36 protein-coding genes and 1 riboswitch (2 of these 37 running past the window's edge) are annotated in these 57671 nt (G+C 72.3%); of the genes, 15 read left to right on the top strand and 21 right to left on the bottom strand.

Annotated elements, in window-relative coordinates:
• On the bottom strand, nucleotides 1-1977 hold the 5' portion of the coding sequence (locus tag FHX52_RS23645; protein WP_185747447.1) for a sensor histidine kinase. The gene continues 117 nt to the left of window position 1, outside the view; the window shows 1977 of its 2094 coding nt (coding positions 1-1977); its start codon is at nucleotides 1975-1977; the stop codon falls past the left edge of the window.
• Between the two features lie 182 nt (nucleotides 1978-2159).
• On the opposite strand from FHX52_RS23645, the gene FHX52_RS23640 reads away from it, so the two are divergent.
• From FHX52_RS23640 to FHX52_RS23625, 4 genes are read left to right on the top strand one after another with little or no spacing between them, the layout of a single operon-like run.
• A complete protein-coding gene (locus tag FHX52_RS23640) occupies nucleotides 2160-2486 on the top strand; it encodes a hypothetical protein (RefSeq protein ID WP_141824745.1) in 327 nt (108 codons plus the stop codon).
• 42 nt (nucleotides 2487-2528) lie between these two features.
• Entirely contained in the window at nucleotides 2529-2903 is a 375-nt protein-coding gene (locus FHX52_RS23635; RefSeq protein WP_141824744.1) for a hypothetical protein, read from the top strand.
• Nucleotides 2904-2962: 59 nt separating this feature from the next.
• Nucleotides 2963-4381: a WS/DGAT/MGAT family O-acyltransferase gene (locus tag FHX52_RS23630; protein WP_141824743.1), complete on the top strand. Its 1419-nt coding sequence runs from the start codon at nucleotides 2963-2965 to the stop codon at nucleotides 4379-4381.
• On the top strand, nucleotides 4365-6188 hold the full coding sequence (locus tag FHX52_RS23625) for an AMP-dependent synthetase/ligase (protein ID WP_141824742.1): 1824 nt from the start codon (nucleotides 4365-4367) through the stop codon (nucleotides 6186-6188). Before FHX52_RS23630 ends, FHX52_RS23625 begins: the two co-directional genes overlap by 17 nt.
• A 30-nt stretch (nucleotides 6189-6218) precedes the next feature.
• Here FHX52_RS23625 and FHX52_RS23620 read toward each other — a convergent pair whose 3' ends face one another.
• The 8 genes from FHX52_RS23620 to FHX52_RS23585 form a co-directional block, all read right to left on the bottom strand.
• Nucleotides 6219-7169, bottom strand: a complete 951-nt coding sequence (locus tag FHX52_RS23620; RefSeq protein ID WP_141824741.1) for an alpha/beta fold hydrolase — start codon at nucleotides 7167-7169, stop codon at nucleotides 6219-6221.
• A 96-nt stretch (nucleotides 7170-7265) separates the two neighbouring features.
• Complete coding sequence (locus FHX52_RS23615) at nucleotides 7266-9383, bottom strand: hypothetical protein (RefSeq protein WP_141824740.1); 2118 nt, start codon at nucleotides 9381-9383, stop codon at nucleotides 7266-7268.
• Entirely contained in the window at nucleotides 9380-11524 is a 2145-nt protein-coding gene (locus tag FHX52_RS23610) for a hypothetical protein (protein ID WP_141824739.1), read from the bottom strand. The genes FHX52_RS23615 and FHX52_RS23610 overlap by 4 nt, the downstream gene beginning before the upstream one ends.
• Nucleotides 11525-11534: 10 nt before the next feature.
• The gene (locus FHX52_RS23605) at nucleotides 11535-14177 is read right to left on the bottom strand and encodes a hypothetical protein (RefSeq protein ID WP_141824738.1); all 2643 of its coding nucleotides are present in this window, start codon (nucleotides 14175-14177) and stop codon (nucleotides 11535-11537) included.
• A complete protein-coding gene (locus tag FHX52_RS23600) occupies nucleotides 14174-15283 on the bottom strand; it encodes a hypothetical protein (protein ID WP_141824737.1) in 1110 nt (369 codons plus the stop codon). Before FHX52_RS23600 ends, FHX52_RS23605 begins: the two co-directional genes overlap by 4 nt.
• A 15-nt stretch (nucleotides 15284-15298) precedes the next feature.
• Nucleotides 15299-17704 carry a hypothetical protein gene (locus FHX52_RS23595; protein WP_141824736.1) on the bottom strand — a complete coding sequence of 802 codons (2406 nt, stop codon included), beginning with the start codon at nucleotides 17702-17704 and terminating at the stop codon, nucleotides 15299-15301.
• Nucleotides 17701-20937 carry a DUF6603 domain-containing protein gene (locus FHX52_RS23590; protein ID WP_141824735.1) on the bottom strand — a complete coding sequence of 1079 codons (3237 nt, stop codon included), beginning with the start codon at nucleotides 20935-20937 and terminating at the stop codon, nucleotides 17701-17703. Before FHX52_RS23590 ends, FHX52_RS23595 begins: the two co-directional genes overlap by 4 nt.
• A complete protein-coding gene (locus tag FHX52_RS23585) occupies nucleotides 20934-23117 on the bottom strand; it encodes a phospholipase D-like domain-containing protein (protein ID WP_141824734.1) in 2184 nt (727 codons plus the stop codon). The genes FHX52_RS23590 and FHX52_RS23585 overlap by 4 nt, the downstream gene beginning before the upstream one ends.
• A gap of 336 nt (nucleotides 23118-23453) precedes the next feature.
• Between FHX52_RS23585 and FHX52_RS23580 the strand changes: the two genes are divergently transcribed.
• Entirely contained in the window at nucleotides 23454-24710 is a 1257-nt protein-coding gene (locus FHX52_RS23580; protein ID WP_141824733.1) for a toll/interleukin-1 receptor domain-containing protein, read from the top strand.
• On the opposite strand, the gene FHX52_RS23575 is transcribed toward FHX52_RS23580, so the two are convergent.
• Both FHX52_RS23575 and FHX52_RS23570 read right to left on the bottom strand, forming a co-directional pair.
• A complete protein-coding gene (locus FHX52_RS23575; RefSeq protein ID WP_141824732.1) occupies nucleotides 24707-26089 on the bottom strand; it encodes a HEAT repeat domain-containing protein in 1383 nt (460 codons plus the stop codon). The genes FHX52_RS23580 and FHX52_RS23575 overlap by 4 nt on opposite strands.
• A gap of 67 nt (nucleotides 26090-26156) precedes the next feature.
• Nucleotides 26157-27140 (bottom strand): WD40 repeat domain-containing protein, encoded by a 984-nt coding sequence (locus tag FHX52_RS23570; protein ID WP_185747446.1) that lies wholly within the window; start codon nucleotides 27138-27140, stop codon nucleotides 26157-26159.
• A gap of 181 nt (nucleotides 27141-27321) precedes the next feature.
• Between FHX52_RS23570 and FHX52_RS23565 the strand changes: the two genes are divergently transcribed.
• Nucleotides 27322-30069, top strand: a complete 2748-nt coding sequence (locus FHX52_RS23565) for a RyR domain-containing protein (protein WP_141824730.1) — start codon at nucleotides 27322-27324, stop codon at nucleotides 30067-30069.
• A complete protein-coding gene (locus FHX52_RS23560; protein WP_141824729.1) occupies nucleotides 30066-30587 on the top strand; it encodes a hypothetical protein in 522 nt (173 codons plus the stop codon). The genes FHX52_RS23565 and FHX52_RS23560 overlap by 4 nt, the downstream gene beginning before the upstream one ends.
• 115 nt (nucleotides 30588-30702) lie before the next feature.
• On the opposite strand, the gene FHX52_RS23555 is transcribed toward FHX52_RS23560, so the two are convergent.
• Entirely contained in the window at nucleotides 30703-31056 is a 354-nt protein-coding gene (locus FHX52_RS23555; RefSeq protein ID WP_141824728.1) for a hypothetical protein, read from the bottom strand.
• On the bottom strand, nucleotides 31056-36518 hold the full coding sequence (locus FHX52_RS23550) for an NACHT domain-containing protein (RefSeq protein WP_141824727.1): 5463 nt from the start codon (nucleotides 36516-36518) through the stop codon (nucleotides 31056-31058). The genes FHX52_RS23555 and FHX52_RS23550 overlap by 1 nt, the downstream gene beginning before the upstream one ends.
• Nucleotides 36519-36831: 313 nt before the next feature.
• Between FHX52_RS23550 and FHX52_RS23545 the strand changes: the two genes are divergently transcribed.
• From FHX52_RS23545 to FHX52_RS23530, 4 genes are all read left to right on the top strand, one after another.
• A complete protein-coding gene (locus FHX52_RS23545; RefSeq protein WP_221630692.1) occupies nucleotides 36832-40080 on the top strand; it encodes an NHL repeat-containing protein in 3249 nt (1082 codons plus the stop codon).
• Complete coding sequence (locus FHX52_RS23540) at nucleotides 40077-42092, top strand: pentapeptide repeat-containing protein (protein ID WP_141824726.1); 2016 nt, start codon at nucleotides 40077-40079, stop codon at nucleotides 42090-42092. The genes FHX52_RS23545 and FHX52_RS23540 overlap by 4 nt, the downstream gene beginning before the upstream one ends.
• 451 nt (nucleotides 42093-42543) lie before the next feature.
• Nucleotides 42544-44724, top strand: coding sequence for an ATP-binding SpoIIE family protein phosphatase (locus FHX52_RS23535; RefSeq protein WP_141824725.1), 2181 nt, complete (start codon nucleotides 42544-42546; stop codon nucleotides 44722-44724).
• Nucleotides 44721-45083 (top strand): STAS domain-containing protein, encoded by a 363-nt coding sequence (locus FHX52_RS23530; protein ID WP_185747445.1) that lies wholly within the window; start codon nucleotides 44721-44723, stop codon nucleotides 45081-45083. The genes FHX52_RS23535 and FHX52_RS23530 overlap by 4 nt, the downstream gene beginning before the upstream one ends.
• Before the next feature lie 31 nt (nucleotides 45084-45114).
• Here the strand turns inward: FHX52_RS23530 and FHX52_RS23525 are convergent, their stop codons facing one another.
• Nucleotides 45115-47832 (bottom strand): phage holin family protein, encoded by a 2718-nt coding sequence (locus tag FHX52_RS23525; RefSeq protein WP_141824723.1) that lies wholly within the window; start codon nucleotides 47830-47832, stop codon nucleotides 45115-45117.
• Nucleotides 47833-48056: 224 nt separating this feature from the next.
• On the opposite strand from FHX52_RS23525, the gene FHX52_RS23520 reads away from it, so the two are divergent.
• On the top strand, nucleotides 48057-48749 hold the full coding sequence (locus tag FHX52_RS23520; protein ID WP_246070360.1) for a carboxymuconolactone decarboxylase family protein: 693 nt from the start codon (nucleotides 48057-48059) through the stop codon (nucleotides 48747-48749).
• A 51-nt stretch (nucleotides 48750-48800) separates the two neighbouring features.
• On the opposite strand, the gene FHX52_RS23515 is transcribed toward FHX52_RS23520, so the two are convergent.
• From FHX52_RS23515 to FHX52_RS23500, 4 genes are all read right to left on the bottom strand, one after another.
• Nucleotides 48801-49481: a DsbA family oxidoreductase gene (locus FHX52_RS23515; RefSeq protein ID WP_141824722.1), complete on the bottom strand. Its 681-nt coding sequence runs from the start codon at nucleotides 49479-49481 to the stop codon at nucleotides 48801-48803.
• Between the two features lie 220 nt (nucleotides 49482-49701).
• Nucleotides 49702-50514 carry a C40 family peptidase gene (locus FHX52_RS23510; protein WP_141824721.1) on the bottom strand — a complete coding sequence of 271 codons (813 nt, stop codon included), beginning with the start codon at nucleotides 50512-50514 and terminating at the stop codon, nucleotides 49702-49704.
• Between the two features lie 2 nt (nucleotides 50515-50516).
• A riboswitch (cyclic di-AMP (ydaO/yuaA leader) is annotated at nucleotides 50517-50689 on the bottom strand.
• Between the two features lie 168 nt (nucleotides 50690-50857).
• Nucleotides 50858-51553, bottom strand: coding sequence for an iron-dependent transcriptional repressor DtxR (locus FHX52_RS23505; RefSeq protein ID WP_141824720.1), 696 nt, complete (start codon nucleotides 51551-51553; stop codon nucleotides 50858-50860).
• A gap of 38 nt (nucleotides 51554-51591) precedes the next feature.
• On the bottom strand, nucleotides 51592-52809 hold the full coding sequence (locus FHX52_RS23500; RefSeq protein ID WP_141824719.1) for an MFS transporter: 1218 nt from the start codon (nucleotides 52807-52809) through the stop codon (nucleotides 51592-51594).
• Nucleotides 52810-52876: 67 nt separating this feature from the next.
• Here FHX52_RS23500 and FHX52_RS23495 point away from each other — a divergent pair, with 67 nt between their 5' ends.
• On the top strand, nucleotides 52877-54040 hold the full coding sequence (locus FHX52_RS23495) for a hypothetical protein (RefSeq protein WP_141824718.1): 1164 nt from the start codon (nucleotides 52877-52879) through the stop codon (nucleotides 54038-54040).
• A 153-nt stretch (nucleotides 54041-54193) separates the two neighbouring features.
• Here FHX52_RS23495 and pdxH read toward each other — a convergent pair whose 3' ends face one another.
• The gene (pdxH, locus tag FHX52_RS23490) at nucleotides 54194-54904 is read right to left on the bottom strand and encodes a pyridoxamine 5'-phosphate oxidase (protein ID WP_141824717.1); all 711 of its coding nucleotides are present in this window, start codon (nucleotides 54902-54904) and stop codon (nucleotides 54194-54196) included.
• A gap of 122 nt (nucleotides 54905-55026) precedes the next feature.
• On the opposite strand from pdxH, the gene FHX52_RS23485 reads away from it, so the two are divergent.
• Nucleotides 55027-55437 carry a hypothetical protein gene (locus FHX52_RS23485; protein ID WP_141824716.1) on the top strand — a complete coding sequence of 137 codons (411 nt, stop codon included), beginning with the start codon at nucleotides 55027-55029 and terminating at the stop codon, nucleotides 55435-55437.
• Between the two features lie 36 nt (nucleotides 55438-55473).
• Here FHX52_RS23485 and FHX52_RS23480 read toward each other — a convergent pair whose 3' ends face one another.
• A complete protein-coding gene (locus FHX52_RS23480; protein WP_246070359.1) occupies nucleotides 55474-56136 on the bottom strand; it encodes a pentapeptide repeat-containing protein in 663 nt (220 codons plus the stop codon).
• Nucleotides 56137-56404: 268 nt separating this feature from the next.
• Between FHX52_RS23480 and serC the strand changes: the two genes are divergently transcribed.
• Nucleotides 56405-57529 carry a phosphoserine transaminase gene (serC, locus tag FHX52_RS23475; protein WP_185747460.1) on the top strand — a complete coding sequence of 375 codons (1125 nt, stop codon included), beginning with the start codon at nucleotides 56405-56407 and terminating at the stop codon, nucleotides 57527-57529.
• Nucleotides 57530-57626: 97 nt separating this feature from the next.
• On the opposite strand, the gene FHX52_RS23470 is transcribed toward serC, so the two are convergent.
• Nucleotides 57627-57671 carry the 3' portion of a ferritin gene (locus FHX52_RS23470; protein ID WP_141824715.1) on the bottom strand. 480 nt of this gene lie beyond the right edge of the window, so only the last 45 of its 525 coding nucleotides appear in the window; its start codon lies beyond the right edge, outside the window; it ends in the stop codon at nucleotides 57627-57629.

Genomic DNA, 57671 nt, shown 5'->3' with positions numbered 1-57671 from the left:
TCTCAGGCCGACATGCTCGGTGTCGAAGCCTCGGCCGTCGTCACGGACCTCGATGCGCAGTGCCGCGTCGCTCTGACCGATGTCCACGACGGCACTCGAGGCGCCGGAGTGTTTGACGACGTTGGCCATGGCCTCGCTGATGGCGAAGTATGCGGCGTGCTCGATGTCGCGCGGCAGGCGTCCCTCTTCGTCGAGGCCGCTCCGGACATCCACGGGGATCGGCATCCGGGCGGCTCGCTCACGGACCGCCTCGACGAGCCCCCGATCGCTGAGGAGCGGCGGGTGCAGTCCCCGCGAGACCTCCTGGACCGCGAGAAGTGCTCGCTGCCCGTCGCGTGCAACTTCGAGGAGACTGTCCTCGGCCAGTGGGCTACCTCGGCGAATCTGGTTGCGCGCCAATCCAACTCGCGCAAGTAGGGCAACAAGGTCCTGCTGCACGCCATCATGGAGGTCACGTTCGAGCCGGCGACGCCCGGCTTCCTCGGCGGCGACGAGCCGTGCACGCGAGGCCGCGAGCTCGTCGACCCGAGCCTCGAGCTCGCTTGCCAGCCAGCCGTTGTGGATCGCCAGAGCCGCCTGCTGGCCGAGGGAGGTGAGCAGCTCGACGTCTCGCTTCGTGTAGCGGCCCTCCACCTTCGGGCCGCACTCGATGGCACCGATGGTGACCCCGCCGCGCACCAGCGGCACCCGCATCGCGGGCGATGCGGCGGCTGTGAGCGTTCCGGACGCACCCACGAGACGCGCACCCAGGTCCGAGCCCCGCTCCGACGCCACGTCCGCCCCTCCGTCTGCGGCACCCTCCGCGTCGACGACGACGCGCACCCACGAGGCCCCGACGCCCGCACGCACATCTGATGCGACTTCCGGTGCGACCTGGTCGGGGGTAGGCGTCGCCTCGAGGCGTGCTCCCAGACGGGTGATCAGCTCGTAGCCTGAGAGCCGCCGGCCGTGCACGACGCGGTCGGCGAGACGCTCGAGGCGTCCGCGCAGCGGCGCGAGCAGCAGCGTCGCGCCCACGGTCAACGCGATCGCTGCCGGGAGCGGCAGGGCCGCGCCGGCGAGCACGCCGAGAACCACCGCGGCGCCGATGCAGAGCGCACCCACGAGAACCCAGAGGACGGCATACGCCATCGACCTGCGGATGGCGACGTCGATGTCGAGCACGTTGTCGCGCACCATCCCGAGGCCGAGACACAGCGGCACGGCGAAGGCGGCCGGTGCGTAGAGCAGGTAGACGAGCGCCATCGGCAGGGACTGGACCCACCCACCGAGCGCACCGAGCGCCACCCCCGTCACGACCGTGACGAGCGCTCCCAGCACGAGCCAGCGGATCTGACGACGCTCGGCGGGCTCGGACCGCCGGAAGCGCAGGACGAGCACGACAAGGCCGGTCGCAAGACAGACGGGGAAGCTCGCTGCATAGGCGATCTCGGCAACCGGTCCCAGCCACGCAAGGCTCGGCTGCACCGAGGGGTTGGCGGCGCTCACCTGGTCACCCCAGATGAAGCTGCCGGGGTAGGTCGGCTGCGTCGCCCCGATGCGCATGACCATGACGACGGCAACGAACAGGACACCCATGACGCGCACGGCCGTCCGGTCCGCACCGGAGCGGTAGTGCCCGTCGGGGAAGACCGCCAGCAGCCCGAGCAGGGCCAGCGCCTGCCCCATCTCAAGTGCCTGGAGGGCGATGACCACCTGCCACGCGGGGGCGCCGCCCGCCACGAGGTGGGCCGAGCAGAGGGCGCCGACGATGTATCCGACGGCCATGACGAGGCCCACACCGAAGAGGCGGCGAGCGCCGCGGTGTCGCGGCTGCGACAGCAGGGCGAGCGCGCCTGCACCGAGAAAGGCCGCCGTCTGCGGCAGGGCGCGTGATGCTTCTGCGAGATGGCCCGCCCGCGCCCCGATGATCGGCGGGATCGCAACCAGCGCCACGCAGACGAGCGTCATCACGATGCTGCGCCCGCGGATCGTCATCTCGCCAGTGTCGCGCCGAAGTGCCCGTTCTGTCCCGGAGGTCGCCCACACGGGCCGGTGCGGTTTTCCGCACTGCATCCTCCGGTCGGATCTGCGGCCCGCACACTGACGCCGGCCGTGGCGCGCGGCCGAGTCTGGTGTGGCCGCCGGCCGACCGGTGCCGGCCTGACGAGGAGATCACGATGTCCAGTCGCTCGACCGCAGCAGCAACCACCACCACATCGACCACCACATCCGCGACGGAGACCCCGAGCGCCAACGACGTGGCTCGGGCGGACTCCTTCCGCCGCCGCGTCGCCGGGCTCTGCCTGGTCCTCGCGCCGATCGCCTTCAGCGCCGCCGAGATGTTGGCTCCCGAGGGCGGCAGCGACGCGCCGTCCGTGTATGCCGGATGGGCGGCCCACCGCACGGCGGGCCTGGTCGCCGCCTTCATCGGTCTGGCGGCCACGATCCTCTTCCTCCCCGGGTTCTTCGGGCTGCTCGCCCCGGTCGTGGGGCGAGGGCGCTGAGTCGGGCACATCTCGATCGGGGCGGTCCTCTACGGCCTCGTGATGGCGCACGCCGCGCTGACCGGGGTCAACCTCGCCTTCTACGGAGCAACCGGGCCGGGCGTCGACCGTGCCTCTGCCCTCAGTGTCATGGACTCACTGATGACCGACCCGGCCGTCGGTGCTCCACTCCTGCTCGGACACTACGTCTTCACGCTCGGCGTGCTCCTCGTCGCGGTCGCGGTGATCCGCTCTCGGCAGCTCGGCCGCTGGGCCGGATGGGCCGTCGTCGCAGCAGTCGTCAGCGACATCGTCCTCGGCTCGCTCCCCGTGCCCGGGCTCCTCGGCGACGTCGTCAGCGGCTCACTGCTCGTCGTGGGGTTCGCCGCCCTGGGCCTGCAGCTCATGCGTGACCCGCAGTCCCGACCGGCCGTGTGACGCAGTGCCGGGACCAATGGCCCCTCCCCCGCACCCGCTCTCCGACCACGCTGGGCCTCATGCAGCGGCTGAGTCCCCTGGACGTGTCATTCCTCCACCTCGAGCGCGACATCCAGCAGCTCAACGTCGGGTCCGCGCTCGTCTTCGAGGGCCCGCCCCCGACCTACGACGAGTTCTGTCGGGCCATCGAGGTCCTCCTGCCGGCGTTCCCCCGCTACCGCCAGCACGTGCGCCGTGTCCCACTCGACCTCGGACGCCCGCTCTGGGTCGACGACCCTCACTTCCGGCTGCGTGACCACGTCGGCCACCGCCGCCTGCGGGCGCCCGGGACGGACGACGCCCTGCGCACCCTGGCCGTCCGCCTCATCTCGCAGCCCCTCGACCTCGACCGGCCCCTCTGGCGCTCGTGGCTCGTGACCGGCCTGAGCGGCGGACGCTTCGCGCTCGTCAACACCAACCACCACGCGATGATCGACGGCATCTCCGGGGCCGACATCATCAGCGTGCTCCTGACGACGAGTCCCGAGACGCCAGCGCCCTCGACACCTCGCTCCCCCGACCGCTGGACGCCCGAGCCCGAGCCGACCGCCGCGCACCTCGTCACCGACGCCGTCGTCGAGCTCGGGTCGAGCCCGGTCCGGGCGGTGCAGGGTCTCGCCCACGCCCTCAGCCCGGCAGCGCTGACCGAGAGCCTCGCGGAGGTCGTGGGCATGGCGCGCTTCGGTGAGCAGCTGACGCACCTCGAGCTCGGGCTCAACGGCCCGATCGGCCCACGGCGCGACTGGCGCTGGGTGCGCGCCGACCTCGACGAGGTCAAGGCCGTGAAGAGGCACCATGGCGGCACCGTCAACGACGTCGTGCTCGCGGCCATCGCCGGCGGCTTCCGCGCCCTGCTGCTCTCCCGTGGCCAGCGGGTCGACGGACGCACCCTGCGCAGCATGGTCCCCGTCTCGACCCGCCACACCGACGAGCGCGGCACGCTCGGCAACCGGGTCTCGGCTGTCTTCGCGGATCTGCCTGTGGGAGAGGCAGATCCGCTGGCGCGCCTGCACGCGGTCTCAGCCCAGCTGCATACACTGAAGACCGGCGGCACCGCCCTCGGCGTGAACGCCCTCCTCAGCGCCGCCGACCTGCTTCCCGGAAGCCTCTACGCCCTGGGCGTCAAGGCCTGGGCCCACAGCCCGCAGCGGATCTTCAGCACGGTGACGACGAACGTGCCCGGCCCGCAGGTGCCGCTCTACCTCCTCGGGCGGCGGATGACCGACATGTATCCCTACATCCCCCTCGGCGCAGACCTGCGCATCACCATCGGCATCGCGTCGTATGCCGGTGGGCTGGCTTGGGGGGTCACCGGCGACCACGACTCCGTCCCCGACCTGAGGGTGCTCTCCGACGGCATCGACCACTCCGTCACCGAGCTCATCGCTCTCACCCCACCATCGACACGCTCCGAGGTGCGTCATGCAGGACATCGCTGAACCGGCCCGCTACACCCCCACTCCCGACGACCTCCTGACGGACGATCTGTTCGCCAACGCCCGCGCCCACGGGCCTGAGACCGGCTACTCGCGAAGGGTGGGCGACCGCTGGGTTCCCGTCACGCACACGCAGCTGGCCGACCGCGTGACCGACGTCGCGGCGGGCCTCATGGCGTGGGGCCTCGCCCCCGGCGACCGGGTCGCCATCATGGCGGGCACGAGCTTCGAGTGGATGGTCTGCGACTACGCGATCTGGACCGCGGGCGGCGTCACGGTGCCGATCTACGAGACGTCGTCCGCCGAGCAGGTCGCGTGGATCCTCGAGGACTCCGGCGCAGTGGGCGCCTTCGTCGGCAACGCCGACGCCGCGGCCACGATCGCCTCCGTGAGCACGGAATCGACTGCCCTGCGGGCCGTGTGGTCCTTCGACGGCACGGAGCTCGACGAGCTCGCGGCGTCGGGTCGCGACGTCGACCGGTCCGAGGTCGAGGCACGCCGCACGTCGCGGACGAGCGACGCGCTGGCGACGATCATCTACACCTCGGGCACGACGGGGCGCCCGAAGGGGTGCGCGATCACGCACGCCAACCTGCTGTGCCAGATCCACAACGTCGCCGCCGCGACGAACGTCACCGAGCTCGTCTTCAACGACCACAGCACGACGCTGCTCTTCATCCCCGTCGCGCACATCCTTGCGCGGTCGATCCAGCTGACCGCGGTGCACAGCAGGGTCCACCTCGCCCACGGCAGCGACGCCAAGAAGGCAGCAGCGCTCCTCGTCGACTTCAAGCCGTCGGTCATCCTCGCGGTGCCCTACATCTTCGAGAAGATCTACAACACGGCGAAGCACAAGGCCGCGGCCGAGAACAAGGGCTGGATCTTCGCGCAGGCCGACGCCACGGCCCGGGAGTACAGCGAGTCCATCGACCGCGGTGGCCCGAGCCTGCTGCTGCGGCTGCGGCACGAGCTCTTCGACCGCCTCGTCTACGGCAAGCTGCGGGCCGCGCTCGGAGGGCAGGTCGAGTACATCGTCAGCGGCGGAGCACCGTTGGGGGCCAGGCTCGGTCACTTCTTCCGCGGCATCGGGATCAACCCGCTCGAGGGCTACGGGTTGACCGAGACGTGCGCCGGCGTGACGCTCAACCTGCCCGGCCAGCAGCGCATCGGGACGGTCGGGCGGCCGCTCCCCGGCTGCTCGGTGCGCATCGCGGACGACGGCGAGGTGCTGCTCAAGGGCGCCGTCGTCTTCCAGGGCTACTGGCACAACGAGGAGGCCACCCGCGAGGCCTTCGACGAGGACGGCTGGTTCCGCACCGGCGACCTCGGCTCCCTCGACGCCGACGGCTACCTCACGGTGACCGGACGCAAGAAGGACATCATCGTGACCGCCGGTGGCAAGAACGTCGCGCCTGCGGTGCTCGAGGACCGGCTCCGGGCCCACTGGCTCGTCAGCCAGTGTCTCGTCGTCGGCGACCGCCGCCCCTATGTCGCGGCGATGCTCACCATCGATGCCGACGTGCTGCCGCAGTGGCTGGCCGAGCACGGCCACACCGAGGCGGCGCCGGTGGAGCGCATCCACGAGAGCCCGGAGCTGCTCGCCGAGCTCCAGACCGCCGTCGACGACGCCAACAAGGCCGTCTCCAACGCCGAGGCCATCAAGCGGTTCGCCGTGCTGCCAGCGGACTTCACCGTCGACGACGGCCTGCTCACCCCGACCCTCAAGGTCAAGCGCGCCGTGGTCACGCAGCGGTATGCCGCCGAGATCGACAGCCTCTACTCTCAGCCCCGCACGGAGAGCCCCGTGTAGCAACAGTGCTCAACCCGCCGTCCGCGCGAGTCAGGGGCGCGCGGCGAGGACGGCGACCGCGCCCTCGGACCCCATCCAGTCGTGGATCTGCTCGAGCGTCCACTCCGGCACCTCGAGCTGCGGCACGTGGCCGACGTCCTCGGCGACCTCGAACCGCCACGTCGGGTTGCTCTTCGCCACCGCTCGCGCCGCGGCGATCGGCACGAGCCGGTCCTTCGCCCCGTGCAGGAGCAGCACGGGGACGCTGATACGGGTCATGAGCGCCTGGAGCCAGCGCCGCCGGGCGAGCACGAGCACGAGGGAGCGCCCCGCGACGACGAGCTCGGCGTCCACGTCCGGGTAGCTCTCCCGCTCGCGGGCGAGCTCGAGGTGCTGGTGCAGGACGTGCTTCGGCACGCGTGTCGTGTCGACGCAGCAGAGCCGCAGCACGGCCATGGCCTGCGTCTCGGCGGAGAAGAGGCTGCGGCGGCGGGCCATGAAGACGCGCGCGACGGCAGGGACGGCATACGCGCCGAACATCAGGGTGACGAGCGGATCGGGGCGAGCCGAGGGACCAACGGGCACAGCGGGATCCACCAGCACGAGCCCGGCCACGAGATCGGGGCGCTCGTCGGCGAGGAGCAGGCTGATGAGTCCGCCCATCGAGTTGCCGACGAGGATGACGGGGTGGCCGATGACGGCGTCGACGAAGCGCGCGAGGAGGTCGCGGTTGTCCTCGATCCGCGGTGAGCGCCCGAGCGGCTGGGTGCGCCCGAAGCCGACGAGGTCGATGGCCATGACCCGGCAGGTCTCCGCCAAGGTCGGTGCGATCGCGGCCCAGTTGAGGAGCGAACCGCCCAACCCGTGCACGAGCAGGAGCAGCGGGCCGTCCTCCTGGCCGCCGTAGTCGACGTAGTGGACCGGGCCGCTGAGGTCGACCCACCGGCTCTCGGGAATCTCGTGCCGCGAGCGCGAGGCATCGTCAGCAGGCGAAGCTGTCACAGTCTCATCGTGCCCGCCGAGACCCGCCCGGCCACCACCTGCAGGTCACATGTGACGGACAGCACGCACTCCGCGCCAGGAGTGGCTCGCGGGGCCTCACCGTTGACGCACGGAAGCCCCGTCGATGATGAACTCCGCTGCGCCTCCCTGGGCCAGGACGACGAGCTGCGTCACCGGAGACTTCGACGCCGGGGCCCGCAGCAGCTCCCACTCCCCCGTCGTCGTCGACATCGCCCCCGGCTTCATGACGCCGCCGGGGCCGGCCGCCAGCGACACCTGACCACGGATCACGAAGACCCATGCCGCGGCCTCGGCAGCGGCCGGTGCCGTCGTCTTCGCGGCGAAGGTCTGGGCGACACCGCTCTTGGGCTTGTTGGCCACGATGTGCAGCTGCCAGCCCTCCTGACCCCTCGTCGAGGGCTCGAGCCGCGCCTCGGTGCGCCCGCCCTTGGGGTTGACGACCTGCCAGTCGCGTCCGAGGCTGGGCGACCGCCCGACCTTGCTCACCGCGGCCGCCGCCGCCGTTCGTGACGCCAGTGCGAGGGCGGGGTTCGAGAGCAGGTTGGGCGTGACCGCAGGAGCGCCGAGCGTGTCGAACCGGAGTCCGCTCGAGGCCTCACCCGTGCCCGCCGTGCGTCGACGGGCCCGCCAGACCCGCCGTCCCGCGGGCGTCTGGACGAGGCGGTGGACCCGGCTGACGGCGGTGCCGGCGCGCGGCACCTCCTCGTCCTTGACGGTCGACCCGGGCACGTGGGGCACGATCGTGCCCGTCACGCCCTCGGACGACACGTCCGTCGCACCCGGCGGGACCGCCGCCAGCGCGAGACCGGCTCCCGTGGACATCAGGGGATACCAGTAGTCGGGCAGGCTCGTGCCCAGTCGGTAGTAGAGGGTGTCACCGGCCGAGCCGGGAGTGAAGGCCGGGTCACGCTCCGAGCGCAGCGAGAGCCATCGTCGATACCGGTCGACCTTCGCGCCGTCCTCGTCCGTCGTCGCGAGCTCGATGAGCCAGCCGAGGTTCGCCATCTCGTCGCGGGCGAGCAGCACCTCCTCCGTCGACGGACCCTGCAAGGGCGGGGGCGAGCCGGGGAGCAGCACCCGCATGCCCACGCCGGCGTCCGTCGTCGCGGACGCTGCCGTGAGCTCCCAGAGGCGGAAGCGTGCAGCCGGTCCGTCGAGAGCCGCAGCCGGCAGCACCGGTGTGACGGTGCCGAAGGAGTCGGTGACGGTGAGGGAGGTGATGAGCGTGGCCCCGGAGTCGAGCGTCAGCGGCACGACGAACCAGTCGTTGCCGAAGCCGTGGGCGAAGGAGACGAGCAGCTGGCGCGAGGGGTCTTGACCCGCAAGGACATCGAGGTTGACCGTGCCGTCCTCCATCGTCCAGAAACCGCGCTCCGGCATCCCGGGGTAGGTCACCGGCGACGGTCGCACCGCCGCCGGTGGTCCGGCCGGCGGTGCGCTCGCAAGGGCCGAGCGGTCGAAGCTGTGCCAGTCGAGGCCCTCTCCGTCGTAGTCCGGTGCCGTCAGGGTCAGCGTCGCGCTTCCGACCCTGCCCGCCGCGGAGAAGGCGTACGCCAGCGTGGTGCCGTCCCACTTCGGTGGGGCGGTGGGTCCACCGACAGGTCCCAGCCGTGCCGTCATCCAGCCGACCCAGCTCCGGGCGGCCACCTCGATGAGGGCCCTGCTCGTTCCTGCCCCGGGCAGCGGCGGGAGGGTCCCCGTCGTCCCGGCGGCGCCGACGGCCGCCGCCCACGCGGCATACAGCGCCACGGGATCGGGCAGCGCCTGGGCGACGGGCCCGGCCGGGTTGCCCGCAAGGACGGCCCGCAGGGGGTATGCCGCCGCGAGCCCGGCCCGCAGGGTCGCCACGGTCGCTGGGGGCACCCCACCGTCGACGACGCGACGGAAGAGCTCGGTCGCGAGCCGGATTCTCGTCGCCGTGTCGATGCGGTCGCGGGGCGTCGGCGGCTCGGCCTCGACGTCGGGCTCGAGCGGAGCCGTCACGGGCTTGCCGTCGACGGTCAACGGGGTCGTCGACCTGCCCACCGTGACTGTGACCGGCGACCCGCCGTCGTCAGCGACGAAGCCGCGCGTCTGCAGCTGACGGGCGAGGAACCACAGCGGGTCGCGCACGGGGGCGGTGACGGCGGCGAGCCGCTGGTCGTCGGTGCCCGCTGTCGACGCCGGGCGCAGGGCGCCGGTCACGCGGGTCACGGCGCACCGGCGATCGTGACGGAGCCGGTGACGAGATCCGCCGCGACCGCGCGGTCGGCGGCCTGGGCCATGGTCGAGGTGACGACCCCGACGAGGCTGGCGAGGTCCCAGGTCGCCGGCACCCGGTTCGGGGCCAGCGAGGGCGGCACCGCGACGAGGATCGCCTGGGGCGGGTCCGCGTCCGGCTCGTCGTAGTGGAAGGCGAGCGCAGCGTCGTGCGTCGAGTCCGGCACGGTCTGCACCCAGGCGTCCACGGCGAGCCCGGTCACGGCGTCGGGCACGGTCGTCCCTCCTGACCGAACGACGACGACGTCGACGAGACCAGGCGCCGGAGCGGGGTCGGTGCCGCTCCACACCGCGCCGGACTGTCGGGGCAGCTGCGTGGCCCGGACCCGCAGGCCCGCCGCCGCACAGAGCGTCTCGGCGCAGTCGTAGGCGTCGAGCAGCGAGGCGACAGCGGGTCGGACCCGGGCGTGGTCCATGAGCCAGTCGCGCACGGCCGCGGGCGGGGCGATCGGCGCCGACCCCTCCCTCAGGTCAGACCGGACCAGGGCGGCGGTGGGCAGCGGAACGGGGAGCATGAGCGGCACCGGGCCGCCGAGCAGGATGGGTAACAGGGCGCGGGCCGCCTCGAGAGTGGCATCGGCCCCGGCTGCCGATGGGGTGAAGGTCGGTTGGGCCAGCCTGGGAGACAGTCGCTTTCGAGCCGCTGCAGCGAGCTCGCGCAGCGCCTCGTCACTGGTCACACCCGCCGCAAGCGGAGGCGTCGCCTCCGCGAGACCCACCGCCGCGGCCCGGAAGAGCACGTCGACGAGCGCGCTCCCTGAGCGGTTCGGCGCAGACGCCAGGTCGGCGTCGAGAGCCGCCAACGCCTGCTGAGCGACCGTCACGGCCCGCACCGCTGCGACGACGACGTCGGCTGCCGGCGGTGGCGGGGTCTCACCCGAGGCGGTCAGGTCGGAGGCCTGCAGCGCGCGGGCGCCGGCGACGAGCGCCCGCGCGGCTGAAGCGGCTGCAAGGAGCGCCTCGAGAGGCATCGCTCCCGGTGCGAGCTGCGCCGACGGTGCGATCCGGATGGGGCCCGTGACCGGCGTGTCACCCGAGCTGTCCATGACCGGTCGCGCCGCACGGGCGACCCGTGCTGCGAGCTCCCCCGCGTCGGCGGCGACGCGCAACCAGTCCGGCGCATCGAGACCCAGCTCCGCTGCGGTGAGGTCGAGCGAGGCGACGACACCGCCTGCATCGTCGGTGGCGACCGCCTGGAGGTGCACGCGGCGGGGGTCAGGCAGCAGTCCGGCGAGCCAGGCCGCATACCGGGGGTCGACGGTGCCGATGACGCCCGGGCTGGTCGAGGGCCACGGAGCAGCTGCCGCGGTGTCTCCCACGACGAGCACCCGGTGGGTGATGTCGTATCCACGCACCGGCGTCGAGACGACATCGAGATCATCGGGCACCGTGCCCGACTGGGCGATCTCGAGGGCGGCCCCCGAGCGAGCGAGGTTGCCGCCCACCAGCTGATGGATGCCCTCTGCGGCAACGAGATCCGCGATGGCATCGACACTGTCATCCAGGTCGTCGAGCACGGTCACCAGGGCCGGGTGGTCAGGGTCGCCGATGACGGGCAGGGTCACCTGAGGGTCGAGCGGCACCTCGGCGGCCGTGAGGCGGAACGGGATCGTGGCGAGGTCCCAGACCGGCGGGGTCGCGCTGCCTCCGGCGCGGTAGCGCTCGCGAAGGGCGAGCCCATCGACCGTCGCCGACAGGGCGGCCGACGTCGTCGCCCCGGCCATCCGCGCGGCGAGCGCGTCGCTGACCCGCTTGGTCGCCGCCGCCTCCGCAGCCTGCGCTGCCAGCACCGCGGCCTCCGCGGTGCGCGCGTCGTTCTGCGCCTGCGTCTGCTGCTGCTGGGCCGTGGCCACAGCGGAGTTGGCAGCCGCCAGCGCGGAGGCCGTCGAGGCGACCGTCGCCTGCGCGATGCTGGCGGGACTCGAGGGCACGTCGAGTCGCAGGCTCGCGGCGATGCTCGCGGCGTTGGCGGTGTGCAGCGCCACTTGCGCACGCGCGGCCGCCACGGCGTTGTTCCACGCGGTGAGGGCGGCGTAGTTCACCGGATCGGGGACGATGACGTTCTCGGCCAGCATGGGGTCTCCCTCAGGGCACCAGGACGGTGTGGGTGTGGGTCGTCGTGGAAGGGGGCGACGCGAGGAGCGCGTTGAGCGTGTTCTGCGCGGCCTGAGCCTGCGCGAGCGCGTTCGCCCTCGCGTCGACCTGGGCCTGGTACGGGGCCCAGGCGGCGGCGGCTGCAGTGCGCGCGGCCGTGGCCGCTGCGAGCCGCCCCTGGGCGTCCGCCACGGGTCCTGCTGTCGCGTCGGCCGCAGCTCGGGCGACCGCAGCGTTGGCCCTCGCCAGCGCGACGGCGTCGCCTGCCGCTCGCCTGGCCGCCTCCAGTCCCTCGAGCTCGGACCCCGTCGAGAAGCGGGTGAGCTTGCGGAAGGCCGCGAGGTAGCGCTGCAGGCCGGCGTCGACGAGACCCCGCTCGAACTGCTGCCCCAGCACGGCCGCGAGCGGCTGCCCGTTGCGGACCGCGCCGAGAACCCACCGGGCGCGACGAATTCGCCGTGACGACAGGTCGACCGCCATCGGCAGACGGGACTCGGTGGCCGTGTCGAGCGGGGCCAGGCTCGCGAGACCCGTTCGCGCCGCCTGGGCTGCCGTGAGGTCGCCCCGGGCGTTCGCGTCGGCGAGCCGCGCGGCCCAGGCCGCTCGCCGCTGCCCCAGGTACCCCGAACGCAGGACCGCCGCGGTCGCCGCGTGCCCGAGCGACGGGGCGAGGATGTGTCCGAACGAGCGAGGGCGCGAAGCCGGCCGGGGGATGACGTCGGTGACGTAGCCGTACGCCCCGATGACGGGCGCACCCGTGACGCCCGTCGCCCGACGCCGCGTCGCGGCTGCCGTCACCCAGGCGTCGACCCGGTGGGACAGCACATCGAGGTGGGCGCCCAGTGCCGCCGCGATGGCGGCCCTACCGTCATCAGTTGCCGCCGCTGCTGCCAGCGACGTCAGGGCGGCAGAGACGCCGGGAGCTGTGCCCGCTCCGACCGCGACCGCGCCGAGGACTGATGCCCGCGCCGCCTCGAGGACGTCGGGAGTGCGCGTCCCGGCGGCGAGCTGGGCGAGGACCGTCGCAGGTGACTGCGGACCGGTGGCGGGACCGACGACAGAGTCGAGCCCGTTCCACGACCCGCCGCCCGAGGTCCAGGCGACCGACGACGCGTTCTCCGTCAGGATCGCCGGCAGCGCCGAGTCGTCGTCGCGGGTGACGCGCCGCGGCGCCAGGGCAGGTCCGGAGGGCACACCCGGGTCGACGTCGAGTGGCGCGAGATGGCCACCGGCACTGTCGCGCATCGGTCCGACGAACCTCGCGTCGTAGACGTCGGCGGCCTGCCAGCGCCGGGCCTCGACTGCCGCGAGGATGCCGTAGGGCTGGCGGCCGATCCGAAGGGCCGGTGCGTCACCGGTGGGGTTCATCGTCGGCACGTCGGAGGGGGCGATGCCATAGCGCTGGGTGAGCGTTCCTGTGGCGCCGGCGCGCACGAGCACCGCGACGGCGTCCGCGATCGCGCCGTGCGGCGAGGCAGCCCCGGGGATCGCTGCGACGCGCGCCTCGGGCAGACCGAGCAGTGCCGCCGCCTGGTGTCCTCCGGACGTGCTCGCCAGCGCGGGCGGTGCTGACCGGACGAGGGCGCCGAGGGTCGCTGCGTCGTGGTCGGCACTGCGCAGGGTCGGTGCGAGCGGGCTGTTGTTGGTCGTGGCTCCGTCAGGCAGCAGCTCGATCCCGGCTCCGTAGACGTGGTGCTCGAGCAGGTCCGCGAGATCGGACGGCCCGGAGCTGCTGCGAATGCCGATGACGACGAGCTCGTCGATGGCCGGCGCCCCCGGCGGCATCGTGATGCGCAGCGCGACCCCGGCGTCGACGGCGGCCTGGAGGTCGGTCATCCATGTCGTCGCGCCGGGAGCGTGCAGGAGCGGCACGGGCAGGTCACCGGCGATCGGGCTGCCCCACGACACGTAGGTGGGCGTCGTCGCCGAGACGTTGACCGGCTCACCCTTCGACAGCAGGACCACGGCGAAGCGGTCGGGCAGCAGACGCACCGTCACGGCCGAGTCGAGGTCGTTCCGGGGCTGCACCGGGGGTGCGCCGGGAGTCGTGGCCCGGACGATCCAGGCCGCTCGCTGGGGCGTGACCCGCCGCGTCAGATCGGCCCAGGCCTGGTCAGCCTGACCCGCGCCGGGACGGTTCCGAGTGGCCCAGTAGGCCTGGGCCAGTGTGGTTTCCAGCGACGAGAGCCGCGGGTCGTGGCGATCCACGCTCACCTCGCTGGGGATGACCCGGACGGCGAGGGTCGTGCCCCCGAGCCACGCCGTGTGCACCCCGACCGGCAGCATGACGACTGGCTGCGTCGTCGCCGGAGCCGCGAGCAACCGCCCCGTGGCCGTGTCCCGGGCACCCGTGTGATCTCCGAGCTGGCCCTCGATGTCGGCCAGCTGGCTGGCGAGCGAGGCTAGCGTCCCGTTCAGCGCCGCATACGGCCCGACGCGCCCGGTCATGTCCGACACGACCCGGGCCAGCTGGTCGCGCCACGCGATGAGCTGGTTCGCCTTGTCGAGGGCGGTGTTGTATGCCGTGAGGGCTGCGTTCTGGGCATTCGTTGCGTTCGTGACCCGGAGCTTCCACGCGTTGTAGGCCGTGCGCCAGGCGGTCGGGTCGTCGCCGTTCGGGTCGTACGGCTTCATGGCTGGTCCGCCACGACGGAGGCGACGGCGTCGCGGGCTGCCTGGAGGGTCTGGTACTTCGCGTCACGGTCGCGTACAGCGGCGTCGACCGTCGTCTGGAGCCTTGCGACTGCGGCCTGGACCTGTGCCGTGACACCCGCCAGGTCGTCGTTGCGCGGGTTCGACGCGGCTTGGCCCGATGCCGTGGCGACCGCGGCGTCGATCATCGACGCGACGTTCGTAGGGTCCGGATAGGCCGCATCCACCCAGCCGCGCAGTGCTGCCGAGACCGGGACGAGGCCCGCCACCGAGCCGGAGTGACCGGCGAGGAGTGCGGAGCGGCTCGTGGACGCCGCCTGGCGGTTGGCCCGTGCCGTGGCTCGCAGAGCACGCAGCCGCGAGACCTCGGCCTGCTCCTCCTCCGCGAGCGCCGTGAGCCCGGGCCGGTCGAGAGGGACCGCGACGACCCGAGCCGCGCGCGCGTCCAGAGCGACGATCTGGGCCTGGACGGCGGCCGTCGCCGCGGCGGCACCCTGCTCGGCGTTCTGCGCGGCTGCCAGCTGGGAGTTGGCTGACGCCAGCTCCTGGGTTCTCGCGACCACGGCGTTCTGGGCCACCGCCACCTGCTGGTTCGCATTGTTGAGGGCGGTCTGAGCCGCCGCAACGTTCGCGTTGGCCGCGGCGCTGGCGTTGTTGGCGGAGTCGCGGGCGGCCTTGAGGATGTTGTACTGCTTGAGCCACACGGCATACTCCGGGTTGGGCCTGGGGTAGCCGCCGCCCGGCAGCGCTCGGTCGCCCGGCGTCGTGGGCATCTCGGAGCTGTCGGTGGCCGCGAAGGTGCCGAGATAGGGCTCCGGCATCTCCTGCTCCCACGCGGTCACGGCCGCCTGGGCGTTGGCGGCTGCCTGAGCAGCCTGGGCGGCGTTCGCCTGTGCCGTGGCGAGATTCGACTGGGCGGGAGGAACTGCCGGGCGCGCCACCGACAGGACGTTGTTGGCCGCGGCGAGGTTGTTCGACGCTGTCGCCACGACGCTCTGGGCTGCGAGCACCGCCTGGTGCGCGGTCGCCTGGGACTGCTGACGGGCGGCGAGAGTCGCCTGGAGTCCGGATCGGGCGTAGTCGTACAACGAGGTCTCCTCCGGTCAGGGTGCGGTGGCCGTGAGCCACAGCGAGGCGGGGATGCGGACGCGCACCGGGGCACGGGTGAGGGCCGCGGCGAGGGCCCCACTGTCTGCGCCCCAGTGGGCCACGGGGGGCGTGCCGACGACCGTCGTCGGCCCGGTCGGTCGCCCCACGCCGGCGAGGGGCCCCGCCACACGCACGTGGGTCGAGCCGGCGACGTGGGGGTGCGCCCAGTCGAGGTCCTGCCACGTGCGCATCGCGGCCGTCGAGCCGTCCGCGGGGGCGTCGTCGAGGCCGAACCTCACGTGCTGCACCGACTCCTGCAGCACGACCGACCAGACCTGCCCGGCGGTCGCGGGGCGCAGCAGCTGGTCGACGGTCATGGGGAACCCGACGAGGGTCGTGTCAGCCCCCACGTAGGCCGCGATGGTGGGCACCACGACGGTCTCGGGGCCGGCGCCGACCCGGCCCGACAGGTAGATCGTGGCGGTGGGGAACCGCCGGAGCAGACCACCGCGGATGACGAGCACGACGTTGCCCGCTCCGCCGATATGGCTTCCGAGGTCGCTCGCGGGGTCCCACGTCGCCATCGGCGGCAGGCCCGGGCCTGGGCCGGCCGCCGGCCAGAACCGGGCGAACATCGTTCCTTCGACATCGAGTGGGTAGCGCCGCCACTGCAGCTCGCGGGCCATCGCGTGACCCATCCCGACGAGGAAGGACTCGAGGAACGCCGGGTTCGTGCGCATGAGCACCACGGAGTCCTCCGGCAGGTCGTCCAGCCCCGGGAGGATCCACTCCGGCGACGTGGACTGCAGGTACTGCAGGCCGTCGTCGTCGAAGGTCGGGCAGAAGTGCGTCGAGGGCGCCTGCGGTGCGGATGCGGCAGACGGGACGCGCGCCCTTAAGGCGCCGGCTGCCTCGGCGCCCGCCGGGGTCGCGCCGCCGGGAGAGGAGGGCAGCGAGCCGAACCCGATCCGGGCGAGCGACCCGCCGGGCCGGAGCATCCGGGCCATCACCGAGTCGGCGCTGACGGCGGCCCGAGCACGGCCGTGGGGTTCGGGGGAGGCGACCTGCGCAGCCGCTCGCGCTGCAGCCGGCGCCGCAGAGGGTGTCGCGGACGGTGTCGCGGACGGTGTCGCGGACGGTGTCGCGGACGGTGTCGCGGCGGTGGCGTGCCGGTCCGTGAGCGCGCCGAGCACGGCGGCGGCCATGTCGGCGGCCCCCGTGCCCGTCGCCGGCACGCCTGCATCGGCGAGCTGCTGCCAGGCCCGGTCGCAGAGCGACTCCTGGTCGACGGCTACCGCCCAGCTGCCGAGACCGGCGGCGAAGCGGCGGCGCGCGTCGGTGTTGAGCTGGCTGAACCAGCCCTTGTCCCCGGCTGCGACGCTCGTGGCTCCGCGGACGTGGTCCTGCCCGTAGAGCGGCGGCCGCAGCTGCACCACGCCGGCCGGAGAGCTGACGGCTGCCGCGAGCGAGGCGGCGAACCCGGCGTCGGCGGGCGGGTCGCTCGCGGGACCCCCGACGGGCCGCAAGGCACCCTGGACCGTCACGGTCCGCCCGGCCGGGGCGGAGGCACCCCACCCCGCGGCGTCGACGCGCAGCTCCACCCCGTTGGCGGATGTCGGCGCTGGTCGTGGCCGCAGCCTGCGCGCGAGACTCTCGAACGACCCGGCCTGGCCGGTCGTGAACACGGTGGAGTGGTAGACCGGCAGTGCGACGTCACCGGCCTGGCGCCACGCGGGGTCGAGCGGCGCCACCCCTCCTGGGACGGGGATGCCAGCGGCGGCCAGCCCGGCGGCATACGTCGGCACGATGGCCGTGACGTAGGAGGTGTCGGCGCGCAGCCGGATCGGGCAGACGAGGCGGGCGAAGGCCTGTTCGGGATCTGCGAGTGCGGCGAGGGGGTCGCCCACCACGGCCCCGGTGAGCTGCACGTGCGCCCAGGCCCACGCCTCTCGCGGGTCGGGCAGCTGGGTGCCGGAGCACTGGAGCACTGTCACGCCGTCCGCCGTCCGCGTCAGAGCGGCGTCGGCGGCCGGCACGACGACGAGGGCGATCCACGGCTGCAGGCGACTCTGGATGACGGGCCCGTCGGCCGGGTGCTCGGGGTCCGGGATCGAGCCGGTGACCGGGCCGACCGGCGTGAACCGCCATGGCAGGTCGGCATGACGGAGCTCGACGTAGGGGAACTCCGACGGTGGGAACTGGGTGCTCCCGTCGGCGGGCTCGCTCCGAACCACCTCGACAGGGTCGATACCGGTGACGTCACCGGGGCCGAGGAGGTCGACGGGCACATCGGCGCTGTGAGTGGCGTCGAGGCTGATGCGGGCAGGCAGGCGGGCCCGGCTGCCCGAAGCCGGTTGGCCGGCCACGGCACTCGCGAGACCGGTGCGGTGCCAGGACCAGAAGGTGCGCGCGTTGCTCATGCGGGTCGACCTCCTGGTGTGCTGACGAGGGCTGGGGCGGGCGCGCCCGGCGTGGCCGGGAGGTCCAGCGAGCTGAGCTCGAGGGTGTCGACGACCGCGAGGCACGCGGTGGACGGGCCCGCGCTGGCGGCTGCTGCCGGCTGGAGTCGCACGCCGCTCGAGAAGGACTCGAAGGACGGAGCCGAGAGCTTCTCCTCAGCGGCGACGTCGGCGAACTGCGCGCGGGCGAACAGGTCGGTGACCGGAGTGGCGACGGTGCCGGCAGGGGCCGTGAGCGTGAGACCCAGCGTGGCCGGGCCGGCCGCGGGCAGGTGGGCGCCGACGTGGCTGATCCGCAGCCCGAGGGGTGCGACGTTCTGCCGGACCGAGACCGTGGCTAGCGGGTGCGCGAGGACACGCGTTGGGTCGGCGTCGGCGCCGCCGATGACCGCTCCGGGGGTTGCGGTCGCAGGGAGCACCGCCTCCCAGGCCTGCGCTCTGCTCACCCGAGCCCACACGAGGCCCGGCACGTCCACAGTCTCGACGGCGGTGGTTGCGGTCGGGGAGGAGCCGAGCGTGAGGTCGACGTGGACCGAGACGCTGAGGAAGAGGATGTGGAACTCGGCGGTGCCCGTCAGGTGCCACGGCGCGGGCCCGGTGACGGCCAGGGTGAGGTTGAGCGACAGGATCGTCGTGCCCCCCGCCGTGACGCGAACCCAGGCGGCCACGTCGACCTCGAGGTGGAAGGGTGACCACTGGATGAGCGTGTCGAAGCTGCCTCCGCCGTCGATGCCGAAGCCGCCCGCGCTCAGCCTGACGGTCGCGCGGGCTCCCATCTGCAGGGTGTTCGAGGTGATCGCGAGGTAGGCCTCGAAGCGCACCATGGGGTTGCTGCTCGAGGTGAGCTGCAGGGCGAGGCGATTGAGCGGGCGCAGCCCGGGGGGTGGGCGGAAGCGCGGGTGGAAGCCACCGATCGAGAGCAGGAAGCCGGGCTGGTCGCCCCAGTCGAGGCGCAGCGCCAGGTCTCCGGTCAGCGTGAAGGAGAGGATGCGCGAGTCGTGGAGCGAGGCGTCGAGGGCGAGCTGGCCCTTGCCGAGGTCGAGCACCCCGATCGCGTCGACGTGGATCTCGACGACCGGAGACTCCGGCTTCGGCAGCGTCACCGAGAGGGCGGCGAGGATGATCGCCCGGACGGGCATCGGCAGGTCGAGCAGCAGCGCGAGCCGGAGGTGCACGATGGCGGGGGTGCCCCACGAGATCTCGGCGAGCGGACCGACGACGAGCCGGTCGCGCGCGAGCGGGAACACCGAGTCGAGGGAGGCGACGACGCGGTCGGCGTTCTTGACCGGGTCCTTGACGAAGAGGATCGAGTCGAGGATCCCGTCCTTGAGACCTCCGCGCACCGCGTCGGCGTCCACGGTGCGGTTCAGGGCGATGAGCCCGCCGATGCCGGTCAGGGTGAAGCCCATCCCGAGCTGGACCGGGGTGAAACCCTCCGCGGTGATGAGCAGGAGCAGCGCGAATCCGTCACTGCCATCAGGCATTCGAGTCGTGATGATGCCGATGGCCTTGACGGACACGGTGCCGACGAGGGTGAGCTCGGCGACCCCGACGTAGGTGCCTGTCTCGGGGTTCGCTTCGAGGTAGCCGCCGCCGGAGACGGCCGCCGCACTGATCGACAGCCCGATCGCCTCCGGGCCGGCGAGCCCGAAGCGGACGTCGAGCGGCCCGAGGTTGCCGGTGCCGTCGGCCGGGGCCCCGACGACCGTCCGCAGGCCGATCTCCTTGAAGGTCACGGTGAACGGTCCGAGGGACAGTCGCCCCGTCGCGAGAGCCTCGATGGCGCCGCCGTGCTCCGCGGGGCCGACACCGAGCGTGAGCCCCGCGAGGTGGAGCACCCCGGCGAGGTCGAGGTTCAGAGCGATCGTCGTGGACAGTCCCGGGGCGCCACCGCTCCCTCCGGACGGGCCACCGACGAAGCGCAACCCGGTCCGCGACGACCACACGAGCCCCGCGGTGAAGGGCAGCTCGTGGGTCTCGCCGCCGAGCAGCGCGGTGACGAAGCTGTCGCCTCGCGAGAGGTCGAGGTATGCCGTGAAGTCCCCGTCCAGCGTGACGCTGAGCTCCGGCACGTCGACCGATGAGGCTGCCGCCTTGACGGACGCTGCGAGCCTGGAGGTCTGGATCCGCGTGCCGTGCGGGTCGCCGAAGGCCCACGGCTGCGCGGGCCTGGCGAGGAGCGAGGCGCTGACGGTTCCGGCGAGAACACCTCCCGCAGTGGTGCTGAGCCCGACCTTGCCGGGGCGGAAGGCGATCGCCACGCCGGCGTCGAGGGCACCTGCGAGCGTAAGGGTCACCGCGTCGGTGAGCGGGATCGCCGCCGAGACGGAGCCGGAGGCCTCGGCGACGACGCCGACCCCGCGGATCGACCCTTGCCGCGACGCATCGGGAATCCCGAGGAGCGTGATCACCAATGTCTCCGCCGTGCTGGCGGTGCCCGACCCCTGGCTGAAGGGGAACTTCGCAGAGATTCCCGGTACGGCGACGTCTGCGTCCCTCTGGTCGAGGTTCCAGAACATCCCCACGGCCGAGTCGTCGAGCAGGATCGTGGGAGACAGGTTGAGCGCCTCGGCGAGGCGTCGCGCGACCGCAGCCATCAGCGCCGCATCCGGGTCGGTGCCCCAGTGGTAGGTCTGGACGAGGTGTCCTACCGGGTCGGAGACCAGTGCCGGGATGGCATCCCAGACGACCCGGCCCGGGCTGATGACCTGGACGCCGGTCTCGTCGACCACCTGTGCGGTGGCGATGCCCAGGGCGACGAGGGCCGAGAGGACCCCGGGGGCCCGCACCTCGAGGCGCTCGTAGACGACGTGCCCGAGAACCGAGGCAGCGAGCTCGCCCCACGCTTCGGGTTGGTTCCACGGCGACGGCAGGGAGGTCGGCGGTGGGCTCGACGCCAGGGCCACCACTTCCTCGGAGACGTCTCGGAGCACCGAGAACAGCGCATCTGCACCCGCTCCGGCGCCCGCCCTGTCCAAGTCGGCCAGCGCACCACCCAGCGCCACGAGGGACTCGGCGAGCGGGACGAAGGTGGTGAGCCCACCACTGAGGTCAGCGTCATCGGGCACCGCGTGGCCGACTTCGGACAGCAGGATGCGCAGGCCCGCGGGGGAGGTCACGTAGGGCGAGAGGTCACCCAGAGCCGAGGCCAGGGCCCGCAGCAGCCCGACGACCGGAGCGTCCGCTGTGCTCATGGCGCACCACCTGGTGTCCGGCTCGCAGGATCAGCAGCGACGCGGCCCGTGAACGCGAACCACTGGGGATCCTCGACCACGGCGGAGACGTCCTGGAGCGTGCTCGTGGCACTTTCTATGCGCTCGTTCGGCAGCGAGCAGTTCTCCATGAGGCCGTTGTAGACGTTCCCGAACTCCCCCCACCGGAGCGACGTCGTCCGGCTTCCTCTGCGGAGGGGTTGGGTTTCGGCGGTCGGGTCGATGAAGTGCGGGTCGACGATGACGTTGGACGGCGCCGCGGTGCGCAGGGCGGTGGTGCGCAGGGCGGTGACGAAGGGTTTGCCGCCCATTGTGGAGGCGTCGTAGGGCGCTCCGCCGACCTGCGGCCAGGCCTGCCCTGCGGTGAGGAGGGACCAGAGCCTGCGCAGGTGTGAGCTCACGACGGCCGGGTCGTGCACGGCCAGGGCCAGTTCTGTGTCGCCCAGGAAGGACCGGCGGTTGATGTTGGCCGAACCGCACACGAGCAGCTCGCCGTCGTAGACGTGAGCCTTGGCGTGGACGTAGACGCCGCGGTCGCCGATGTCGACGTCCGGTACGGCCGGTGAGAAGTCCCATGCGTTCACGACGACGACCCGGTCGTGGGCGTCGGCATCCAAGCCCGCCACCAGAGCCGCTATCGCGTTTCGCCGGGCGACGTGGGTCGCCGACGCGAGATGGATCGTCCGGCTGTCCGGCGCGTCAGCGTGAGGTGGGAGGACGATGACGACCCCGAGTGTGGGGACCGCTCGGAGCTGCCGGTTGAGCAGGCGCGCTGCAGGCAGGCTCCAGAAGTACTGGTCGCAGATGCAGATGAGGTTTCGTGCCTTCGACATCGCGCGGGCATAACCGCGCATGACGGTGAACTCGCCCCTGGCAAACCGCGTGGGATTCGGTCCGCGCTTTCGGAACGGGATGGTTCGCCACATCTGCACCGCACTGGTCCCACCACTCACCTGCCCGACCGGTGCCGGAGGAGGCAGCTCGGCCTGCTTCCGCCCGGGCCGGGCGGGGTCGTCGGTGATGGCTGACTGGGCAGTGAAGTACGCCCGACCGCTCCAGGCGCTCCACCCCGAGAGGGCGTGCGGGTCGAGCAACGCGTACTCGCCGCTGTCGCCCCAACGCTCGCGGAACTGGTGCTCGATCGTGGCGACGACCGGGCCCCTGAGGCGCAGGTGCTGGTCGTGCCACTTCTGACGCACCTCCCCGTAGACCTCCGCGTCGAGGTCGCCCGGCGGGCGGGCGGCAGGCGTTGGTCGCTCGACCGTGAGGACATCTCGCATCCACGCCGGCGTGGAATCGTCCCCGAACGGCCATCCGTCGAAGGCCCATGGGGTGCCCTGAGGAGCGGCGTCGGGCCGTGGGCCACGGCTCTCGCCCGACTGCCAGTCGCCTGAGTAGAAGGAGGTCGGCATCTCGTCGGGCGAATGAAGTCCCGGGGCAATGGGTGCGTCCCGGCGGGTCCACGCGAGGTCGACGCCACCGGCATACGCGACGGGAGGGGTCTCGTCGGCGCAGCGAATGACGCACATCTTCTGGTGGTGGGAGCCAGCCCCCCCGCTGACTCGGGTGTCGAGGCAGACCACGCCCAGGTCCAAGGAGGTCCCGAGGCGTGCCTTGGCCAGCTCGTTGCCCTTGGCGATGCAGTGAGCGAGGAAGAGGTGGTCCGGACCGTGAGCGCGGTCGGCGACGTCGCTCGTCGGCATCCACAGCATGACTCGCACCGTCACGCCGGCAGCGATGCACGCGAGCAGCAGGCCCAGCACCGTCTCGTCGCGGCTCGTCGCGCTCGGGATCGGGTGGTTGCCGTCCATCCATGGACTCGTCTGCCAGGAGTTGCCTGACGAGAGGTCGCGGAGGGGGTTGCACCGCCAGCCGGCGACGTAGACGAGGCCACGCTGACCGTGCTTCGTCGGCGGCGGGTCCGCCGACCTCTTGCGGGCGGCTTCGAGGCAGGCCACGAGCGAGTCGCGAATGCCCGACATGGCCCAGTAGCCCCCGATGATGGGCTCCACCGTGCACCCGGTGTCCATCGGCACAGGGGCCGACGCACTGGAACGCGACGCGTACTCGGTGCCGGAACCCCACGGGAGCCCGGCGACATCGGCGGGCGTCGTCTGTCCGGGCTTGGCGAACGGGACGAACCACTGCGTGGCGTCCGTCATCGCCGGATCCCCTGCCCGGGCTCGTGCTCCCGTGCGGACCGTGGCGTCGTTGCCCCCATCTCGCTCCCCACTCGTGCCATCGCAGCGCATAAGCAGAAACGTCCGGCGACATCGGCGGCTCGGGATCGATCAGCGTGGTCCCGGACCCCAGCCGGACCCGCACGACGATAGCCGTGACTCAGGCGACTCGTCGGGAAAAAGCGACAAACTGGATTTGATCAGATATCGCCGAATGGTGCTCGATGGGCGAACCGGGCCCAATGGCCCTCCCCCCGGCGTGCCCGCGCGGGTAGACGTGAGGTGTGCCCCGGCGAGGGGTGCCTGGGAGGGATCCACATGAGCCACGACGTCTTCATCTGCCACTCGTCCATCGACCGGGCGATCGCCAACGCTGTCTGTGCACGTCTGGAGGAGAAGAAGATCCGCTGCTGGATCGCCCCGCGCGACGTCATCCCCGGCCGTGAGTTCGCCGAGTCCATCATCGAGGCGATCCACGCGAGCAAGCTGACCATCCTCGTGTTCTCGGCCAACTCGAACGGCTCGCAGCACGTGCACAAGGAGATCGAGAGGTCGGTCAGTGCCGGCATCCCGATCCTGCCCTTCCGGGTGGAGGACGTCACCCCGTCTCCGGCGCTCGAGTACTTCATCTCCGACGCGCACTGGCTCGATGCGCTGTCACCTCCCCTCGAGCAGCACCTCGACCACCTCGTGGGCACCGTCCAGCTCCTTCTCGACCGCTCCGAGCCGGGCGGCGGCATCGTCGGTGAGGACACGGCGGCGGCGATGGACGGGTCGACAGGCGCGACGCGGGCGGCCATCACGACGGCACCGCCGCCCCCGACGGCACCCGAGGCCGCGGAGCCGCTCACATCGCCTCCGGCGCCCGGGCCCCCCCGCATCGCCCTCTGGGTCGGGCTCGCCGCCGCCCTGCTGGCGGTCGTCGTCGTGGCCGCTCTGCTCCTGACGCGCGGCGGAGGCACCCCTGCCGGCACGGCCGGTCCGACGACACCGCCGACGGCGACGAGCCAGTCGGCGGCCAAGCCCTTCTCGGACGAGTTCACGGGCGCCGTCGACCCGAGCTGGACGTGGCTCAACGAGGATCCGGCGAAATGGAAGGTCACCGACAAGGGTCGCCTCGAGATCGTCGGCCAGCAGCCCCCGCCCTTCCGGAACGTCCTGCTGCGCACTGCCCCGACGGGGTCCTACTCCGTCAGGCTCGACCTCACGTTCCCCGCGAAGGGATCCGGGTTCGCCGGGCTGGTCTTCACCGGGAGCGACCTCAACACCCGGGTGCAGTTCGGGTGGACGGAGAAGGCGCTGGTCAACACGACCTACAAGGACGGCGACCTCGCCACCGACAGCGAGATGATGACGGCCGACCTGCCCGTGAAGCCCGGCGGTGAGGCACGGCTGCTCATCGAGGTCGAGAACGGCCTCTACGTCGCGAAGATCTACGACCCGACGTACGACACGTGGTTCGACCTCGGAACGGGGCGGCTGGACCCCGCCCTCACCAAGGTCGGGATCCTCACCTACGCCAAGGGCACACCGGGGCTCACGGCGAGCTTCGACCAGTTCCAGATCTTCTTCTAGGACGTGGCCGCGGAGCGTGAGTTCGCCTGCGCGACAGACAGGTTGCGGATGACGTCATCGTTGGTCGGGTTGATCGCGTATGCCGTCTGGAGGGCTTCCAGAGCATCCGGGTAGGCGCGCAGCTCCGAGAGGACGCCGCCCAGGCTCATCCAGAGCACCTCGTCCTCGTAGGGCGCCGTGCGGATCGCCTCGCGGTACTCGTCGGCGGCGCTGGAGAACTCGCGGTTCTGGGCGAAGGCGTCGGCTCGGTGCTCGTACGCCTTGGCGCTCAGCGCCTGGTGTGCCAGGGCGGGCGTGACGAGATCGGACCTCGCCTCCTGGGCGATGACCATCGACTGGTCGACTTCGATGATCGCCTGCAGGGTCGACTCCTCGACATCGCCGAGGTTGATGGTGAGCGACTTCGGCTGACGGGTGAGGCCTGTGGCTTCAGCCCGCCCACCCATCGAGAGATCACTGCCCCCGGAGGACTCGGTCTCCGACGCTCCGAGGCTTCGGAGCGCGGCGCGTGCGGCCTCGCGGAAGGCACTGCCTCCGCCGCGCTGGTCGAGCTCTCGGAGTGCGGCGCGCAGCGGCTCGACCGCCCGCGGGTCGCCGAGCCGGCCCAGCGCCATGGCCGCATGGGTTCGGACGAAGGCGGTCTGGTCGTCGGAGGCAGCCTGGAGGGAGGACGATCGGCTGGGGTCGAGACCCCCGAGGGCACGTGCGAACGCGAGGCTGTCGTGCGCGTCCTTCGCTGCAAGCTCCTCGTCGAGAAGGGCACGGATGAGGGACTCCACGGCTCGAACGTCACCCAGGTCGCCCAGCACGTCGGCGGCCCGCCACCGCGGCCTCCAGCTCGCGTCGAACATGACCTGGCAGAGGGCCTCGACGGCACGGACGTCGCCGATCTGGCCGAGTGCGTCGACGGCGAGCCCCGACCACTCCCCCGTGAGCTCACCGACGAGAGGCTCGACGGCGCGCCGGTCACCGATCTCACCGAGGGCCGCCACCGCCGCGCCGCGCACGTCGTCTCGAGGGTCCGCGAGGATCCCGAGGAGCGGGTCGACGGCACGCACGTCACGCATCCCGCCGAGCGCTGCGACGGCAGCCTTGCGCACCACGTCGCTCTCGTCACCCAGAGCCGCGAGCAGTGCATCCGCGGCCCGCGGGTCGGCGACACGCGACAGCGCCTCGGAGGCATACCAGCGTCCGGGGCTGCGGGGGTCGCGCGCTACCGATGCCAGCGGCTCGACCGCCGCGGCACCGAAGGCTGTGAGCGCCGCCGCGGCATCGGTGGGGATCTGCCGGTCCTTCGTGTACGCCAGGGCTCTGACCAGCCCTGCGACGTCTCCCTTGGCAATGAGCTTGTCGATCTTGGGCGGTCCGAAGAGTGGCATGGCTCTCGCCTCCTCGCTCTCAGTCTAGGGCGGGCGGCGAGGGGCTCCCGGGGCGCCGAGGCGCAGGTCACCCGAGGGGTTGCGCGACCTCGACCGCACGGATCCGCACGGTGCAGTCGTCGGACCCGGAGGCGATCCACCTGCCGTCGGGCGAGCAGTCGACGGAGTTCACGCCTGCCTCGTGGTCCCTGACCGTCGCGATCTCCACGCCCTCGGGCGGGTGGCGGAACGTGTGTGACTCCGTGAAGGTGTCGCCCTCCCAGAGCTTGATCGCGCCGTCGCTCGACCCCGAGACGATCCAGCGTGCTCCCGGACCGTAGGCCACGCCATGCACCGGGCCACGGTGCCCGATGAGGTCACCCAGCTGCACGCCGCTGCCGATGTCGAACACACGGACCGTCCAGTCGTCGGATCCGGAGATGACCCGCCCTCCTCCCGGCGAGAAGGCAACAGCCCGAACCACATTCCGATGACCGACGAGGGCGGCGACCCGCTTGTGGCTGGCCACGTCCCAGAGCAGGAGGGCGTCTGCCTTCTCATCGATGGGGTACTCCACGTAGGTGCCCGAGGCGGAGACGAGGCCAGTGCTGTCGGGCGAGAAGCGGACGGCGGTGACGCCGTACTCGTGCCCGCGCAGGGTCGTGATCCTCCTGCGGGTCGCCGCGTCCCAGAGCCGGATCGTCCTGTCGCCAGAGGCCGAGGCGAGGTGGGCGCCGTCGGGCGACCAGGCGACGCCGCCGACGCCGCGGTCATGGCCTTCCAGAGTGGCGACCAGGTCACCGCTCCAGGCGTCCCACATCCTGACCGTGTCGTCCCACGACCCCGAGACTACTCGGCGCCCGTCAGGCGACCACGCGAGCGACGTCACCCCACTGTGATGGCCGGCGAGCGTTGCGAGCCGCTCCCCGCTGCCGGCGTCCCAGACGACGAGGGTCCGGTCCATGGATGCTGAGATGAGGCGCCCACCGTCCGGCGAGAACGCAACGGCGCTCACGGCATCGGCGTGACGCATGACGACGATGCCTCGGCTGGCGCCGACGGGCTCTCCCACCCATACGACGCTAACGAGGGGCGGGCCTGACATCACTGTTCAGTGACGACCGCGACACCCGAACCGCCTGTCGCACCCTGCCCGCCCGCGAGACGATGGAGGTGCACATCGAGCTCATCCGGCGCGCGCTCCCGGTGCTCACCGTCCGGGTGGGGATCGTCACAGGACGGGTGGGAAGGCCATGCAAGAGGTGCGCGGTGAGCAGCAGGCAGGGCCTCGGACCGTCGTCGTCGCTGGCGACGTCGTCATCGAGCACCGCATCTACGAGGGGGTGCGTACCCGGCCGCACACCCACGCTGAGCAGGGCACGCGCATCGAGCAGGAGGCCGGCGGGGCCACCCTGCTCCACGCTCTCCTGCGCAACCTGGGGTCCGTTGCGCCGCAACCGTTTTCGGCCGAGCTCGCCATGGGGGCGACTCCCGAGCACCGCCTCGTGGGCTCGTACTCCCTCCTCACGCCCTGCCCCGCTGCGGCCGGCGCCAAGGGACCGGTGTGGCGCGTCACGCGCGACCTCGGCTACGGCGACAGCCTCGAGCCCAACACGAGGTATGCCGTCTCGCCCCGTCGCGAGGCGATGCCCGCCTCCGTCGTGGTGGTCGACGACGGCGCCCTCGGCTTCCGCCACTCGACGAACCGGACGGCCTGGCCGGAGGAGCTGCGCGAGGGCGCCGCATCCGGAGTCGACTGGGTCGTGCTCAAGACGTGCACGCCCCTCGCCCAGGGCGACCTCTGGCAACGGCTCAGCCACGAGCTCGGCGACCGCCTCGTCGTCGTGACCTCGGCCTCCGACCTGCGCCAGGAGGAGGTCGGCATCACCGAGGGCCTGTCGTGGGAGCACACGGCGCAGGACCTGCTGCAGGAGCTGACGCTCAACCAGAGCATCTCCGACCTCACCCGGGCGCGGCACCTCGTCATCACCCTCGGCACCGACGGGGCGCTGTGGCTGAGCCGGAACGACGACGGCACTGCGCGGTGTCGTCTCGTCTTCGACCCCGGCGGCCTCGAGGGAGCCTGGGCGCGCAGGGTCCACGGGCAGGTGTGGGGTGGCATGTCGTGCCTCGTCGCAGGGATCGTCGCCGAGCTGACGGGGTGCAGCCCCACGACCGCCGGGGTCCAGCGCGCTGCCGACGAGGTCAGGCCCGACATCGGCGCGGGCATCGTGCGGGGTCTCTCCGCAGCACGACACCTCCTCGCCGTCGGGTACGGCCCGGCGACGGACGCCGCCGCCGAGGACGTGACGACGCCGACGTTCCCTCCACCCGCGGTCGTGGCGGACCTGCTCGAGCCGTCCTTCCGCTACCGGGTGGCCGACGTCCCGGCGTCGGTCGCCTCCATCGGCCGGTCCAAGGCCTGGACGATCGCCTCCGGCGACCAGGACGTCGTGGCGGGTCGCCCCCTCCACGGACTCGCGCGCCGCGTCGCGCTCTTCGGGCCTAGGGCGCTCGTCGGAGAGGTGCCGTATGCGGTCTTCGGCAAGCTCACCGCGGTCGACCGGGTCGAGATCGAGAGCCTGCGTGGCCTCGAGCGCCTCGTCAAGAGCTACGAGAACGACCCGCACCCGTCGAAGCCGCTCTCGATCGCCGTCTTCGGCCCTCCCGGCTCGGGAAAGTCGTTCGGTGTCAAGCAGATCGCGAAGACCGTGCTGGGTGAGAAGGTGCCGATCCTCGAGTTCAACCTCTCGCAGTACTCCGACCCGGCAGAGCTCGTCGGCGCGCTGCACCAGGTCCGCGACAAGGTGCTCGGCGGCACCACCCCGGTCGTGTTCTGGGACGAGTTCGACTCGCGGGAGTACCTCTGGCTGCAGTACCTCCTCGCGCCCATGCAGGACGGCGCGTTCCAGGAGGGCCAGATCACCCACCCGATCGGCAAGTGCGTCTTCGTCTTCGCCGGGGGCACGAGCCACGACTTCGCCAACTTCTCACCGCGGGAGGAGTCCTCGTCCCGGGTCGCCGGCGTCGCCGCGCGGAGCGGCCTCACGAGGCAGGAGAAGTTCCGGCTGGCGAAGGGCCCCGACTTCGTGAGCCGGTTGAGCGGCTACCTCAACGTCGCCGGCCCCAACCGGCGGCAGCGCTACGACGCCCTCATCGGATCCTGGGTCGACGACGACGCTCCCCCGGACATCTCCTTCCCCGTGCGTCGCGCGCTGCTCATGCGGGCGACCGGAGGCTACGTGGGCCCCGCCGAGGACGCCGAGATGGACATCGACGGCGGGCTGCTCAGCGCCTTCCTCGAGATCGGCCGCTACGAGCACGGGGCACGGTCCCTCGAGACGATCATGAAGCTGACGCGGAGCGGCGGTCAGCCGGGCATCCGCCGCTCCGCGTTGCCCCCCGAGGACCAGCTGTCGCTGCACGTCGACGCCGACGAGTTCATGGGGCTCGTCGACCTCGACCTCCCGTTCAAGATGCACAGCGAGGAGCTCGCACCCGCCGTGCACGGCTTCTACCGCCAGGCGGTCGAGGGCGAGTCCGTCCTCTACGACGTCGAGTTCGAGGCCCTGCCCGACGGGGTCCGGGCCGACAACGTGGCCGCCGCTGCACGCATACCTCGGGTGCTCGCGCTCGTCGGGCTCGTCATCGTCAGCAACGGCCACCCGTCGGTGGCGCACGAGGACGTCGTAGCGAGACTCATCGACAGCAACATCGAGCTGCTCGCCGAGGCCGAGCACGACGGGTGGATGGAGCAGAAGTACCGCGACGGCTGGTCACACGGCTCCACCCGCGACGACGCGACGAAGACCCATCCCTGCCTCGTGCGCTACGCGATCCTCAGCGAGCAGGACAAGGACAAGGACCGCAACGCCGTGCGCCACTACCCCGACATCGTGGCGCTGTCGGGCCACAAGATCGTCGAGGCCGGTTGCACCACAGCGACGCCCGCGCAACGGGCCAACGCGAGCGTCATGCAGCGCCGGTCGGGCGGACGATGAGCCCCGAACGCGTCGTGCGTGTCGGCGTGACCGGCCACCGCACGATCCGGGACCCCGAGCGGGTGGCTCGACACGTGCGAGACGGGCTGCACGGCATACTCCGGCTGCTGGACGCCGATGACGGTGCGGGCCCTCCCCAGCTCGAGGTCGTGTCGTCACTCGCGGAGGGCGCCGACCGCCTCGTCGCCCGTGAGGTGCTCGCCCTGCCGGGCACGACCCTCGCGGCCGTGCTGCCCTTCCCCGCCGACGACGACGAGGGCGACTTCGAGACGGCCGAGTCCCGGGCCGAGCTCGCCGCCCTCCTCGGTCAGGCCCGCTCCGTCGAGGTGATGCCGGCGACGACGACCCGCGCGGCCGGCTATGCCCTGCAAGGGCGCTGGGTCGTCGACCACAGCGACGTGCTCGTCGCCGTGTGGGACGGCGAGCGGTCACACGGCGAGGGCGGGACGGCCGAGATCGTCGCGTATGCAGCCGACCGTGGGGTGCTGCTCCTCTGGGTACGGGCGCGCCGCGCCTGAGCGTCACGTGCCAGCGGCACACCTCGAGGTCAGCCGCCCCTCGGAGGCGGTATGCGTGTGGCCCGGACGTGTGCTCCTGGCCCTGAGGTGGGCGGCTGAGTCGCCGACGACCGGGTCACCAGGAGCCGACGAGACCCAGCCCGCGGTCGGCGCAGAGGCGGAAGAACCTGCCCAGCTCGACGACCTCGAAGGGCGAGACGTGATACCGACACTCGGCACCGGCGGCCACCTCGACGGGGTCGCACCGCTCGAGCTCGGCGGCCATGCGCCGCACCACCTCCGGCGGGATCCACTCCTCGAAGAGCGAGACTCCGGTGACGTCCTCGACGAGCTCGGCGTAGACCTTGCCGCGGAAGGACGTGTCGCCCTCGCACTCGCAGAGCAGCACCTTCGCCCGGTCGAACGCCTCGCGGTCGGCCTCGGTCAGTGCGATGTCCGGGGTCCGGCCGGCCAGCGTGTCGAGTCCCATCAGAGCCTCCCCTCCAGGGTCGTCAACGCGTCCTCCTCCTCGCGGCTCACCTTCGGCCGCAGGAACGCCCCGCACGCGGCCGCCACGTCACGGGCCGAGCCGAGGAGCACGGCGACCAGCTCGGCGTACTCCACGTCATCGAGACGACGGCGCAGGATCGCCCGGCAGTGGCCCAGCTCGTCGTCCTGACGCACGAGCGCCGGGTCGGGCAGCGGTCCTGACGCCGTCGGAGCCGTCGCCGGGTCGTGCTCGTCGACGAGCCGCGCTGCCAGGCGCTCCGCGCTCGTCGTGACGGCCCTGCGCCGCTCGTCCGAGAGGGTGAGCCGTTCCACCTCCGCGTCCTGGACCTTGCCGTCGGCCGCGGCGACGAAACCCCAGAGGACTCCCGGGAGTCGACGCACCTGCTCCCACTCCGCGTCGGAGAAGCGGGCCCGCAGCGTCTCGTCCTCCTCGAGGACGGCGTCGCTCGTCAACACCAGCTGGAGGGTGCCGCTGTGCCCGGCCACGAGCACCGTGACGCCGTCGGGGTGTGCAGCGAGCGAGTTGACCGACCAGCCGAGCCGGCGCATCAGCCCCAGCTCGACACCGGCCTCGACGTCGAGGAGCCGCACCTCGCCGTCGGTGGAGGCGGTGACGACCAACGCCCCGTCGGGCAGGACCGCCAGGGCGGTGATCGGGCACCGGTGGCCGGTGTCGAGCGACCATCGCAGCCGCCCCGTCATGACGTCCCACAGCTCGAGAGCGGTGCCGCGGGCCACAGAGAGGTCGCCGCCCACGACGCCCACCGCCCAGGCCGGGGCCCCGGGGTCGGAGCACCAGGCGAGCCGGCCGGACATCGCATCGTGCACGGCGACGGTCCCGGCCGTCGACACCGAGCCGACCGCCGACCCGCCGAGCTCGGCGACCCCGGTCACCGCTCCCGCGTGCACCCCCACCCGCAGCGGCGCGGCGCCGCCTGGCACCCAGCGCGACACCCCGCCGGCGCTGTCACCGACCAGCCAGGCGTCGTCGTCGCGGCACCCGGTCAGGCACACGATCCCCGGAGCAGCGACGGTCTCGGTCACGAGCCGCCATGAGCCCGCGGTCCAGACGCGCACCCGGCCGTCGGCCCAGGCGGCGGCAACGTGTCGGCCGTCGGCCGACCAGGCCGCCGCCGTCGCCCAGTCCGCTCCCGGCTCTGCGAGCGTCTGGCTCCTGCCGTCGACGAGGTTCCACGAGACAACGGCTCCGTCGGACCCGGCCGTGAGGCCCCGTTCGCCGTCCGGGCTGGCCGCGACGGCCTCGACCCACGGGTGCTGCGTCTCGAGCATGGTCCGCCGCGGCCGGTCCGCGGCATCGACGGCGTCCCGCGCGCGCTCCGCAACCGGCGTCGGCAGCCCAGGCTCCTGCTCGACAGACCCGTCCGGACGTAGGCCCCCCTCGAGGTGCAGCAGGTGCACCCGGCCGCTCGCCTCACCGGCGACGAGGGTGAGCCCGTCCGGCGAGAGGTCGCAGGCGGTGACCCGGGAGTCGAGGTCGAGCTCGGCCACCGCCTCACCGGATTCGAGGTCCCAGACCCGGAGTCGGTGGTCGTCGCCTCCACCGACCCCGAGCCGCCCTGTGGCGTCGAGCGCGAGGCACGCGACCGTCTGGGCCCGCCGGTTCGACGTCGACGACTCCACGGCATACGACAGCACGCGCAGCCGCCGGCCGGTGCCGAGGTCCCAGAGCCGCACCCGCGACTCGTCGCGAGTCACGTTGAGGCGGTAGTAGACGAGGATGTCGTCGGTCGACGACGTCAGCGCTCGGGTGCCGTCCCTCGAGACCGCCGCGGCGATGACCTCGTGCGTTGCGTCGACGGACGAACGGGGCGCCTGCTCGTCGAGCTGCGTCGCGAGCGCGAGCCGGTCGGGGTCGTCCGGCGTGCGCGCATCGACGCCACCGACATCGGGCGCCTCCACCGTCGTTCCCCGGGCGGCGCGCAGGTCCCAGCGCAGGGCTGAGCCGTCCGCCGCCCGAGAGACGGCAACCGTGCCGTCGTCGCCGACGGCCACCTCGGTCACCGCCGCGGTATGCCGTGGGGGCGCCGGGGTGCTGACGGCCAGCGGGTGCCTCGCGAGGTCCCAGACGTGCACGCTGCCGTCCGCCCCACCGGAGAGCACGCGCCGGCCGTCCGCGGTCGCGGTGACCGACAGGACCGCGGTCCCGTGGCCGAGGAGGCGGCGCACCTCGCGGCCGACCGCGAGATCCCACAACCTGATGCTGCCGTCGTCGCCGGCGGAGACGAGCCGGTCGGGGGCGAGCAGGACGAGGGCCCGCACCGCGCCGACGTGACCGGTGAGGGTGGTGGCAGGTGCGGAGGTGTCGGCCGTGCGATGCACCGTGATGGTGCCGTCAGCCAGTCCGACAGCCAGAGTCGAGGCATCCGCGGCCAGGGCGAGCGACGTGACGCCGGAGAGCTGCTCGCTGCCCGCGGCCCGACCGCCGACGAGGTCCCACCGGACGAGTGGCGCGCTGCTCCCCCACGTCACCGCCGCCCGGCCGTCGGCGCTGACGGCGATGAGGTCGCTCGCCGCCTCCGCGCCGGACAGCGCCCCCTCGAGCTCCGGGCCGGGACGGCCGTCGCTCAGGCTCCACTGCTGGACGGACCTCGCCCCCATGCCCCAGATGTCGCGGGGTGCGGCCACGAGGGTGCCCCCACGCGGGTCGAGCGACACGGCATACAGGTTGTCGGTCTCGCCGTGCACGACCATCGAGCCCACCCCGGTATGCCGGTCGATGCGGTAGCCGCAGCGATCGACCGAGGCCGCGAGCACGTCGTCGCCCGCGAAGGCCAGAGCGGCGATCGTGTCGCCACCCGCGCCTTCCGCGAAGCTGCCGCTCGGGCGGGCTCCCTCGAACGACACGACCTCGAGCCCGCTCTCCAGGTCCCAGACCCGCACGCTGCGGTCGGTCGTGCCTGCGGCGGCCCAGCGCCCGTCCGGCGAGAACGCGACGGCCCGGACCGGCGAGAACGTGCCCCGGAGGATCCGCGTCAGCTCACCCCCCGGTGGCGTCAGGCTGGCCGTGAGCGGGCGGAGCCAGGCGCCGGACGCCCGCTGCGCGAGGCTGGTGACGAGGCCTGAGAGGTGGGGGTCCGAGGCCGTCAGCAGCCGCCCGGTCAGCTGGCCCGCGAGCTGCGCCGGCTCGCGTGTCACGGCGGTCATCGACAGGAGGAGCGCTTCGCGCAGGGCGGCCAGGGTCACGGCCTGCGGGGAGGCGGGGTCACACCGTCGCGAGACCTCGTCGATGTCCTCGACCAGCGTCGACGGGCCTGTCCCACCGACCTTGGCGGTGACGAAGTCGCCGTCCGTCAGCAGGGTGAGGGCCTGCTCGATCCGGCCGGCCCTGGCCAGCTGGAACGGCAGCTCGGCGAGCACCCGCGGCGACAGGCCCTGAGGGCCGAGACGGACGGCGTCGAACGAGGCGGCCAGCTGCGCGTGCCGGACTCTCTCGCGGCCGCCGGAGAGGAACGCGCGCTCGGCGGCGTCGGCCAGCTCGCGGTGGTAGAAGCCGATCGTCACCGTGCCGTCCGCGCTGCGCGCCGTCAGGTAGCGCTCGAGGTCGGCGAAGAGCCGCGACCACACCACCACGGGCAGCCGGTCGACGCGTGGCGACCGGGGCGAGCGACGGGCGAAGTCCCTCATCACCTCGGGGTCGGCCGAGAGCAGGTCGAGCAGCTCGTCCTCCGTCAGGCCGTCGCGAGAGGCGGCCAGCAGGCCGAGAGCGCGCTCGACGAGCACGGCGCCGTGGTTCTCCTCGCGCGACAAGCGGGCGAACAGCTGGTCGATGAGGCCCGGCACGCTCCCCGGCACCGGGTCCGGAGCGACCCAGGACGACCACAGCCGGGCCTCCTGGGTCGCGAGACGCAGGTGGAGCGGCATACCGCCGGCCTCCTCGAACGCCGACAGCACCATGGCCGCCTGGGGCGGTGTCAGGGTGCGGCCCTCGGCGGCGAGCCAGTGCCGCAGCAGGGCCTCCCCGTCGTCGGCCGACAGGCCGGGCACCTCGAGCAGGGCGTCGACGCCGAGTCGCCGGCGGAGCAGGTCGAGCTCCGGGCCGGGCCGGGTCGACACGGCCACCCAGACGTCGGGCGGCAGGACGTCGGGCAGCCACGTGAGCCGGCGAGCCGCATCGCGGCGCGGCAGCTGGTCGAGGCCGTCGACGAGCAGGACCAACGGCTTCGCGCGGGTGGCCCGGCCGAGCTGGGTGGGGAAGCCGCTGAGGAGGTCGTTCTCGTCTCCAGGAGGTAGGTCGTCGACGCCGTAGTGCTCGCCCAGCTCCGACCAGATGCCGCGCAGCAGCTCTCCGCCGACCGACGACGCCGGAGTCGCGCCGATGAACCGCGTGACGACGACGGCTTCCGGATGCTCCGCGGCAACCTGGTGCGAGACCGCGGCGAGCACCGCCGACTTGCCACTGCCCGGTGCGCCCCAGAGGACGAGTGGCCGCCAGGGCTCGTCGGCCCGTCGGGCGGACACCCTGCTCAGGACGTCGTCGCGCCCTCGCAGGTCAGCGGCGCGGTCGGCCCCGAACCGCTCGTGGGCCGCCCGCTCTGCCACGACGGGGTCGAGCGCCTCGACCCGGTCGAGCTCGGCCCCGATGACCGCGGCCAGGGCCGCGTAGACGTCGTCGTTGAGGGCGACCAGGTGGTCGCGGGTGACGGCTCCGTCCACCCAGCGGGCGGCGTAGGGGCGCACCCCGTCGCCGATGCGCTCCGTGAGTCGCCTGCGCAGGTCGGCGAGAGCGGCGGCCGCCTCAGGGTCGCGGCGTCCGTCGACGACATCGACGTAGGGAGCGGCGTCATCGGGCAGGCCGTCGATGGTGCGCAGGAACGCGAACGCCCCCAGTCCGGTGTCATCGGCCATCGGGCCCGCCGAGATCTCCTGCTCCGTCGCGGAGGGCTGTGGCCCGATCGCGCCGTCGAGCACCGCTCGCAGCTCCTTCTCCTCGCGGGCCCAGAGGTCGGGATCGCGCCAGTCGCCCTCGCGCGGCTGGAGGGTGGCGACGGGAGGAAGCGCGTTCTCGTCGACCCGGTACCACCGGTGCAGGAGGGCCGTGCGCTGCGCGTCAGCCGCGGCGACGCGCTGCACCTGCTCCCACGCACTCGGCGAGAGCTCGTAGGGCAGGGGGCGCCAGCCGTAGCGATCGCCAAGCAGCGCAAGGAAGCTCGGCCTCGGGCTGAGTCGCCGGCACCGCTCCACCTCGGCCAGACAGAGTGACATCGTCCGTTGGTCGAGCGCGGCCTCCTCGCTCACTCCCCACCGCAGGTCGACGGCCTGGAAGCGCGCACCTCGCGAGGCGCACAGCCTGCGCAGTCTCGGGAACGCGCCCTCGACCGGGCCGTCCGGCCCCTGCACCCCACGCTGCAGGGCATCCCGCTCCGCGACGAGATCGTCGAAAGTCGAGCTGACGAACACCCTGAAGCTCTGTGCGCCGGGCATACCCCCATCGTCTCGCCGGCCTCGAGCCCCGAGCCGGATCTTGGTCACAGATCACGTCGCGGGGTCGCTCACCGCAGCCGCACACCTCGAGGTCAGCCGCACCTCGGAGGCCGTGTGCGCGTGGCCCCGGGGTGTGCGCCTGGCCTCGACGTGGGCAGGCGAAGGCCGCACGGCGCCGCCGCGGAAGGGGACGAAGGGCGGCAAGGGTAAAGAAAGGACAAGTCGCCACGGGCTCGGAGAGACGGTGAGAGGCTGACGACGAGGGGCCGTGGGGCCACCGTCAGGGCGAGTCGCTTCGGGGAGAGGTCGCTTCATGTCCGAGTCAGCTGCGTCGACGGAGCCGCGCCCTGCGAACGAGCCCCAGGACGTCCACTTCGACCTCAGCTTCCTCGGGGACGAGCACCTCACCGCCGACTACACGCTGCGCTCAGCCGGACGCTCCTACCCGCTCGAACGGCATACGCCGGAGTCGTTGGCCGAGGCCGGGCTCGACAGGGCCGACGCGGCCGATGGGCGCGCCGGGGACGGGGCGGTCCCGCCGACCCACGTGGCCCGGGCGGTCCGTGCGGCACCCGCCGTCGTCGGACTGCATCGCGTGCTCGGGCCGCCTGACAAGAACGGCTTCCCGACCCTGGCGGCCATGGCCGTCTCCACTCCGGGCGACGGCGACCACTACACCCTCGACGACGTGGCGCGCGCCGTCGTCTTCCTCAACCCGAGCGTCTCCGTGCTCACCCCCAGCACGGCCGACACCGTGCTCGGCCACATCGGGACGGCCGCCAACCTGCTGGGGCTGCGGCTCGCCATCGACACCATGGGCACGCACTGGAACGACCCGGTGCCGATGGTCGACGACGCCGGCCAACCGGTGCGCGGACCCGACGGCAAGCAGTACTTCACCTACGAGCTGGCCCCCATGGTGGCGAACAGTGCGGTGCCCGTGAGCGGGCAGTCCAAGGCCGCGATCTACAGCGACGACACCCTGCAGGGCACGCGCTGGCACCTCGACCCCGGCGTGAGCCACGTCGACGTCAGTGAGCCGACCCGACAGGACGCTCTCGCAGCACGCGACGGGCGGGTCTCTCCCACAAGGGCGCTCGTCGCCGCGAATGCGTCCGGCTACCATGTGAGCCTCGCAGACGGCGGGCCCAACTACGGCCTCGCCGTCACCGTCAACGGCCTCAGCGACGACTTCGTCCTCGACCTCACGGTGACCAACAGCTACCTGCGGCACACCTCGCTCTTCGTCAGCTTCCTCCACGGCGACGGCAAGACCCCCATGGTCGTCGACGACAACATCTGGACCGAGCTCATCAAGGGGGCGATGAAGCCGATCGTCGAGGCCTGGCTGAGTCTCGGCATCGACCCGGGCTTCGGCCAGGAGCTGCTCGACCTCATCGAGAGCCGCGACAACACTTTGAAGTTCGCCGGTCTCCTCGGCGCCGAGAGCACCTTCCTCGGCATCCCCGTCTCGCAGGCGGAGAAGAACCTCACGTTCTCGCTGCCCCGCGACGGCGGCCCGGTCGGCAGGATCCGGCTCCTCGTCGGCAGCCTCGGCACGCCGTCGGGCAACGAGTGGGACCCCATGGCGGCCTGGCTCGGGATCGCGATGACATCGGTCATCGACCTCGCGATCCCGACCTACGCGCTCATCTCGACCGCCGGGGAGGAGAGCGACACCCTCTTCGACTCGATCTTCAAGAACGTGCCGTTCCTCGCCAGTCTGGCACTCGAGGTCTACACCATCGGCAAGGACATCTTCACCGGTGACGCCAACACCGGAGCCGACCTCAAGGACGCTCTCATCTCGCTCTCGAGCTCGCTCGTCACGAAGGTCCTCACGGCCTCCGACGTCGCCGCGCAGCTCGCCCTCTACTTCGGCGCCGAGGAGGCGGAGGAGGCGATCCCCTACGTCGGGTGGGCGCTCAAGGCCCTGGCGATGGAGGCCGCCGTCGAGCAGCTCGCGCAGACGATCGGCGAGGTCATCTCGTCACCCCGGGTGGTCGAGTTCGACCTGACGGTGACGATGAACGCCGTCATCACCCTGACCCCTGCGGACGTGAACGGCCACCCGGGCGAGTTCCCCTCCACCGCAACGACGGTCGCCATCACGGCGCAGTTCAGCGACAGCACGACTCGCACGTGGACCGGACCCGTCGACGTCACGAACCGGTCCTCCCTGACGATCCACTGGAACGACGTGCCCGTCGGCGGCACCGTCACCTTCGTCGTCGCGATGTTCTCCGCCGAGGGCTGGGGCGTCGGCAAGGGCCAGTCCGCGTCCATGGCCAACGAGATCAACGACACGAAGGCCGGCGTCCTGTCCGTCGGGGTCGCGGTGGCCCAGCAGCTCTACCCGCTGAGCTCCGAGACGACCTACGCCCACCACCAGGTGCTGACCTACACCGGCGGCGCCGGCTACGCCTGGCAGGAGAGCGCGCAGGCCCCGACCGAGACGGCCGAGAGCCTCGGCAGCGGGCCGAGCGGGCACGTGCTCGAGGCGCTGAACGCCATCACCCTGAGCGACGACCTCGGCATCCTCGGCTACGGCTGGGAGGCCTCGGGCCTCGGCATCCCGCCGGTCGATGCCGAGGGCACCGACACCGAGCTGGACACGGAGCTCGACACGATGCAGAACATCGGCTTCCGCCCCGTCTCCGGCGACGCCAGCTCGACGTGGCCGCAAGCCGGCTACATGACCGCTCCGGCCGGCTACTCCAAGGCGCCCCTGCTGCTCTACCTCCGGACCGCCAGCGAAGGGGGTCCGGAGCTCGCCGGGCCCGGCCTGTTCTTCCTCGACCCGTCGGGCGACGCCAAGGGCGGCTTCCACCTACGGCAGGTCACCGCCGTGACGAGCGCCGACGTGCCGATGGACGACCCGAGGCGTCGCTTCGACCTCGCCACGGGCACCAGCTGGGGCCGCTTCGCGAGCCTGCCGACCTCGCTCGCCATCCACACGAACGGCTACGTCGTGGGGGTCAACCCATCCGCCGACAACATGCAGATCCTCCGGCTGGCTCCCGCGGGCACCCCTGACGCACAAGCACCGTGGGCCTGTATGCCGCTGGGGCCGGGCACGGGTTCCGGGCGCCTGGGTGCCCCCGCCCTCACCTGCATCCGACCCGACCAGACGATCCTCGTCCTCGAGGCGGGCAACCGGCGCATCCAGGCGTTCAGCCGCGGCGGTCATCCGGTGCCGGCCTTCCCGACGACGCCGACCCCCTACTGGATCCCGCTCGTGTCGCACGCTCCGGAGGGCATCGACGTCGTCCACCTCTCGATGAGCTCCGACGTCGCCGGCTACCTCTACGTCCTCAGCCAGAACGGCAACGGCTACGACCCGTCGGACTTCCACCTCGACATCTACGCGCCGACAGGGACCCATCTGCTGCACCAGCAGGGACTCGTGGCAGGCGGACTGGCGGTCGATCTCTGGCGCAACGTCTACACCCTCAACTTCCAGCAGATCGCCGGGCCGGGCGGTCGCACCGAGCCCTCGCTCAGCGAGTACCTCCCCCACACCCCAGCAGCCCGACGGGGCTCGCAGAGCGAGGAACGATGACGATGAACGCGATCACCACGTGGCAGCTCGGCGTCGACGGCATCGGGTGGGTGCAGCTCGAGTCATCCGAGTTCCGTTATGCCGGAGGTCTCGTCGTCGCCGTCTTCGACGGGGGCAACGGCTGGACCGTCTTCGACCTCGGCAGCAGCCAGGTCGCCTTCGGTGCCGGCACCCAGGACCAGGACGGCAACAACTACGCGTACTACTGGAACTCCCACTATGCGACCACCGACAACCAGGGCAACGTCGGAGGCATGATGCTGTGGCTCGGAACCAGCCCGGAGTTCTCCTCCGACAGCATCGGTCCCGAGCAGACCTTCCGGATCTCCAACCTCGGCCAGGGCCGGGTCTCGCTCCAGGCGACTGCCGGCTCCTTTGCGGGGCAGTACCTCTCGGGCGTGCAGGGAGGCTGGTACCCGGAGCAGTGGGGACTCGGCACCGGCAGTTTCATCTCGTCGGCGAGTCCCGCCGCGATCCGCATCAGCGGCGACCTGCTGCCGCTGCTGCAGATCACGAACTCGGCCTACGACACCGACCTGTCGGGGCGCGACCTCGGCGCGATCACCCTTGCGAACGCGAACCTCCAGAAGAGCAACCTCTCCGGAGCCACCCTCGTCGGCGTCACCTCGATCTCGGGCGCAGACTTCACGAGCGCGTCGCTCCAAGGCGTCCACCTCGGCGCGCACGACCTCGCCACCGCCACCACCTGGGCGTCGGCGAACTTCACCGGCTCCGACCTCACCACCATCGCTGGAGCCGCATCGGCCCGCCTCGAGGGAGCCATCCTCGACAACGCCAACCTCACCGGTCGCAACCTGCGTGGCGCCTTCCTCCAGGGCGCGTCGCTCAAGGGTGCGGTGCTCACCGGCGCCGACCTCACGGGCGCCCATCTCGACGGGGCCGACCTCACGGGCGCCCACCTCGGCGGCACGATCCTGCACGGTGCCAGCCTTCAGGGCACCCACTTCGACGGCGTCGACCTCAGCACGACGCAGTTCGACGCCGCTCCCCAGTTCACCCGCTCGACGACGCTCCGCACGACCTTCTCCGGCGCGACCGTCCCCTTCCCCGTGCTCGGCGCCAACTGGGCGTTCCTCGACCTCACACTCGCCACGATCACGGGGATCCCCTCTGCCATCGGCACGCTCGTGGCCGACCACGCGCTGCTCCCCACGGGTCTGAGCCTCGAGAAGGTCGACCTCAGCGGAGCCTCCTTCGTGGGCACCCGGATGTACGAGATCCAGCTGCAGGGGGCGAACCTCCAGGGCGCCACCCTGACCAACGCCCTCCTCAAGGGGGCCAAGCTCAGCGGCGCCAACCTCACTCTCGCCAACCTCGACAGCGCCTACCTCATCGCCGAAGGGGCCGACGTCGCAGCCGCCCTTGCCGTGCACACGGGCGCCGGCGGCAGACTCCCCGTCCGCGAGGAGGCCCGCCCACCCGCACCGCTCGGCCAGGACAAGCTCGAGGCCGCTGTCGTCACCGACGCCTTCCTCGTCAACACCGTTCTCGACGGGGCGCACTGCGACGGCGTCGACTTCTCCGGATCCCTCTTCGTCACCTCGTCCGCCGTCAGTGGCAGCCAGTCGGCGAGCGCCGTCGGCGCCTCGATGAACTTCTCGAAGTTCGACGGCGCGAGCGTCGTGCTCGCGGTCTTCAACGGCGCCCAGCTGTCGGCGGCGTCGTTCGCCACGGCCGACCTCACCGGGGCGAGGTTCCTCGACAACGGGACGACCCCCACCCAGCTCACCCCGTCGAGCGACACGACCCACACCCCCGCGAGCGTCTACGACGCCCATCTCGAGGGCGCGGACTTCACCGGGGCGAACATGGACGGCCTCAACATGCGCGGCGCCACGGTCGCCACGGCGAAGGGCCAGTTCGAGAAGATCTACGACGGCTACGCCGGTGCGAGGGTCCCTGTCGCGTTCGCCTACGACCCGACCCGGCTCGGCACGACGACGGGCGGCACCACGTGCCCCGACGGCTCGAACGGACCGTGCACCCTCTAGCAGCGAAGCCCTGCCGCCGGCTCAGACGCACACCTCGAGGCCATGCCCACCTCGGAGACGGTATGCGTGCAGGCCCGTCGTGCGTGCCCGGCTCCCACGTGTGCCGCTGGCCCTGACAGGCACCGCCCCGGGAGTGCCGCTGCTCAGACGCGCACCTCGAGGCCATGCCCACCTCGGAGACGGTATGCGTGCAGGCCCGTCGTGCGTGCCAGGCTCCCACGTGTGCCGCTGGCCCTGACAGGCACCGTTGGCCCCCGGGAGTGCCGCTGCTCAGGCGCGCACTTCGAGGCCATGCCCACCTCGGAGACGGTGTGCTGGTGGTCTGGAGGTGTGGCGGCGTGAGCGCGGCACTGACAATCCGCAGATTTGGGGCCAGCAGGGGTCGCGGGTGCCTAGGCTTCGCCCATGGCCGTGCACCGGGACGACAGAGGCGACGGAGTCGTAGCGGGACATGACCGCGGAGCGTGACCCCGCCTCCCGGCATACCCCCTCGCTCGTGCCGCAGACCGCGGCAGCCCGCGCCACCGCCCTCGCGCTCGTCGCGCTGACGTACTACGCGAGCGCCCGCCTCGGCCTCGGGCTCTCGCTCGTCGACGCCAACGTCACGCCCCTCTGGCCACCGACCGGCGTCGCGGTCGCGGCGATGCTCGTCCTCGGCCGGCGCATGTGGCCCGCCGTCGCCCTCGCCGCCCTGGCCGTCAACGTGCCGATCAGCGAGACGGTGCTCGCAGCCGCCGTGACCGCGGTCGGCAACACCCTCGCGCCCTACCTCGCGGTCGTGCTGCTGGACCGGGTCGACTTCCGCCGAGACCTCGGCCGGCTGCGCGACGCCCTCGCGATCATCTTCGTCGGCGCGCTCGCGGCGATGCTCGTGAGCGCGACGGTCGGTGCGGCGACCCTCGCCGCCGCCGGCACCATCACGCTGCGCGAGCTGCCGACCGCGTGGACGGTGTGGTGGACCGGTGACGCGATGGGGGTGCTCGTCGTCGCACCCTTCCTGCTCAGCCTTCCCCTCTCTGTGGAGCTCGAGCCGTGGCCGCTGCGACGGTGGCTCGAGGCGGCGCTCTTCCTCCTCGCGACGACCGCGATCATCGGCTGGTCGGCGCAGAGCCGGCTGCCGCTCCTCTTCCTCGTGCTGCCCGTCGTCGGTTGGGCGGCGTGGCGGCTCCAGCTGCGCGGCGCCGCCCCTGCGGCCCTCACCGCGTCGCTCGTGGCGACGTGGGCCGCGGTTCGCGACCTCGGCCCCTTCGCCGGGTTCTCCGTGCTCGAGCAGATGGCCACGCTCCAGGCGTTCAACGTCTGTGTGGCTCTGGCCTCCTTCGTCTTTGCGGCTCTTGTCAGCGAAAGACGAGAGGAGGCAAGGGAACTGGCGGATGCAGCTGCCCAGCTCGAGGAGCGGGTCCAGCAGCGCACGCTCCAGCTCTCCACGGCCAACGCCCGGCTCGTGCAGGAGATGAGGGAGCGTTCGCAGGCGCAGGAGCAGCTGACCGCGGAGGAGGCTCGGTCGCGCCGCGAGCACGAGATCGCCGAGACTCTGCAGCGCAGCCTCCTGCCCGACCGCATCGCCGAGCTGCCGGGCGTCGACATCGCAGCGCGCTACGTGCCGGCGACGTCGGACGTGCAGGTCGGGGGCGACTGGTACGACGTCATCCCGCTGCCCGACGGCCTCGTCGGTCTCGCCATCGGCGACGTCGCCGGCCACGGCCTGCACGCAGCGGCGACCATGGTGCAGGTGCGCGTGGCGCTGCGGGCCTACGCCCTGCAGGACCCCGCCCCAGCCTCCGTGATGAGCGGGGTGCACCAGCTCGTCTCGCAGCTGAGGGTGCCCGAGATGGTGACCCTGCTCTACCTCGTCCACGACCCGTCGACGGGCAGTCTCCGCTTCAGCAACGCGGGGCACCCCCCGGCACTGGTCGTCCACGACGGCGAGAGCACCTACCTCACCGGCGGCCTCGCCCCGCCGCTCGGGGTGACGAGCGAGGCGATCTTCTCCGAGGCGACCTCCGACCTCGCCCCCGGCGCCACCCTCCTGCTCTACACCGATGGTCTCGTCGAGCGCCGAGGCGAGCCGATCACGCAGGGTCTCGCGCACCTCGCCGACGAGGTGGTCGACTCGGTCCGGAGCGCCCCCGAGCAGGACCTCGAGACCCTGTGCGACCACGTGCTCGGGGCGATGATCGACGCGCGCCAGGTCGCCGACGACGTGGCGCTCGTCGCCCTCCGCCCGACCGTGCGGGCCGACGGCAGCCTCGTCCTGCGTCTGCCGGCCGAGGCGCGGATGCTCGTGCAGGTGCGAGGCGCGGTGCGCCGGTGGCTGCGCGAGAGCGGCATCGCCGACGACGACGCCGCCGAGATCCTCGTCGCCTGCGGGGAGGCCTGTGCCAACGCCGTGCAGCACGCCTACAGCGACGCCACCGCACCTGGGCCGCTCGCCGTCGAGGCACACATCGTCGACGGCACCCTCGAGCTGCAGGTGCGCGACCAGGGCCGGTGGCGTGCTCCCGTCGACCGCGGCGGCGGCTGGGGGCTGCAGCTCATGCAGGGCCTCATGGACGACGTCGACGTCGAGCACGGCGCCACCGGCACCACCGTCCGCCTGCGCCGCGACGTCGCGATCGACGCACGGCCGTGAGCGAGCTCGCCCGCCTCGAGTCGCGCCGGGTCGGCGAGACCCAGCACGTCTCCGTCAGCGGCGAGGTCGACCTCTCCAACGCCAGAGCGCTGTTCGACGCCGTCGCCGCCGCCGTGCCCGACGACGCCGCGCGCGTCGTGCTCGACCTCACGTCGACGACCTACCTCGACAGCGCCGGCATCGCCGCAGTGTTCCGCCTCGCCGAGCGGCTGCGCATCCGTCGCCAGGACCTCCGGCTCGTCGTGCCGCCAGGCTCCCCCATCCGCCCCGTCCTGCGCCTCACGAACCTCGACCACGTCATCCCTGTCGACGACACCCCGCCGGGCGCGGTCTCACCTGACGCGCTCGGGCCCGCCTGACGGCATACGGCAGAAGGCTCCTGCCGCCCGCTCACCCCGGGGGTATGCCGTCCGGCTCGCTCGCGAGCTCCTCGACCACCGCGGCGGCGAGGTCGGTGCGGTGACCGAGACGCTCGAGCCAGCGGACGAGCTGCACGTGCACCTGGTCGGCGCCGCGGATGCGCCCGTCGGGCCCGACGAGGTCGGGGTCGATCGGCCACTCCTTGGGGTGCACGAGCAGCGGCCTGGTCTGCCAGCCACCGATGCCGCCGTGGCAGCCGACGAGCTCCTCGAAGGCCGCGACCTCGTCGAGCACCGGGTCGTAGAGGGAGTTGACGTAGATGTCGGGCGCGTCGTCGTAGCGCGCGACCCGGTCGAAGTCGCGGCGCGCATCGTCGTCGAAGTGCGCCAGCGGGTCGACGCCGCGCACGAGACCGGTGCCGAGGTCGGTGCTGCCGTCGGGGCCGATGGCCACCGGCCCGGTCGGGGCCATCACCACGATGAAGGCGATGCCCTCGTGCGAGGCGAGCGCCGTGAGCAGGCCCGGGTGGCGCTCCTCGATCTCCTCGACGAGGAGGCGCTCGGGCTCGCGTGCGAACCAGATGCCGCCGAGGTTGCCGGAGCCGACGACGACGAGATCGGGTGGCTCGGCGGGCTGCTCGGCGGGTGGCTCGGCGGGCCGCTCACCGGGCTTCGTCGCTGTCGCCGCGTGTGTCCCTCTGCCGGCGCCGCTGCCGGGCGTCACCTCGCTCAGACCGTCGACCGGGCCGTCGGAGCCCTTCGCGGACGGGCCGGTCGCGTTGCTGACGTCGCGGGCACCGAGGGCGCGCCGGGTGAGCCGTCCGGTGACGCTCTCCTGCCCGGCGAGCTGGCCGATGAGCACGTTGACGGGGCCGTAGGCCTCGACCTCCTGCGTGGCCGCCGCGACGGATGCGCTCCCGGAGAGGTGCTGGCGCACGAGCTCCTCGAGGGTGAGTCCGTAGCGCTGGCGGAACGTCGCGCCCTGGCTCTGCCCGTGGTCGGACACAAGGACGAAGTGGTAGGGCCGCGGAGTGACTCCCGCCTCGGCCACGGCGTGCAGCGAGCGCACGACGTCGTCGAGCCCGTAGAGCGAGGCGAGCGACTCGGGCCGGGAAACGCCTGCGTGGTGGGCGATCTCGTCGTAGTCGACGAAGTCGACGTAGATCGAACGCGATCCGCGCATCATGGCCTCGACGACGAGAGCGACGTTGAGGTCGCGCAGCAGGACGTTGGTCACGGCCCGCAGGGCGACGTAGGAGCCGCTGCGGTCGATGCGCGGCACGACGCCACGGCGCTCCTGCCGCCGGCTCTGGAAGACCTCCTTGACCATCTCGCCGAGCGTCATGACCACCGCGCGAGCGAGCCCGGCCGGGTGGGTGAAGAAGGCGGCATACGACGACGAGGGGCCGAGCCCCGTCGAGCGCTGGCGCAGCCCGCTCATCGTCAGGAGCGAGGTCGGCGCGTCGCCCGAGAAGAGGTTGGAGATGCTGACGCCGTCGTCGGCGAGCAGGCCCCTCCCGTCCGAGAGCCGCTCCTCGATGACCGCCGCATCGGCAGGCCGGTTGGCCACGAGCAGGCGTCCGGCCTCGCGGTCCCACCAGCGGAAGGCCGGGATGCCGTGGTTGTTTCCGTGCAGCAGGCCCGCCTGGCTCACCGGCGTGGTCGAGGGCACGCGAGCGCGCCACTCGGTCCACGTGTGGCTCCCCGAGCGCACCCAGCTGCTGATCGTCGGCAGGTTGCCGGCGCGGATCTCGTTCTCCAGCAAGGGGGCCGGCACCCCGTCGAGCTGAATGAAGACGACTCCGGGTATGCCGTCCGCTACCTCGGGCGCGCCGCCCGAGTCACCGCGCCGCCCGCGACGGCGCCCCGCGCTGCTCATGCGCACGGCGTGGACCGTGAGGTAGTCCTGGCTGTTGATCGAGAAGAGCCACGTCAGGGCGGCCATCGCGAAGCCGTAGATCCACGACGCGACGAGGACCGACAGGAAGCCGTCGACCTCGATGCCGGGAGTGAGGTAGAAGGCGAGGCCGATGACGGCGGCATTGGCGAAGAGGGCGAGCAGCACGGCGCCCGCCCAGCCGAAGAGCCCCGCGATGCGCACGAAGACCGGGCGGAGCAGCCAGCCGGCGACGACGATCGCGAGGACGACGAGCACGAGGGAGATCGAGTTCGTCACCGTCACGCCCGGCGTGATAACGATCGTCAGCGCGATGACCGTGAGGCGCGCGATGAAGTCGAACACGCGCGCACCAGAGCCGCGGGAGGGCTCGGTGAAGGGGTTGCCGGTCGCGCGCCCCACCGCGCCCTCGTGGCCGCGCTCGAACCAGGCGGTGGCCGCACGGTTCCACAGGAGGAAGAGGATGAGGGTCGACAGTGCGAGGCTGAGCAGGCCCTGCAGGGCCTGACCGTCGAACTGGGCGAGGAGCGCCCAGCTGTACGCCTGCCGCGCGGCGATGACAAGCGTGACGACGAGCCGGGCGCCGTTGTGGCCTCGGGCCACGAGGACGGCGAGCACCACCTGGGCGATGGCGATCGCCACGAAGATCCACCCGAGCACCTCGTACGTCGCCTGCGCGTTGGCGTCCGCTGGCACGGCGGCCGTGTCGATGACACGGCCGAGGCCGACGACGCGACCCTCGATGAGGCCGTAGGCGACGAGGGTGTCGAGCAACGCGGTGAGCACGAGGACGACAGCGACGAGGGTCACGCTGAGCGGCCGCTTGACCGGGCCCTTCGATCCGCTGCTCATGACGTCTTCTCCTCCAGCAGGGGTCCGGGCGACGCAGGGCAGCCCGCTGGCACTGATGCTAGCGGCGCGCCCTCGGCCCGGCAGGAGCCTGAGGAAGGTCGGCGCTGAATCACCCGTGTCAGGTGAGAGGACCTCGTCAGGAACGCGGCCTACACTCCCAACGAGGCCGAGGGGCCACCGTTTCCGTGGCGCCGGCTGACGAGCAGGCAGCGCAGGTGATCGACATGGACAGCAACAGCAGAGGCCTCAGCGGCCCCGGCCCCGCCGAGGGCCCGACCTCGCCTGAGACGACGGCTCCCCCGCCGGTGTCGGTGCCGACGAGCTTCCTCGACGTGCCGCAGGTCGACGACGACGTGCAGCGTCTCTACGCCCACGACCTCGCCGACCACGGCTTCGTCATGAACCTCACCCGGGTGTGGGCGCACGTGCCGCAGGCCCACGACGCGCTCTTCGGCCTGCTCGCCGAGATGGTCAAGGTGGCGGGGCTGACCTTCCGCCAGCGCGGCATCCTCGTTTCCGGGGCTGCTCGCAGCCTGGGCGACGCCTACTGCTCGCTCGCCTGGGGAGCCCGCCTCGCCGGAGCCGCAGGCGATGATGTGGCGGGCGCGGTCCTCGCCGCCGACGATGCGGAGCTGGACGATGCAGACCGGGCGCTCGCGCAGTGGGCACGCGCTGTCGCCACCGACCCCAACGGGACCACCGCCGCGGACCTCGAGCCGCTGCGGCGGGCCGGCTTCGACGACCGGCAGATCTTCGCGCTCACGACCTTCGTCGCGCTGCGGCTCGCGTTCTCGACCGTCAACGACGCGCTCGGTGCGCAGCCCGACCGCCAGCTCGTCGACGACGCCCCGGCCGTCGTGCGCGAGGGCGTCTCGTGGGGACGGGCGCCGGCCGAGGACCGCTCCGCCACCTCCTGAGCGACGCGCTCTGCCGGGGCTCGGCCCTCCGCACCAGCCCGTCAGCGGGACTCAGGCGACCGCGACGCCTCGGAGGAGGGCGAGGTAGTCGGCCGTGGGGTGCACGCCGGTCAGGGCGGCATACTCGTTGGCGAGGATGAAGGGCGTCGCCGTCACGCCCATGCCGCGAGCCCGCGCCTCGTCGTCGCGCACGCGGTCGGCGTAGCTGTCGGAGGCGAGCACGGCGCCGACGCGCCTCTCGTCCATGCCGCACTCGGCCGAGAGCCGCTGCAGCACCTCGAGGTCATCGAGCGCGAGCCCCTCGCGGAAGTGCGCCGACAGGAAGCGCTCGACCGCAGCCGACTGCAGGGCGGGGCCACCCATCTCGTGGGCGAGGGCGCACAGGCGGTGCGCGTCGAAGGTGTTGGCCCGCACGGCGGCGTCGAGGTCGAAGACGAGGTCGTCGGCCTGCGCCTCCTCGCTCGCCCGCGCCGTCATGAGGCGGCCACCCTCGAGGGCTCCGCCGTACTTCTCGCCGAGGTGCTGGGCCACCGGGACTGAGCCACCGATGGGCACGCCGGGGTCGAGCTGGAACGCGTGCAGGTGCAGGGTCACGTCGTGCGGGCGCTCGAAGGCGGCGATGGCGTGCTCCACCCGGTGCTTGGCGATCCACGACCACGGACACACGAGGTCGACCCACAGGTCGAGGTCGATGCGCGTCGTCGAGTCGGCGGCGGGCTGGTTCGTCGTCATCCCCTCAGTCAACCACTCTCCGGGGACGGCCCCGAGCGCCCCGAAACCTGTGTGTGCAGGGCGGACGAGAAGAGCCCCCGAGCGGGCGCTCGGGGGCTCTTCTCAGTGGTTCTTCGTCAGCAGTTCTTCTCAGCGGCTGTTCACCGTGGCAGATCACAGCGACCGTGCTGCGGACGAGAGGTCCGTGGGTGCGCCCCGTGGGACGCGGTGGTGCGGCGGCTCAGAAGCGGCCGTAGCCCGACGGGGTCGTCCAGATGGAGTGGTAGCCGATCGTCGTGCCGGGGCGCTGCGCGTCGATCATCGTGCCCGGGCTCACGTAGATGCCCACGTGGTAGACGGGGTAGCCGAAGAAGACGAGGTCGCCGGGGCGGGGGCTCGAGACGGGGGTGGCGGCGGCCTTCTGGGCCGAGGCCGTGCGCGGGATGCTGATGCCGGCCTGGCGGTAGACGTAGGACGTGAGGCCGGAGCAGTCGAAGCCGCTCGGCGTCGTGCCGCCGTAGACGTAGGGCACACCGAACATCGACTTCGCGATGCCGACGATGCCTGAGGCGCTGGGGGCCGGGTCCGGCAGGGCGGTCCGGGTGGTGCTGCGCGACGCGGACGTGCTCGTGCGGTTCGCGGCAGCCTGACGGGCGGCGGCGCGATCCTCGGCAGCCTTGGCCTTGGCCTCCTTGCGCTGCGTCTCGACCTGGACGTCCTTGATGACGAGCGGCTTGACCGTGGTCGTCTTGGACGCCGGCTTCGCGACGAAGCCGATCGAGGACAGGGCCGAGGGGGCCTGGACGGAGCCGGCCTGCGGACCGACCACGGCGGGAGCCGTCGTGGTGGTGGCGGCGTCGGCAGCCACGGCGGGGCCAGAGCCCTCGGCCGCGTTGGCGGTGCCGGCGAACGACGCGACGAGGCCGCCAGAGGCAGCGACGATGGCGGCGCCCTTGACGGCCGGCTGAGCGGATTCCTTCGCAATGGTCTTCAGCTCTGACATCGCGCTGAAGCGACCGGGGGCGCGGTGGCGCCCGGGAACGTTCTGAGCCACGTTTGACCTCTCGACGCCTACGAGGTGAGCTGTCGGGTTCGGGCTGGAGGAAAGATAGCCCGGCCTTCGCTCGGACCTTGCGGTCCACGGAGGGCTTCACCCCGAGAACGTCTCTCGACGCTCGGAAAGAGTGGTTCCCCCGCTCCTGCCATGCGGGTTCGTGCCGAGCCCAGAGGCGGTGGCAGGACTAGGCGGTCCGACCCGGGGCACTCACTCGACGGGGAGAGCGAGTGCGCCAACCGTACCCAACTCGGTGGGGGTTGTCACGTCGGCGTCCACATCAATCTCGGCACTCTTTTGCCCCGGTTCGGTCCGAGCACGTAACAGGACGAAACCGGACCGATCAGGCGCCCTGGCAGAAGACGTGCTGGGCGATGTCGGCGGGCAGCGACACGCCGGTCTCACGCTCGCCGCCCTCGCGCACGGCGACGACCCGGCCGCCCTGCCGCACGACCTCGACCCGCGCACCCGGCACGACTCCGGCGCTCGTCAGCAGCGAGAGCGCTTCGGGGTCGACCTGCACGGGCTCGCCGATGCGCCGGATCGTCACGACCCGGGGCACCTCGTCGACCGACTCGGTGAGGGTGGTGAGGCCGGTGAGGAAGTCGCCGCCGCCGTCGACCCCGAGCTCGTGCAGGCCCGGGATCGGGTTGCCGTAGGGCGACTCGAGGCCGTCGCCGATGAGGCCGAGGATCTTGCGCTCGACCTTCTCGGACATGACGTGCTCCCAGCGGCACGCCTCGTCGTGGGCGTACTCCCACTCGAGGCCGATGACGTCGACGAGCAGCCGCTCGGCGAGGCGGTGCTTGCGCATGACGCGGGTGGCGAGCAGCCGTCCCTGGCCGGACAGCTCGAGGTGACGGTCGCCCGAGACGGCGACGAGACCGTCGCGCTCCATGCGCGCCACGGTCTGCGACACGGTCGGACCGGAGTGGCCGAGGCGCTCGGCGATGCGGGCCCGCAGGGGGACGATGCCCTCCTCCTCGAGCTCGTAGATCGTGCGCAGGTACATCTCGGTGGTGTCGATCAGGTCCGTCACGGTCCTACCTTCTCAGAATCACGCAGCGTCATCCGCCCTCACGTCCGGCGGACGGTGGGGTCGTGGCGGGGCACCCACACGCGCAGCCAGCCGGCGCCCACGAGGGCCCCGGCTCCCAGCACGACCGACGAGGCGCCCAGCGACATGATGGCGGTCAGGGCTGACAACGCCAGCGGGCCCGCAGCCCTTCCCACGTCGGCGCACAGGCGCCAGCCGCCGAGGAACTGCGCCCGCCCCTCGTCGGGTGACGCGTCGGCCCCGAGCGTCATGATGAGCCCGGCGCCGAGGCCGTTGCCGAGTCCCAGCACGGTGGCCGCCGCGGTGACCGCCACGAGGGTCGTGGCGAGGGGCAGCAGCATCATCCCGACCCCGAGCACCACCATGCTCGGCACGGCGGCGGCGACCCGGCCGAAGCGGTCCATGAGCCACCCCGAGGGATAGAAGAGCGCCATGTCGAGCGCGCCGGCGACGCCGAAGACGAGGGAGGTCTGGGCCGGTGAGAAGCCCACCGACTCGGCCCAGAGCGGCACGAGGGCCTCCCGGATCGCTCGGGCCCCCGCGACGCTCATCGCACCGGTGCCGAGGGTCAGCAGGACGAAGCGGTGCCGCATCAGCACCGAGGCGACCGACAGCGGCGCCGCTCCCGTCGCCACGCGGTGCGTCGCCGCGGTGATGTCCGGGGCGAGCAGCACGAGCACGAAGGCGCAGACGCTCGCGACGCCGCCGACGAGGTAGGCCGACTCGATCCCCCACCGCGCCACGACGAGCGCGCCGATGAAGGGCCCGACGAAGTAGCCGATGCGGTGCACCCCGCCGAGGGTCGAGAGCGCACGGGCGCGCATCGCCACCGGGACCGCCTCGGTGAGGTAGGCCTGCCGGGCGAGACCGAAGAGCGACCCGGCCAGGCCGATGACAAAGACGCCGACGAAGAGCACCGCCAGCGTGCCCGCGAGCGCCGCCACGAGCATCCCCACCGCCTCGATGACGGCGGCGACGAGCAGCGCCCGGCGCTCGCCGATACGTGCTGCGAGCGCCCCGGACGGCAGGTCACCGACCAGCTGCCCCACGCCGACCGCCGCGACGAGCAGCGCCGCCACCCCGACCGAGGCCCCGAGGTCGCGAGCCGAGACCGCGATGATGGGCGAGACGGCGCCCGCGCCGGTCGAGCCGAGCAGCGTGGGTCCATAGGCTGAGACGGCGACCGCGCGCAGCCAGCCGCCCGGGTCCTCGCCACGCGTCTGGTCCGTATCGGTCACGCCACGAGACCCTAACGATTGGGCATCTCCGGTGGCCGCCCCCGTCGGCCGACGAAACGATGATGACGTGGCCGGGATCCCCTGGACGGGCCCCCTGAGGGCGGGTGAGGTGGCGTCGGTCCCGACGTCCGCCGGTCCCGTCGTGCCCGAGATGGGTACCCCGTCGCCCGACGACTCACCGTCCGCGCGGCCCCCGATGCCGTATGCCGTCTCGCCCGTCCGCGGGCACCGCCCGGGCCTCATGGGGGTGGCCGTCGGCGTGTCGGTGGTCTCGCTCGCCCTGTCGGTCCTGGCGCCGATGGCGACCATCGTGCTCGGCCTCGTCTTCTTCGGGGTCCTCTCGGCGACCCTCTCGTCGCGCTACCTCCTCGGCCGCTTCGCCGCCCTGCTCGACCCGGCGTTCACGCGGGTGCTCGTCGTGCTCGTCACCGGAGTCGCGCTGAGCGGTCTGCTCGCCCGCATCGTGGGCCGCCCGGCCGAGCTCGTCGCGATCACCCTGGGCTACGGCGTGCTCGCCGCGGGCGTCTGGCGCTGGCCCGGGACGACGCGGCGGGTCGTGGCCTGGGCCGTGCTCGCGGCCGCGCTGGCGCTGTCACTCGGCTTCCCGGCATACCACCTCGTCGTGCTCGGGCACCTGCTCGCGCTGACGCCGCTCGGCTTCCTCTGGGAGTGGTCGCGCGGCATGCCCGAGGCGCGGGGGCGGCGCCGCTTCCGGGGGGCGCTGCTGATCGGCTACCTCGGCGTGCCGGCGCTGCTGCTCAGCGGCGCGCTCGACCGGTGGCTGTCGATGAGCCCGGGGCAGGTGCGCAGCGTCGTCGGCGACGGCGGCGCCATCCTCCACCTCACGACCCTCCCGGGCACCGCGGGCACCCCGCTCGTCGCGCGCCTGCTCGCCGTGTCGGCCTTCCTCGGCACGCTGGGGTATGCCGCGTGGATCGTCTTCTTCCCCCGCGTGGCTCCCGAGGCGACCCAGGCCGTCGAGGAGCGGCTGCCGTGGGCGACCGCGCCGCGCGTGTGGGCGGGCGCCTTCACGGCGGGAGCCGGCCTCGCGGTCGTCTTCACCCTGAACTTCGCTCGGGCCGCCGCCGTGCTGGGAGCCATCAGCGCCTACCCCGTGCTGTTCGGCGCCGCCCTGCTCGTCGTGCTGGCGGGGTCCGGCAGACGGGAAAAGGTCTTGCCCGGGGGTCCGGAGTCGACGTACGGTGCTCGAACCGAACCCGAAGGGAGGTGATCCGAGAAGTGATTTCTTCCGGAACGTGTGAGGTGGCCGCGCGCTAGTCGCGTCCCCACCAGCACCCCAGGATGAAGCAGGGCAGTCCGACCGGTCGGGCTGCCCTGTTCCTGTGTCCGGGTGGGTGGTTGGGAGTGGCGTGCCGAGCCGGTGTCAGGGCTGGCGGCGCGACATCGTCCACGCGGAGGCCTCGGCGAGGTTGCCCGAGCCGGTGCGGGTGAAGACAATGCGGTCGTGCAGGCGGTTGCGCCGGCCGGCCCAGAACTCCACCTCGTCGCACTCGATGCGCCACCCGCCCCAGAAGTCGGGCACGGGCACCTCCTCGTCGCGGTCCTCGGGGAAGCGTGCGAGCGCCTCGGCCCACTTGGCCTCGAGGGCCGCGCGGTCGGGTGCGGGACGCGACTGGTCCGAGGCCCAGGCGGACAGGCGCGAGCCGTAGGGCCGTGAGTCGAAGTAGGACTCGACCTCGTCGCGCCCGATGAGCTGCGCCGTGCCGCGGAAGCGGATCGCGCGATAGAGCGAGGGCCACGTGAGCGCGGCGGCGATGCGCGGGTCGGCCGAGATCTCGACGCCCTTGGCCGACTCGAGGTTGGTCACGAAGCCGGGCCCGCGCTCGTCGAAGAAGCGCATGAGGACGGTGCGCACGTTGGGCGCGCCGTGGGCGTCGACGGTGGCCACCGAGAGGGCCGTCGGCTCGGGCACGTCGGCGCGCTCGTGCGAGGCGGCCACTGCGGCATCGAGCCAGGCTCGGGCCTGGGCGTAGGGCGAGTCGGCCACCTCCGACTCGACGAGGCCTTCGCCGGCGTAGTCGACGCGGCGCACGGCAGACAGTCCGGTGCTGCCCTCGGAGGGCGAGTTGTCCATGCGCTCAGACTAGGGTTGGTCGTGAGCAGGCTCGCGCCGGCGTCAGGCAGTGGCGCGTGGCCGGCGAGCGAGGTGCCGGGGCCTCACGACGAGGCGCCCGGCGCGAGGTGAGGAGTCGGACGATGGCAGGCAAGGGCAAGGTCGCGATCGCGGTCACGGCGGTGAAGCTCGGGGTGAAGTACGGCCCGCAGGTCTGGGTCGCCACCCAGGTGGTGCGCGAGCCGGTCAAGGAGGCCATGGGCAAGGCGATGGCGTCGGAGAAGGCGCGACGCGGCGCCCTGGCCCACGCGAAGTCGCTCGCCGACGGCAGCATCCTCAAGGTCTACAAGGGCGACGCGTCGCACTGGGTCGTCTTCAGCGCCGACGAGCCGATCACCGTCTATCCGCCCACCGACATGCCGCTCAGCACGCTCCTCGAGCGGGCCGACCTCACCAAGCGGATCCGCGCCGACGAGAAGGTCAAGCCGACCGACCGCGCCAAGGACGCCGCCACCGCGGCCCTGCGCCGCGGCAAGCCCAACCAGGTCAACTGAGCCCTCCACACCCACTCGGGTGGCCGCGTCTCCGCGTCAGTCGGCGATGAGGATGCCGAGCTCGGCGGCGAGGGCGTCGGCGAGGTCGATGACCTGGGCCCGGCTCAGCGTCGCCCCACGCAGCGCGGCCAGGCCACGCGGTGACCGCAGCGTTGCGCCGGAGAGGTCGAGGCCAGCATACGTGCCTCGGCCGAAGGTCGGCCCGACGAGCGTGCACCCCTCGAAGGTGAGCCCGTCGACGCGAGCCTCGGCGAGGTCGAGCTCGGTGACGACGCAGTCGACGAACGCGACGTCCTTGAGCCGGGCTCCCCTGAGGTTGAGCAGGTCGACCTTGCCGCCGCGGACCGTGACGTCGCGCCACGTGCTCCCCCAGGCCGAGACGGCGGCGAGCCGGCAGCCGTCGAGCACCATGTCGGCAAGGCTGGCCTCGACGAGCGAGACGCCGACACCCTGCACGCGCTCCCACGCACACTCCGACCAGCGCGAGCCCTCGAGGTGCACGTCGGCCAGGCTCGCCCCGCGCAGCGTGCACTCGAGGAAGGTGTGACTCTCGGCGTGCGCCGCCGAGAAGTCCGTGCCCTCGAAGCGCACGCCGTCGTGGTGCGTGTCGTGATGCGTCATGGAGCGGGCGGCGAAGACCGGGTCGGGGTGGAGCGTCTGGTCGGCATCGAACGGCATACGGGCGAGTCTGGCAGCCACGACGGACACCGCACCAACCCCCGGTTCGAGGTGATCCTGCGCGCCGGGTGGGGCGCCGAATCACCTCGAATCGGGCCGACGGAGCCGGCCACCCAGCGTGGGGACAGAGAGCTGTGGGCGTCCACACATCGAGCAGCGGTGTCCACGGAGTGGGCACGTGGGGTTCAATGGCAGCGGTGACAACGGCGTCATCCGCCATCAACACGTCCGCCACATGCTCGTAACGTGGCCGCATTCCCAAGGTGAATCCGTGACCGAAGCACCAGCCGTGACCCAGCCCATCACCATCCCGGCCGAGCTCCTGCCCGGCGACGGACGGTTCGGCTCCGGACCCTCCAAGGTCCGTCCCGAGCAGCTCGACTACCTCAGCTCCCTCGGACGCACGGTGCTCGGGACCTCGCACCGCCAGGCGCCCGTCAAGAACCTCGTCGGCGAGGTCCGCGCAGGACTTGCCGACCTCTTCTCGCTGCCCGAGGGCTACGAGATCATCCTCGGCAACGGCGGCTCGACCGCGTTCTGGGACATCGCGGCGTTCGGCCTCGTGCGCGAGCGCTCGCAGCACCTCGCCTTCGGCGAGTTCTCAAGCAAGTTCGGCAACGTCACCAAGGCTGCCCCCTTCCTCGGCGACCCGACCATCGTCAAGGCCGACCCCGGCACCCTCGCTACCCCCTACGCCGAGGCCGGTGTCGACGTCTACGCGTGGCCGCACAACGAGACCTCGACCGGCGTCATGGCCCCGGTCACCCGGGTCGAGGGCGCCGACGACGACGCGCTCGTGCTCATCGACGCCACCTCGGGCGCCGGCGGTCTGCCCGTCGACATCACCCAGACCGACGTCTACTACTTCGCCCCGCAGAAGTGCTTCGCCTCCGACGGTGGTCTCTGGCTCGCCGCCTTCTCCCCCGCGGCGCTCGCCCGGGTCGAGGAGATCGCCGGAGCCGGCCGCTGGGTACCCGACTTCTTCAGCCTGCCGACCGCGATCGACAACTCGCTGAAGAACCAGACCTACAACACCCCGTCGGTAAGCACGCTGGCGCTGCTCAACAGCCAGCTCCAGTGGATCCTCGGCAACGGCGGTCTCGACTGGGCCACCTCGCGCACCAAGGACTCCTCGAGCCGCCTCTACACGTGGGCCGAGCAGACGAGCTGGACGACGCCCTACGTCGCCGACCCGGCCGCCCGCTCGCAGGTCGTCGGCACCATCGACCTCGACGACTCGATCGACGCCGCCGCGGTCGCCAAGACCCTGCGCGCCAACGGCGTGGTCGACGTCGAGCCCTACCGCAAGCTCGGCCGCAACCAGCTGCGCGTCGCGATGTTCCCGGCCGTCGAGCCCGACGACGTCACGAAGCTGACCCAGGCCATCGACCACGTGGTCGCAGCGCTGGGCTGAGCCACGCGGCATACCGCCTCCGAACGCCCGAGAGGGCCAGCTCCCGTATGCCGGGTGCTGGCCCTCTCGTCGTGCGTGCCCGTGCGGCGTGGTGCCGTCAGGCGCCCGCGATGGGCGGGGCCGAGGCATCGGTGGCCTCGGC

Origin of the sequence: Humibacillus xanthopallidus, assembly GCF_006717145.1 — a bacterium.
Classification (GTDB): domain Bacteria; phylum Actinomycetota; class Actinomycetes; order Actinomycetales; family Dermatophilaceae; genus Humibacillus; species Humibacillus xanthopallidus.
The sequence above is the reverse complement of the archived record's forward strand: the minus strand, read 5'-3'. Positions and strand labels throughout refer to the sequence as shown.

Coding starts and splice junctions, on each gene's coding strand:
- FHX52_RS23540 (WP_141824726.1), top strand. CDS start 40,077: ATGACGATGAACGCGATCACCACGTGGCAGCTCGGCGTCGACGGCATC.
- FHX52_RS23560 (WP_141824729.1), top strand. CDS start 30,066: ATGAGCCCCGAACGCGTCGTGCGTGTCGGCGTGACCGGCCACCGCACG.
- FHX52_RS23605 (WP_141824738.1), bottom strand. CDS start 14,177: ATGAAGCCGTACGACCCGAACGGCGACGACCCGACCGCCTGGCGCACG.
- FHX52_RS23630 (WP_141824743.1), top strand. CDS start 2,963: ATGCAGCGGCTGAGTCCCCTGGACGTGTCATTCCTCCACCTCGAGCGC.
- FHX52_RS23590 (WP_141824735.1), bottom strand. CDS start 20,937: ATGAGCACAGCGGACGCTCCGGTCGTCGGGCTGCTGCGGGCCCTGGCC.
- FHX52_RS23545 (WP_221630692.1), top strand. CDS start 36,832: ATGTCCGAGTCAGCTGCGTCGACGGAGCCGCGCCCTGCGAACGAGCCC.
- FHX52_RS23625 (WP_141824742.1), top strand. CDS start 4,365: ATGCAGGACATCGCTGAACCGGCCCGCTACACCCCCACTCCCGACGAC.
- FHX52_RS23580 (WP_141824733.1), top strand. CDS start 23,454: ATGAGCCACGACGTCTTCATCTGCCACTCGTCCATCGACCGGGCGATC.
- FHX52_RS23555 (WP_141824728.1), bottom strand. CDS start 31,056: ATGGGACTCGACACGCTGGCCGGCCGGACCCCGGACATCGCACTGACC.
- FHX52_RS23525 (WP_141824723.1), bottom strand. CDS start 47,832: ATGAGCAGCGGATCGAAGGGCCCGGTCAAGCGGCCGCTCAGCGTGACC.
- FHX52_RS23520 (WP_246070360.1), top strand. CDS start 48,057: ATGGACAGCAACAGCAGAGGCCTCAGCGGCCCCGGCCCCGCCGAGGGC.
- FHX52_RS23535 (WP_141824725.1), top strand. CDS start 42,544: ATGACCGCGGAGCGTGACCCCGCCTCCCGGCATACCCCCTCGCTCGTG.
- FHX52_RS23515 (WP_141824722.1), bottom strand. CDS start 49,481: ATGACGACGAACCAGCCCGCCGCCGACTCGACGACGCGCATCGACCTC.
- FHX52_RS23610 (WP_141824739.1), bottom strand. CDS start 11,524: ATGCTGGCCGAGAACGTCATCGTCCCCGATCCGGTGAACTACGCCGCC.
- FHX52_RS23575 (WP_141824732.1), bottom strand. CDS start 26,089: ATGCCACTCTTCGGACCGCCCAAGATCGACAAGCTCATTGCCAAGGGA.
- FHX52_RS23565 (WP_141824730.1), top strand. CDS start 27,322: ATGCAAGAGGTGCGCGGTGAGCAGCAGGCAGGGCCTCGGACCGTCGTC.
- FHX52_RS23550 (WP_141824727.1), bottom strand. CDS start 36,518: ATGCCCGGCGCACAGAGCTTCAGGGTGTTCGTCAGCTCGACTTTCGAC.
- pdxH (WP_141824717.1), bottom strand. CDS start 54,904: ATGGACAACTCGCCCTCCGAGGGCAGCACCGGACTGTCTGCCGTGCGC.
- FHX52_RS23485 (WP_141824716.1), top strand. CDS start 55,027: ATGGCAGGCAAGGGCAAGGTCGCGATCGCGGTCACGGCGGTGAAGCTC.
- FHX52_RS23635 (WP_141824744.1), top strand. CDS start 2,529: ATGGCGCACGCCGCGCTGACCGGGGTCAACCTCGCCTTCTACGGAGCA.
- FHX52_RS23585 (WP_141824734.1), bottom strand. CDS start 23,117: ATGACGGACGCCACGCAGTGGTTCGTCCCGTTCGCCAAGCCCGGACAG.
- FHX52_RS23595 (WP_141824736.1), bottom strand. CDS start 17,704: ATGAGCAACGCGCGCACCTTCTGGTCCTGGCACCGCACCGGTCTCGCG.
- FHX52_RS23640 (WP_141824745.1), top strand. CDS start 2,160: ATGTCCAGTCGCTCGACCGCAGCAGCAACCACCACCACATCGACCACC.